The organism is Kistimonas scapharcae (assembly GCF_039540975.1).
GTDB lineage: Bacteria > Pseudomonadota > Gammaproteobacteria > Pseudomonadales > Endozoicomonadaceae > Kistimonas > Kistimonas scapharcae.
Genome location: NZ_BAABFL010000007.1, coordinates 1 through 49,369 on the forward strand (window position 1 = coordinate 1; position 49,369 = coordinate 49,369).

Sequence of the window (49,369 nt, forward strand, 5' to 3'; positions counted from 1 at the left end):
GGGCGACTGATCTTCAGGCGGTAATGGGAACATGGGGATGAGCTTAGGCGGCAGAACGTGAAATCGCCTTATGTACCGGTTTTGAGTACTTACTGTTGGGCGGCATCATTTTCTGAATGATGGACTGTTTGAACTCTTCTGAATAGCGGGTCATTGATTACTCACTGACCACCCCCTGTTTAAGTTGGAAATTTCAGAAGAGGCGAGAACTATGCTGGCACAGGGGGCTCTTGCTGACGCTCTTGAACGTTCATCTTTTCTTGCTCTAGCCTTACGTTTATACTTTCTTTTTGAAGTTTTAATCTATCAAGATCTTGCCCAAGAGCATCAAGCATATCTTTATTTTTCTTACATTCAACATTTAATCTTTCTATTTCTCTTTTATCATAACTTTGAGCTCTCATTTGACGACGCAGCGCTTCATTTTCGTTATTCAATTTACTGAGTTCATTTTGGTAGAATTCCTGTTCTTGACCCAAGCGATCATGTAAATCTCTATTTTCCCGGGCCTCCAGCCCTCTTAATCTATCTATGTTGTTTTTTTCTTGTATACAACGATCCTTTTCCAAGCTGACATCAGCTATCTGACGCCGTAGACTTCTATTACCAAATTCCAATTCATATATTCTTCTCTCAAGTCTTGTAACTTCGCTCCTATCGCAGCAGAAAAACTGTAAAAACCAATTTCTTATGGCTGTGCAAATTATCACCAAACGCCCAAAACACGAATTCCCATCCCGGTTAGGATTATTAACTCTTTGCAAAGAAGGAAGACTTTCTTCGCTGCTACTTCTTGAAATTGAACCTGAATAATCCATTAGACATTTCCCGACTTCAGATTGCTAACTATATGATTAACTATTACTAACTCCGATGTAAATTAGACACTTAAATTTCTGTAAAGTTCATTAAAAACCCTTCCCTCTCAGCAACCTCTTTAATAAACAACGACAATACGCCATCTTCATCCCAAGAATGAATAGAAGCGACTACCCCCTCCATAAGATCCAATAGAAAAAACTGCAATATAGATAAAAGAAAAACACTCCACTACAGGCCAGTAAGGAAAAGACAAAAAAACGTGCCCAATCTAAACTACCAAGCCGTTATTATTACCACTTAACCATGGGGGAAGGATAAAGTAACGCTTTAACCTAAGAAATTGCTCACAAAAACATACTCTGTCTGCTAGCGCGAATATGACATAATCCATCTGTACCACAAACACCACAGAGGAATGACGAATAATGCAAAACACCAACGCCTTTCTTCCTCTTTTCACCTTCATGCTTCTGTCCATTTCCCCTTTTTCGCAGGCCGACTGGGTATTTGATACATTCAGCAGTGGCAATATGAAACATCATATAGCCCGCTCTGACACACTCAGCACCCACCAAAGCCTGGAACTTTTCTGTACTACCTATGATCCACAGCTGGCCATAGCCATGTACTTGCCCGGTCAAAACCAGCGAAAAAAAATAACAACGTCCTTCAGCCTACGTGTTGATAAGGAGCGCCAATGGACACTGCCTGCCAGCGCCCATACCATGAGCCTGATCTCACGCCAGACGCCAAGCCAGGAATTACTCTCAGACATGAAAACCGGCAATCGCGTCACCGTGACGTATCCACTTAGCAAAGACACGAACACATCCTTACACTTCAGCCTGAAAGGCTCTGGAAAGGCGTTGGCACGTCTTGAAAAGCAGTACACGACATCAGGCTGAGACTCACTACGACTAAAGTCTGATATGGTCGCACATCACTTCGCGTTAGCGTGGGCATGGTCTCCTATAACAACAATAAGGACATGCCCATGCATGATGAAACCTATAAGAAGATTGCACAGGATCCCCGCTTCCAGCAATTAGTCCGGCGACGAAACCGGTTAGCCTGGACACTGTCGATTGCCATACTGGCACTGTATTTCACTTTTATTCTGGTCATTGCCTTTGCACCAGAACTGCTCGGGCAACCGGTTGTAACAGGCAGTATCACCACGCTCGGCATCCCGGCCGGCATCCTCATTATCCTCAGCGCCTTTGTGCTCACCGGCATCTATGTTCACCGGGCCAACCAGGAATTTGATCAGCTTAACCGGTCTATTGTTGAGGAGGCAGCACAATGAGAATACTGTCGTCCACCCTCGGCCTGATAAGCACGACACTTGCCGCGCCGGTCGCTCTTGCGGCGGGCAGCATTGTCGGCGATATTCAGCAGCAGGCACTTAACATACCTGCAATTGTGATGTTCCTTGCGTTTGTTGCCGGAACACTGGCGATCACCTGGTGGGCCAGCCGCCGAACCCGTTCTGCCGCCGACTATTATGCCGCTGGCGGCAACATTACCGGCTTCCAGAATGGTTTGGCCATTGCTGGCGACTACATGTCCGCCGCCTCCTTTCTCGGGATTTCCGGTCTGGTCTATCTCTCCGGTTTTGACGGGCTCATCTACTCCATTGGCTTTCTGGTCGGCTGGCCGATCATTCTTTTCCTGATGGCCGAACGACTCCGAAACCTTGGCCGGTTTACCTTTGCGGATGTTGCCACCTACCGGCTTGGCCAAAAGCCTATCCGCACACTCGCAGCCTGTGGTTCGCTGGCCGTTGTGGCTCTCTACCTGATTGCGCAGATGGTCGGCTCCGGCAAACTGATACAGCTGCTGTTCGGCCTGCCTTACGAATATGCTGTCATTCTGGTCGGTATCCTGATGGTGCTTTATGTCACTTTTGGCGGGATGATCGCAACGACATGGGTACAAATCATCAAGGCCGTACTGCTGCTCTCCGGTGCGACTTTCATGGCCGTGATGGTGATGTACTATGTCGGTTTCGATTTCGGCGCCCTGTTCCAGAAAGCTGTCGAAACCCATCCGAAGGGCGAAGCCATCATGAGCCCCGGCGGCCTGGTGTCAGATCCCATTTCTGCGATTTCCCTGGGGCTTGCGCTGATGTTCGGTACCGCCGGTTTACCCCATATCCTCATGCGTTTCTTTACCGTCAGTGATGCCAAGGAAGCCCGTCGATCGGTTTTTTATGCAACAGGCTTTATTGGCTATTTCTATATTCTGACCTTCATCATCGGCTTTGGCGCAATTGTCCTGGTTTACACCAATCCCGAATTCCGCGACGCGGCAGGCAACCTGCTGGGTGGAAACAATATGGCTGCTGTGCATCTGGCGAAAGCCGTCGGTGGCGATGTCTTCCTGGGCTTTATTTCCGCGGTGGCCTTTGCCACGATTCTTGCGGTCGTGTCCGGTCTGACCCTGGCCGGGGCGTCCGCGGTCAGTCATGACCTGTACGCCAATGTCTTCGCCAAGGGCAAGGTCAGTGAAACCCGTGAAATCCGGGTCTCGAAGATTGCCACTGTTATTCTGGGCTTGGTTGCTATCGGCCTCGGGATTCTATTTGAGAAACAGAATATCGCCTTCATGGTCGGCCTGGCCTTTGCGATCGCGGCCAGCGCCAACTTCCCGGTACTCTTCCTCTCCATGTACTGGAAAGGTCTGACCACCCGGGGCGCCAAAATCGGTGGCTGGATGGGCCTGCTCACCGCCGTTGCACTGGTGATTCTTGGTCCGATTGTCTGGGTACAGATCCTTGGGTTTGCTGAACCGATATTCCCCTACAAGTATCCGGCACTGTTCTCCATGCTGGTTGCCTTTACGGGTATCTGGTTCTTCTCAGTCACTGATACCTCAGAACTTGCTGAAGAAGAAAAGGAGCGCTTTGAAGGGCAATATATTCGCTCCCAGACAGGCCTTGGGGCATCAGGCGCTTCCGCACACTGAGAACTCAGGAACAACCCACTCAACAGAAGCCCGGTTTTACCGGGCTTCTTTCACAATAAACAGACAAAAATCTAACAATGTGACCTGTTGAAAACACGATACCCACGTGCCTGAGCCACCCTACGACCAAAGTCTAATGGAGAGTCTTGAAGGATAAATGCAATCTGGCCCTGAGCTTGAAATCTCCCACGAATCGGTGAACTATCAACGCCAGTGGCGAAAAAAACAGACAACAAAAACAAATAAACAACAGAAAGGACCGCCCGTGAATACTCACTATACTTCTGCACACGTAGCTGACGAGTCCTCCAAGGATATGCCTGAATACCGTACCTACCCGGTGAACCCCGATGTAGCCGCCAGCGCCTGGGCCGACGACGAAAAATACAGGGAGATGTACCAGCAGTCTGTGGTTAACCCGGAAGGGTTCTGGCGTGAACAGGCACAGCGCATTGAATGGTTCAAACCCTTTGGTAAGGTCAAAGACGTTTCCTTCGATGACCATCATGTCGAGATTAAGTGGTTCTATGATGGTACCACCAATGTCTCCCACAACTGCCTGGATCGTCACCTGGAAGAGAAAGGTGACCAGATTGCCATTTACTGGGAAGGCGATGAGCCCGGCGACCAACGCCAGGTCACCTACGCGGAGCTGCACGACAAGGTCTGTCGCGTTGCCAATGCCCTGAAATCCCAGGGCGTTCGTCAGGGCGATGTTGTTGCCATCTATATGCCGATGGTGATCGAGGCGGCAGTCGCCATGCTCGCCTGCACCCGGATAGGCGCCATTCACTCGGTGATCTTTGGCGGTTTTTCCCCCGAAGCCGTCGCGGGCCGTATCATCGACAGCGGCGCCAAGATCATGATCACGGCAGACGAAGCCGTACGTGGCGGCAAGACTGTACCCCTGAAAGCCAATGTGGATGAGGCGCTGACGCATCCTGAGATCAAATCACTGGAGAAAGTCATTGTCTATCGCCGTACTGGCGCTGATATTGCCTGGCACCATCACCGCGATGTCTGGTGGCATGACCTGGAAAACCTGGCCTCCCCCCACTGTGATGCCCGGGAGATGAATGCAGAAGACCCGCTCTTTATCCTGTACACCTCCGGTTCCACCGGCAAACCCAAGGGGGTTGTACACACCACCGGTGGTTACCTGGTGTACGCCTCACTCACCCACCAGTATGTGTTTGATTACAAAGACGGCGACGTCTACTGGTGTAACGCCGATATAGGCTGGGTCACCGGACACTCCTATGTGGTATATGGCCCATTGTGCAATGGCGCCACCATCGTCATGCATGAAGGGCTGCCTAATTACCCCACCACCAACCGTATCAGCCAGATTGTCGACAAGTACCAGGTCAACATCCTGTACACAGCACCGACGGCCATTCGTGCCCTGATGGCCCAGGGAACAGCAGCCATTGATGACACACACCGCTCCAGCCTGAAGCTGCTGGGCAGCGTCGGTGAGCCCATTAACCCGGAAGCATGGGTCTGGTACCACGACACCATTGGCAACAGCCAATGCCCAATCGTCGATACCTGGTGGCAGACTGAAACCGGCGGCATCATGATCACTCCGCTGCCTGGCGCCACAGCACTCAAGCCAGGATCAGCCACCCGTCCGTTCTTTGGTGTCTTACCCGCCGTGGTCGATGGTCAGGGCAATCTTCAGGATGGCGCCACCGAAGGGAACCTGGTGATCATCGACAGCTGGCCAGGACAGGCGCGTACGGTATTCGGAGATCACGAACGGTTTGTCCAGACTTATTTCTCCACATTCAAAGGCATGTATTTCACCGGCGACGGTGTACGACGGGATGAGGATGGTTACTACTGGATAACCGGACGGGTCGATGATGTACTGAATGTCTCAGGCCATCGTATGGGAACCGCTGAAATTGAAAGCGCCATGGTCGCCCACATGCAGGTCGCCGAAGCAGCCGTCGTAGGCTACCCCCATGACATCAAGGGTCAGGGCATCTATGTCTATGTCACCCTCAACCAGGGCGTGGAATACAGCGTTGATCTGGAGAAAGAACTGAAGCAGTGGGTTCGAAAGGAAATCGGTCCCATTGCCACACCGGACATTATCCAGCACGCACCCGGCCTGCCCAAAACCCGTTCAGGCAAAATCATGCGCCGGATTCTGCGTAAAATTGCCAGTGGTGAATGTGACAACCTGGGCGATACCTCAACCCTGGCTGACCCCGCTGTCGTCAGCCACCTGATCGACAACCGTGTTTCCGCAGCTTAATCCTGGTAACAGGGCTTCTTCCGGAAGCCCTTTTTGAGTCTGCTGCCGTGATACCCCTTATCACTGACGAATCCCTTTATTCCACAATCAGATGAAAGCCTGCTGTAGAAAACAGAAGACCCGCGGCCATAAACAGCATGAACAAGGTGACGATAATGGCTCCAAGGACTTCTTCCCATGTCATAAAGAACTTTTTCATGACCTGTTCCTCCTCTTCAGCTCACCATGAAGGCCTTCTGCCCTCGTGGTTACAATGCCTTAATAGCCGCACGACGGTAATGGCATAACGCAGACTATTTTTTTACGTATTTATGCGTAGCCCCATGAATGCGTCCGTCAGCCCCTAATCCCATACCATTTACTTACAGCCCCAACACACCCGTTTATATTCTGGTTACGGATTGACATTAACGTCTCGCTCCTTATAATTCGGCATCTCTCTGGTGCGGGGTGGAGCAGCCTGGTAGCTCGTCGGGCTCATAACCCGAAGGTCGTCGGTTCAAATCCGGCCCCCGCTACCAATAGAGGGTGCGTATTGTCTTTTCGGTGCGGGGTGGAGCAGCCTGGTAGCTCGTCGGGCTCATAACCCGAAGGTCGTCAGTTCAAATCTGGCCCCCGCTACCAACACAATGTGCGTTTTATCTTTTCGGTGCGGGGTGGAGCAGCCTGGTAGCTCGTCGGGCTCATAACCCGAAGGTCGTCAGTTCAAATCTGGCCCCCGCTACCAACACAATGTGCGTTTTATCTTTTCGGTGCGGGGTGGAGCAGCCTGGTAGCTCGTCGGGCTCATAACCCGAAGGTCGTCAGTTCAAATCTGGCCCCCGCTACCAACACAATGTGCGTTTTATCTTTTCGGTGCGGGGTGGAGCNTTATTTATTTCATATCTTTTCCCATCTTCTCAGTCCGTTTCCTATTCGTTTAATTTCGATTCAAATAACGTTGTTCGCCTGAATATCCATGAAGCTCACGGCGCGCATAAAACCAGTAGATCAAACTCGTTAAAAACATAATCAGTAACGCAGGCAAAACCGTTACGGGCAAGCAAAAGCTAAAGAGCAATCCCACGGGTGCAAGCAAACAGGCAAATACGTTGAACCCCTTGCAATACCAGTAAGCTCCGTTCTTCTGATAAAGTGCCGCCAAGTCCAATCTCGAAAATTCATAGTAATACCAAACCAGCATCACCCCGCTAATCGGTGCAAACAAGGCCCCAATACTGCCCATCACTTCTGAATATTGATTAATCAGAAACGGGAAACAGGCCAGCACGGATGCCGCCAGCACAACGATAACCGTCGCCCAAAAACGCCCCAGCCATTCCACGCTATTGCAAAGTGACAGTCCACCGGTATACAAATTGATAACATTGATCGTCCAGTTATCCAGAAAAATAACCAGCATGATCAATAGAATAACAAGGCCACCAGGCTGAAGCCGTGTAATCGTTTCAAAGGGGTTGATACTGACTGCCCCACCAGCCACCACCGCATAGGCGCCAAACAGAGCACCAATGATAATACCCACCAGCGAGCCACTCAGCGTACCCACCCACAGTGACTTCTCTGAACGGGTATAACGGGAAAAATCCGAGGCATCAGTGACACAGGTAAAGCAGGTGCTGACAATGGTGTTCAACCAGGTTGCGATCAAGGGCCAATGCCAATGGTACCCCGGCCATTCGAGCACCACACTAATACTGGCCTCCTCACCACCATGTTGATACAAAAAGACAAGCAGCGCCGAAAAACACAGAACCTTAAGAGGAAAAGAGACCAGCGAGACACCTTTCAACCAGGAATATCCCACTATGGCTACCACACCTTGGAACAGAGCAAAATTTAGCGAAATCACCCAAAGTGGTAGAAACAGCTGAAAGCAGTTGCGCAGGATGGCCTCAATGGCGAGAGCCCCTGCTGCCGTCTGGAATGCAAACCAGTAAATCGAGCACAACAGGCGTAATACCGACGTCAACCACTGTGACCCGCGAACGCCAAACACTGCACGGCATAACACTTGTCCGGGAATACCATACCGAACACCGGCACGGGCAAAGAGCAAGAACGGAATCATCCCCAGCATCACTGAGAAAATCTGAAGCAATACGGTTGCCTGGAACGACAAGCCTGCCATGATCATCATTCCGGACGTAATGAGCGTTCCCGGATTAATAAACAGGTTGGAAAAGATATTGAATAAGGGCCAGATCCCCCCCTGCCTTAATTGAACAGGCACCGGCTGCAAACCAAATCTTTCCACACCGGAAGGGCATCGAATGTACTTACTGCCTGAAACGAAACCGTTTCCACGGTATTTATCAATTACAGCTTTATTGGACATGCGAAAAAAGGCCAATTTAACTAGCAGTAAGAGGCAAGTATAGATGTATTATTCACAAATAAAACAACATCATTTATAGGTTTAACTGGCACCTAACAATTTAACAGCTATAAATCCCGACCCCAAAAATGGTACACACACCAAGACATCCTGACACAAACCAAACCCTTCTATTCCTATTTTCCAATCAGGGTTAATATGATGAACGATGCGACACACACCAAAAACAAGTGCGCCTATAACAGGAACCGGTACCAATAATGATCTTACAGCACACAATATAGAAACTGTCATGCTAACATCTTCATCTCTTTGTGAGTTATATTCGAAGTGTGCAAACCTTGCAGACACTAGTGGAAAGCATAGCGTACCAGAAATAAAGGTAACGACCTTACCACAGAATGAAGGCTCTCCAGCAGCATCACCATTTGAGCCACAAGGAATACAGCAAGGAATACAACAAGGAATACAACAGGCCATATCAAACTCCAAAACTACTAATTAAAATAATCTATAGGGCGTCACTCCTTATGATTTAATATTTAGTTCTCTACAAAACAAAAAAGTTCATATCACAAACACCACTAACGTTTTATGTCAGTAAAATTGCACAAAAACCTTGATAACTACCAAGACCCTGCAACCTCTGCCGCTGTAATCTTTTGTAGCAGTTGATTAGCAGGCTACGACGTCGACCAATAGCGCTTTCAAAATGTCAGTAGCAAGAATACTTTTGCACTCTTCATCTCAAGGACAATCCGGAAAGCTTGTATAAAAGATGTGAACAACTGCCAATCAACATGTTTACTTACCCACAAAAAATGAGCATCACTTAATAGATCTTTATCAAGTGATACTCTTAACGAACTTAACTTACGCAATCCTATGCGGCCTGATGCCCTCCAAGGTAAGCCTCCCTGACTTCACTGTTAGTTAACAGGTCATCGCCGGTTCCCGTCATCCGAATCACGCCATTGACCATCACATAACCACGATCTGCCAGCTTCAACGCATGATTGGCATTCTGTTCCACCAGAAATATCGTCATCCCCTGCCGTGCCACCTCACGAAGGATTTTGAAGATCTGCTTGACGATGATGGGCGCCAGCCCAAGGCTGGGTTCATCCAGCAACAGCAGGCGGGGCCGACTCATTAACCCCCGGGCAATTGCCAGCATCTGCTGTTCACCGCCGGAGAGCGTCGAGGCCCGTTGTCCAGAGCGTTCCCGTAACCTTGGAAACAGCTCATACATCCGCGCCATGTCTTCCTCGGCGTGCTCCGTCCCGATGGCAACGGTGCCCATCATCAGATTCTCTTCCACCGTCATATGGGGAAAAACATGACGTCCTTCCGGCACCAGGGCAATGCCCTTGCTGGCGATGTCCGGCGTGTTCACCTCGCGAAGATCTTCCCCGGCAAACAGGATTTGCCCAGATGATGCCTTGGGCTGGCCAAACAGCGTCATCAAAAGGGTTGATTTCCCAGCGCCATTGGCCCCAATCAAACTGACAATCTCGCCTTCCTGCACCGTCAGTGAAACATTCCGAAGTGCCTGTATCGGACCGTAAAACGTATCCACATTGCGGATATCAAGCAGTGCTGGGGTTGTACTCATCATTCTCTCCTTAAACGGCCGCTTCCAGCATATCTTCCTCATCAGTGCCGAGGTAGGCACCAATCACATGGGGATCGTCCCGGATCGCCGCGGGTTTACCGCTGGCTATCACCTCACCATGATCCAGCACCACAATATGGTCGGAAATATTCATGACCATGCCCATATCATGTTCAATCAGTAAAACCGTCACCCCGAAATCATCCCGCAGCTGGCGAATCATGGCGCTCAGCTCCACGGTTTCGTTGGGGTTCAGGCCCGCTGCCGGTTCATCCAGGCAAACCAGATCCGGTCCTGTGCACATGGCCCGGGCGATCTCCAGCCGCCGCTGCTGGCCATAGGGCAATTCCCCGGCCAGCCGGTTGGCATGCTCAGCAAGGTTGACCACATCCAGCCAGTACCAGGCTTTTTCCAGCCCGTTGGTTTCCGATTGCTGAAAACCCGGGGTATTCAAAAGGCCGGACATCATGTTGCGGTTCATTTGCATATGCATCGCTACCAGCAGGTTTTCCAACACCGTCATCTCCTTAAACAGACGGATATTCTGGAATGTGCGAGCCATACCCGCCCGGTTGACCTGGTGCGAACCACCAAACATTTTGAAATAGAGGCGTGAAACGAACTGAACCGGATTCAGAAAATCCCTAGGTTGAAATGCCTCTCCCAGTACTTGACCAATATCCGTTTCGCGACCTTTGGCATGAAGGACAATGCGACCTTCTGTTGCCTTATAAAAACCGGTCAGGCAATTAAATACCGTGGTTTTACCCGCGCCATTGGGTCCAATCAGTGCCGTGATGCTACCTCGCCTAACGCTGAAAGACACATCGCTTAGCGCCTTTATCCCGCCAAAACGCATCGATAGCTGATCAACCTTGAGAATATCCGTGCTCATTGTGCACCTCCCATGGCAGGCGACATGCCGGTTGATGATTCTCCTTTTGGCCGCGAATGTGATTCACGACTTAACCGCACTAGCCCCCGGGGCCGCCAGATCATCATCAAGACCATTAATGCACCGAACATTAACACCCGGAATTCGGCGAAATCCCGCAACACCTCCGGCAGGATGGTTAATACAAATGCCGCAACGACAACGCCACGGGTAGATCCCAGTCCGCCCAACACGACAATCGCCAGAATCAGGGCGGATTCAAAGAAGGTAAACGACGAAGGATTTACAAACCCCTGGTAGGTAGCAAAGAAAACACCGGCAATCCCGCCAATGGCCGCCCCTGTCATGAACGCTGACAGCTTGACCACCACATGGTTTATCCCCAGTGACCGACAGGCAATTTCATCTTCACGCAGTGCTTCCCAGGCACGCCCCAAAGGCATGCGAGTCAGTCGTTTATTGATATGCAACACAACCCAAACAAGAGCCAGCAGCACAAGGAAGATAAAAATAAACTTATAGTTTGAGCTGTATTCCAGACCAAAGAACTCATGGAACGGTGTTCCCTCCTTGACACGGCGCTTGAACTCCAACCCAAACAACGTCGGCGCAGGGGCTGACATACCATTGGGACCACCGGTAAAGGCCGTCCAGTTATTCAACACCAGCCGGATAATTTCACCGAAACCAAGGGTGACAATCGCCAGGTAATCCCCGTGCATGCGCAGAACCGGAAAACCCAGTAACGCCCCGAACACCGCTGCCATTAATGCCGCCAGGGGCAACATGGCCCAGAACCCTAACCCAAGGTATTCATAGCCCAGCGCCAAGCCATAAGCGCCAATGGCATAAAACGCCACAAACCCGAGATCCAGCAAACCCGCCAGCCCAACAACAATGTTAAGTCCCAGCCCCAGAAGTACATAAATCAAGCCAAGAATGACTACAGTGAGCCAGTATTTGGTTGCTACAAAAGGAAAGATCAAACCGGCAATAAACAACAGTGGAATGATATAGCGGAGATTACTCTTCTCACCGACAGGTTTGACATAGACACCGGTTTTTCGATCACCAAAGCGCTGCAGCAATGATTGACCTGCTGCCGTCTGGACAAACAGCGACATCGCCAATCGTCCGACGGCAATCACACCGACGACAACAAACAGGGTTTCCATGCGTAACTTGAAGTCATAACCATGCAGCAGGAAGCCGATCATGGGACCGAAAATCACCAACGACAGCAGCGCTGCAGCCGAGGTATCAATCAGACTTCGCTTCCAGTCAAAGGAAGCAGACGCGGTAGATCTTTGTGGATTAGACTGCATCAGACTTTCTCCACTTCCGGCTTACCCAGGAGACCACTCGGCTTGAAGATCATGATCAGCACAAGAAGACTGAATGCAAAAACGTCCTTGTAATCCGTATTGATCATGCCCGAAAAGAGAGATTCCGACAGGCCAAGAATAATGCCGCCCAACATGGCCCCCGGCAAAGAGCCTATTCCGCCGAGAACCGCTGCCGTGAATGCCTTAATGCCAGTGATAAAACCGACATAGAAGTCGAAGGTTCCATAATTCATGGTGACCAATACACCGGCCAGCGCCGCCATGGATGCGCCGATAACAAAGACGGTAGAGATCACCTTATCGGTATCAATACCCAGGATGGAGGCCATCTTGCGATCCTGCTGGGTCGCCCGGCACTTACGGCCCAAGCTGGTGCGATGAATTAACCAGGTCAGCAGTCCCATCCCCAGCAGTGCCGCGATAACAATCAGCATCTGGATATACGACATCTGGACAAAACCATCACCCATATTGATACGAATACTGCCTTCCAGCAGCACCGGCACTCCCTGGTTCCTCGCGCCTTGGCTAATCTGCACATAATTCTGTAGCACCAGCGACATGCCGATCGCCGAGATTAACGGTGCCAGTCGTGTAGAGCTCCGCAACGGTCGATAGGCGACCCGCTCAATGGTCCAGCCATAGACGCCGTTGATGACAATGGTAAACGCCAGCGTCGCCAGCAAAATAATGGGAAAAGATTCAATTCCGAAGAAAGCCAGGATGGCAATGATGATGGCAGTCAGGTACGCCGAGACCATGTAGACATCACCATGGGCAAAATTGATCATGCCGATAATGCCGTACACCATCGTATAGCCGATGGCGATCAGCCCGTACACGGAACCCAGGGTGAGTCCGTTAACCAGCTGCTGAAGAATAATTGAGGGATCCATACGTTACCCGGTTACGACTTGAATTATTGTTATTACCGGATAGACGGGTCGTCTCACCCGGTCGTACAACTGCAGGGCTCCGGGGATTACCCGAAGCCCTGTACAGGATCAGAGCTGACCGTAAGAACCGTCATTACCCCACTGGTACATGACGTAGTCGGATACTTCCAGGTCACCCTTGTCGTCAAAGGATTTCTTGCCAAGCACGGTAGAGACGGTGTTGTCCTTCAGCCAGGCTGCAACCATGGCACCATCCGTACTTTCAACAGCCGTTGCGCCAGCGACAATGGCTTGCATCGCTGCATAGGAATAGAGCGTGTAACCTTCAGGTTCATAGCCGGTTTTCTGGAAGGTGTTGACGACGTCCTTGCCATCAGGGATCTGACGGGGATCGGCACCGAAGGTCATGAGTACGCCATTAACAAAAGTCGCACCGCCGGCAGCTTTCAGGAAGTCTTCTGAAACAATGCCGTCACCGGAGATAAACTCGGCTTCCACACCCTGCTCACGCATCTGACGCACGAGCGGACCTGCCTCCGAGTGCAAACCTCCAAAATAAACGACTTCTGCCTTACTGGAACGGATCTTCGTCACCAGGGCATTGAAGTCTTTCTCACCACGTGTCAGACCTTCATAGAGCACTTCCTTCACACCCAGTTTGTTCATATGGGCTTTCATGGCATCCGCCAGCCCTTGGCCATAGGTGTCCTTGTCGTGCAATACGGCAACTTTGGTCGCACCCAGTTCGTTGACAATGTGCTCAGCGGCAACCGTTCCCTGCTGGTCATCCCTGCCACAGATACGGAAGACCTGGTCAAAATCCTGTTCGGTCAGTTTCGGGTTGGTAGACGCAGGCGTGATCATCAGGATACCGGCTTCATCGTAGATCTTGGAAGCGGGAATACTGGACGATGAGCAGAAGTGGCCAATGACAAAATCTGCACCATCAGAATCCACCAGTCGGTTGGCGACAGAGACCGCCTGCTTAGGCTCACAGGCATCGTCGGCTTTTACCAGTTTAATGGGTTCGCCGTTAATGCCCCCTTTCGCATTGATATCCTTGGCGGCCTGTTCCGCCCCTTTCCAGAGCTGTTCACCAAAAGCGGCGTAGGCACCAGTATGAGGACCGGCCACACCTATCACCACATCCGCCTGAGCCACACTGGCCATCCCCATGGCGCCGGCTACGGCAACAGACAGAAGGCTTTGCTTGAGAAGAGTCTTGCTCATGATAATTCCCTGCTTTCTTTATTGTTGTTATAACCGCCGGCACTCCCCACGGTCATCCGAGGGAGTTCATGAGCAAGTTTTGCACCAGATCCCCCCGTGGTGGCGGATCGGGAAAACTGCCCATGATTAAAGCCTGAGTGCAGCATCGTTTCTGCACAGGGAATTCATAATGGCACAATCAACGCACCGATTTAAAGCCTTGGTTCCACCTTCTCCAGTGGCGATGCATGGGATGATTCAGGCGATGATTCATCCGCCTGCCAGTCCGGATAACCAAAAAGATGCCTTAAGCGCTGGCTCATTCGCTTTCCCGGAGCAAGAGCATCGCGCAGCATATCGCGCCATTCATGAAACGACAGTGTGATGGGGTTATGAGAATGGATTTGACGGGTAATGCCATACTCACAGGCCTCATCTTGCTTTTCATCGACAAAGGTTCCGAACAGCCGATCCCAGATAATAAGGATGCCGCCGAAATTCCGGTCGATATACGACGGATTACGAGCATGATGCAGACGATGATGGGCCGGTGTATTAAAAACCCACTCAAACCAGCCCAGTTTCGGGATGACCTGGGTATGGATAAAGAACTGGTAAAACAGGTTCATCAAAACAACGGCGATCACCGTTTCCGGCGGAAATCCCAACATGACCATCGGCGTCCAGAACACCCACATGCCAGCGACCGGATACATCAGGCTCTGACGAAACGCCGTGGAGAAATTCATCTTCTCAGATGAATGGTGGACCACATGGGCAGCCCACATCCAGCGAATATTGTGACAGGCACGATGAAACCAGTAATAAAAGAAATCCTGTAACAAAAACAGCAGCGTAATTGACCAGGCAGTCACCGGCATATCGAACAGGCGGAAATCAAACAACCAATAATAGACCGCTATGACCATCACGCCGGTGAGCGCCTCCACCAGCTGATACATACCTGCCAGCATGGCGTTGGATACCGTATCTGCCAGTGAATAGATTGCACTTTCAGGAAAGCGAGCCCGGTGTTTACGGAGATAAAAGAACTCTGCACCAATCGTCACCAGATAAAGTGGTGTCAGCAGCAACAAGAGAAGGTTGATATCAAAATCCATACAAGACTCTCGTGATTCTTATTGTTCTTACGCTGCGTATTATTCCATGCGACAGCCGTGACACCATGACCTCAATGCACATTCTGTCGGTCATAAAGGGATACCAACCACGATCATTGATCACATGAACTATTCTGCAAACGCCTGATTCCCCGGAAAACCCGAAACTATCGGAGCATGCATGTGACGACTACTCATATCATCAACGCCCATATCCTAGATGCAGCCAGTGGTCACCTGCAGCCAAAACAATGCCTGAGTATTCACGGTTGTCACATAAAAACGGTTTGTGACGGGATTCCAGACGAACCACCCGCAGATATCACCCTGGATGCCGCAGGACGTGTTGCCATGCCCGGCCTGTGTGACGCCCATGTCCACATCACTGCTGCGACACCCGACTTTGTCGCCTTGCGCCACTGGCCACCTTCCTATGTGGCCGCTCATACTGCAGAGATTCTGAAAGGTATGTTGATGCGCGGTTTTACCACGGTGCGGGATGCCGGAGGTGCTGATTTTGGCTATGCACAGGCCATCGAGGAAGGCCTGATTATCGGCCCCCGCCTGCTCTTTTGCGGACATGCCATATCACAAACAGGCGGACACGGTGACATGCGTCTCCCGGGGGATGATCACACCGACCACTGTTTTTGTTGTTCGGGGTTAGGGAAAGTCTGTGATGGTGTCGCGGAGGTTCGACGCGCCTGTCGTGATGAAATCCGTAAAGGTGCCCACCAGATCAAACTGATGGTCTCCGGTGGCGTCGCGTCCCCAACTGACCGGATCACCAGTACACAGTTTGCCGAGGATGAAATACAGGCGGCCGTTGAGGAAGCAGAAGCGGCCAACCGCTACGTGATGGCCCATGCCTATACCAACCGTGCAATCATGCGGGCACTGACGTGCGGCGTACGCTCCATTGAGCATGGCAACCTGATCGCGCAGAAAGGAATTGAATTACTCAAACAAAAACAGGCTTATCTGGTACCAACCCTGTCAACTTATGACCGGCTGGCTCGTGAAGGTGTGGAAGCGGGTATGCCTGCAGCGCTGCAGAAGAAAGTATACAGCGTACTGGATGCAGGGATTCAGGCATTGGAAGCTGCCTGGCAGGCCAATGCAAATATTGTATTTGGAACAGATTTACTGGGAAGCATGCACAAGTCCCAACTGCAGGAGTTCACCATTCGCCGGGAGATCATCCCCAACACCGAGTTAATACAGTCTGCAACCATAAAGGCGGCTGAACTATTCAACCTATCCAATGAGATAGGCACCCTCGCAGAAGGTTATCGTGCAGACTTATTAATACTGGATGGTAATCCACTGGAAGATATCAACATCCTGCAACAGCCTGAACGTTATCTGAACGTGATCATGAAAGACGGCAGGATCTATAAAAACACATTGTGATGCTTATCGCTCTTAGGGAGCTAGATGCGCCCTAAGAGCAAGCCCCGCCTCAATCAACCAAACTCAATACCCTGGGCAAGTGGCAATTCGCCGCCGTAGTTGATCGTGTTAGTGGCACGACGCATATAGTTTTTCCAGGCATCACTGCCGGATTCCCGGCCTCCACCGGTTTCTTTCTCACCACCAAACGCACCGCCAATTTCTGCCCCGGACGTGCCAATGTTCACATTGGCGATGCCACAATCAGAGCCTGCAGGCGACAGAAACCGTTCTGCTTCCCGCATGTTTTCCGTGAATATGGCGGAGGAAAGCCCTTGAGGCACCTCATTGTGAATGGCAATGGCTTCGTCCATTTCGTCATATTCCATGACATACAGAATCGGCGCGAAGGTTTCATGGTGGACAATGTCCGCATTATGCCGGATCTTCACAATGGCAGGACGCACATAAAATCCACCGGCAGGCACATCATGTAAAACCTGGTCGCCACCAAACAATACCTGTCCGCCTTCTCTCAGGGCTTCTCCCAACGCCAGTTGCATGGCATTAAAGGACTGCTGGTCTATGAGGGGGCCAACCAGCGTACCGGCATCCCTTGGGTTGCCAATCGGCAATGTCTGGTAAGCTTTGACCAACCGGTGGCAGACCTTGTCAGCCAACGAGCGATGGCAGATCAGCCGACGCAGTGTCGTGCAACGTTGCCCGGCAGTGCCTACCGCCGAGAAAACAATTGCCCGCAATGCAAGGTCAAGGTCTGCCGAAGGAGCCAAAATCATCGCATTATTACCTCCCAATTCCAGCAGCGAGCGACCCAGCCTGGCAGCCACGGTCTGTGCAACCTTTTTCCCCATGGGAATCGAGCCCGTGGCTGATACCAGAGGAATCCGGCTATCTCCGCTGAGCTGCTTCCCGGTGTCGCGATCACCAATCACCACCGTAGAGACCGACCGCGGGATTTCCGGCATATCGTCCAGCACCTTGTCGACCACAGCCTGAACCGCTAACGCACACAGGGGGGTTTTCTCAGAGGGTTTCCAGATAATTGAATTACCACAGACAATCCCCAGCATCGCATTCCAGGCCCAGACGGCCATGGGAAAGTTGAACGCGGTAATGACCGCCAACGGCCCCAGCGGGTGCCACTGCTCCATCATCCGGTGCCCCGGTCGTTCACTGGCAATGGTCAACCCGTAGAGCTGACGGGAAAGACCGGTGGCAAAGTCACAGATATCAATCCACTCCTGTACCTCACCCAGGGCTTCCTGGGTAATTTTTCCGGCTTCCAGGCTGATCACTTCGGCCAGTGCCTCTTTATGTTCACGGGCTACCTCACCAATGCGCCGGACAAATTCACCCCGCACCGGTGCAGGCAAGGTTCGCAGCCGCTCAAACGCATGCTGCGCCTGAAGGATGACACTGTTGACCTGTTGTTCACTGGCCATCTTCCCCCGGGTCAGGTCTTTGCCATCAATCGGCGAGGATACGATCAACGGATCGCCATCACCGGGCATTGCCCCATCACCTGCGACAGCCATAAACGTCTTGTCCGTCGTATACCCTGAGCCAAGTTGTGAAAAAATTGCCAGTGTCATTGTCCGCCTCACCTGAACCGGTTATCCGGGTTAACCGACGCTGTCTGCCGGTTACATTATCTATCGTCCTTGACTGTTAAAAATACGCACTAAACAACCGTGATGCCAGAACCAGCGTCTATGATTGATGGAATTCATGCGTGTCTCACAAAGGACTTCCATCATGCTTAGCCCCCTCCTCCCTCTACTCATGGTTCTTGGCAGCTCTGTTGTTTATGCCGCGTCCGATGACAAACCCTATGGAGGCAGGTTGCAGGTTGAAACCGTCAAAGATCAAAGCGTGACGGATGATGGAAAAACCATTCAGTATCCTCTCACCGAGCATCCGCAGGTAAAAACGCTCAGAATACAAATACCCTCAGGGAAAGAGACTGGCTGGCATTACCACTCTTTCCCGGGTTATGGCTATGTGCTCGCCGGAACGATGGAAGTCATACTGGAGAATGGCCGAAAAAACCGCTATGAAACCGGCGAAGCCATTTATGAAATAGTAAAGATTCCCCACAATGGCCGCTGTATCAGCACCATCCCCTGCGATCTTATTGTGACCTTTACCAGTGCTGAAGACGTGCCGGTCACCGTGATGGTTCCACCCATGGAAGAGTCGTCTGCACAATAGCATTCGCTGTCATCCTGATGGTGACACCGCAGGAAGAATCCTGCTACGCTGAATGACGCCTGTATGTCGATAGACAAAAATAACGCATCCTCCAGAAAGCTGTGGTCGTCGCAGCAATGGACAACGGACTGACAGAGAAACACGACATGACGTCACGCATTGCGATATTTGGGGCCGGATCCATCGGCTGCTTCATCGGCGGCAAACTGCTCGCTGCCGGCAACGAGGTCATTTTTTATGGCCGCCCTGACCTGCAGATAGCGGTTCAGACTTCCGGCCTGCGACTGACAGAACTGGAGGGCAATGAAACCCTCATTCCTGCAGAACAGATTACCTTCAGCACAGATCCTGCCATCTTATCGGACGCTGACCTGATTCTGGTTACCGTCAAAAGTCGAGATACTGAAACCGCGGGGCGCACCATTCGGGATCACTGCAGCCATTACCCGTCTGTTATCAGCCTGCAAAACGGTATTGAAAACACGGCCATCCTGCGACGCCTGCTCCCCGGCTACAAGGTGACAGGTGGCATGGTGCCCTTCAACATCCTGAGAATGGAACAAACCGTATTTCACCGAGGCACAGAGGGCACGCTCATACTGCAGGAGTCTCCCGAAACACTGCCGCTTCAGCAGGCGCTGGAGCGCGCCGGATTAACGACCGAAACCCACAGGGATATCAGCAGCATTCTCTGGGGTAAATTACTGCTCAACCTGAACAATGCCATTAACGCACTGTCCGGCCTGCCATTGAGACAGCAGCTCGCCCAGCAGGCTTACCGCAGGGTTCTGGCGACATGCATCCGTGAAACACTGACCGTGTTACGTGTGGCCAATATTCGACCAGCCAAAACGGGCAAAGTGATCCCCAACCTGCTACCACTGATTCTGACGCTACCCGACCCGTTATTCATCAAAGTAGCCGGCGCCATGTTGAAGATGGATGACAATGCCCGCTCCTCCATGTGGGAAGACCTGCAGCGGGGCCGAGAACCGGAAGTGGATTACATCAATGGCGCGGTCATACGCCTGGGTGAAAAGATCGGTGTCGCCACCCCGGCCAACCAGACCATCACACGCCTGATGCGGGCCGCCCATGCCAATGGCAAAGGCAGCCCGTCACTCTCCGCAGAAAAACTGCAAAACTACTTTAACTGATCACCCCACTGACGATGCGGCTGGCGTCTTGCCCAGCCAGCGTCTCAGCAGACGGATATTGATCTGTGACAGCAACATACCGGAGAGCATGACAGCACAACCCGCCAGGGTTTGCAGTGTCACGGTTTCATCCAGCAGCAACCAGCCACCCAACACCGCAAAAACCGCTTCCAGACTCAGGATGATGGATGCGTGGGCCGCCGGTGCATTCTTCTGGGCTATGATCTGCAGGGTGTAGGCGACACCGGTCGACATCACGCCGGCAAAGGCAATAGCGGCCCACGCCCCCTTAACACCACTCATGGTAATTGCTTCTGTCGGCAACGCGACTGCCAGACTCAGTCCTGAGCAGGTCAGAAACTGAATCACCGCCAGCAGCAAACCACTGTGCCTGGGCGCCAGCCAACCGATCAGTAACACATGCAGCGCCCAGAACAGCGCCCCGATCAACATCAACATATCCCCCTTGTTCAGGGTGACATCACCATGCATGGTGAGCAGGTAGAGTCCGGCCATCGCCAGCACCATACCCACCCAGGTATTCAGGCCGGTTTTCTGTCCCCACAAAAGTCCAATCACTGGCACCAGCACAATATAAAGTCCGGTTATGAAGCCTGCATTACCCGCTGTCGTGTACAGCAGCCCCACCTGCTGCAGTGATGCGCCCATGAACAGCAGTCCCCCCATGGCAATCCCACCCAGTATCAATGACCGGCTGATAATCAGGCTGCCACCCGGCTCCCGTCGTCGCAGCCAGACAATCACCGGCAACAGCGAACAGGCGCCGACAAAAAAGCGAATGGCATTGAAGGCATAGGGTCCCAAATGATCCATCCCGACACGCTGGGCGACAAAGGCCAGTCCCCAGATGGCCGCGGTCAGGATGAGTAATCCGTCGGATGCGAGCGTGCTTTTTTTCATAAACGACTTATGACTTCCATTTTATGAGTTATGTTTATTGTTCCTGCCAGACCCTGCCGGCATGGTCAGAGGTGGTCTCCACCCCGGATCATATCGGCATCCCTGCCTGCCGGACAGAGGGATTCAGCATATTCCCCGAATATCTTTCACTGAAGAGCAAACCACCCATGCTGAACTAAGCTGTTGCGGTGCTCATGCCACAGGCTTTCTCAACAAAGGCCCCTTTACCCCATTCGTTTCCATACAACCCGTGAGGTTTTTTTGATGCATCTGTCAGCAATGGCTGCAGCCAGCCTGATACTGTTATTTTGTTGCTATCAACCAGAAGCAATTGCAGACACAGAAAAGCCACCAGAAAAAGAAGTCTACGTGCGCTATACACGCTGTGGCGGGCAAGAGATCGCTTTCCAGGTAACTCTGGAATCATTCGCCATTGCAGCACAAGGCATGCGACCCGCCGTGGATATTCACGTCTGGCGTTATAACCGTATCCCTGAAAACACAGACTTAAGCGACCCAGCCCAACGAGCCACGCTGTTCGCCTGGAGTGGTGGCCCCGGTGCATCGGCCATGACCCTTCACATGGGTTTGCTGGGACCCAAACGGATCAACCTCCAGAACAGCCCGGATACCGGTGACCCCCTGGCGGCAAGTATCGAAGATAACCCGGAATGTTTGCTGGATCTGATGGATATCGTCCTGATAGACCCACCGGGCACCGGCTATTCCGGATCAACCGACAAAGACAACCTGCAGTACTACTTCAACAGTGACCGTGATGCCAAAGTACTGGCAGACACTATCAGCCAATACGTCAAACGCTACAATCTCTGGCGTCAGCCTCGCTTTATTCTGGGGGAAAGTTATGGCGCCGCCCGCGCCGTCAAAGTGACACGGGAATTGATTCAGCAGGGATTGCCAGTAGCAGGAATGATTCTGCTGGCACCTCACCTGTTCTACAGTTGTACCGACAATGTTGATGCCCTGTGTTGCAACTGGAACCTGCAATCCTATGCTGTCACCGCCCGTTACCATGGATTGTCTGCAGAATCTGCTGAACAAAACATCAACCTTGACCGATTCCTGAATACCCTGAAAAGCTTCAGTAACAACACTTACCTGCCAGCCATGATCAACGGGTACAAGGGTCAGCATCAGTATCCGGAAAGCCTGTCCCAGACACTGGTTCGCTATACCGGCATGACCGAGCAGGATTTCCAGACCTATGGCTATTGCCCATCACCGACCGATTTTATCGAGAGTACCCTGCGCAATGCCCAGATCATCCCGGCCTTGAAAGACAGCCGGTTCCATATTCCGTTTGAAACCTACACTGGTGCCCGCACGCTCATCAATCCCATCATCCTGATCAACCAGACCTATATTCCTCTGTTCAATGAGTATCTCTATAGCGAGCTGAAACCGGAAAAAGAGCAGCCTTATATCAGTTTTAATCCGAAAATACTCAGCGACTGGCAGCAGTTGACCGGTGACACCATGAACGCCGCCATCGACGACATTACCGCCAGCATGATGGCCCAGCGCCAACTTCGTGTTCTGGCGCTGGCCGGACTCTATGACCTTCAGATCCCTTTTCGGGCCATTGAGTACGTGCTTTCGCGCCCGGGCATTGATCCTTCACGGGTGGACATCCGCTTTCTGCCCTCCGGACATGGACCTTATGTCGATGAAGATGGCCTTATAGCCGTCAGCCAGGCAATACGGTCAATGGTCACCAAAACACTGTCTGATCACTGACCCATAAAAAAAGCCCTGCGCCTAAACGGAACAGGGCTTTTCATCTATCTCAACGCTCAGCGCCAGCCCTGCACGGCGCCACCTTTGAACAATTCCTCAGCCTTCTGTTCTACCGCTTCAGACTGGAAAGAAGCCACCAGCTGTGCGATACGCGGGTCCTGACTGTTATCCTGACGGGAAACGATGATATTGACATAAGGCGAGTCCTTATCTTCCATCAGCAGTGAATCCCGGGTCGGCAGCAGGCCGGACGCGACAGAATAGGTGGAATTGATGAATGCCAGGTCAACATCATCCAGTGAACGGGGCAGCTGGGCAGCATCCAGCTCAATGAAGCTCAGGTCGTGGGGATTGTCGATGATATCAACCGGTGTTGCTTCCAGGTTAGAAGGATCCTTGAGGGTCACCAGGCCCGCTTTGTGCATCAGGAGCAGGGTACGGCCTTCATTACTGGGATCATTGGGAATCGCCACCTTGGAGCCATTAGGCAGGTCTTCCAGACTGGTTAACGTCCGGGAATAACCACCAATGGGATACACGAAGGTATTGCCCACAACTTCCAGCTTGAAGCCTCGGTCATTGACCATACGATCCAGATAGGGTTTGTGCTGGAAAGCATTGATATCAATGCTGCCATCGGACAGGGCAATGTTCGGCGCAACGTAATCCTGGAATTCCACCAGTTCTACGTCCAGGTTGTAAGTCTGCTTGGCCAGGTCTGCGGCCGTGCGCATCAGGTCGGCCTCAGGACCCGCGATCACGCCCACTTTCAGTGCAGCATCACCACTCTCACTGCTGCAACCTGCCAGGACCAACCCCGTACAGACAACGGCTGCTGCCAACCACTTACTGACCGATTTCACTACAGGTACCATCGAACGCCTCCTGACTACAGTGTTTTATACCGTGCGCCATCGCACGTTGTTATACATAATCCGGCACGCAATAATGCATTGCCGGAATCAATCAGGCCTGTTTGTGTTCAAACCGGGCCTGCAGGCTTTCACCTGCCCACTGGATCAATTGAACCAGTACGATCAATACCACCACGGTCGCCAGCATGATGACGCCGTCAAACCGCTGATAACCATAACGAATCCCGAGATCGCCCAGACCACCACCGCCAATAGCGCCCGCCATGGCGGAATACCCCACCAGAGTCACCAGGGTCAGTGTCATGCCATGGATCAGCCCGGGTAGCGCCTCGGGCAACAAGACACGGCTGATAATCTGCATGGGTGACGCCCCCATACTCTGGGCGGCTTCAACTAATCCGGCCGGTACTTCATTCAGCGCACCTTCCACGATTCGCGCAACAAAGGGAATCGCCGCAATCGTCAGCGGCACAATGGCGGCGCTGGTGCCAATGGAAGTCCCCACCAGCAAACGGGTGAAAGGCACAATCGCAACCATCAGGATTATGAAAGGGATGGACCGTCCCGCATTTACCACACCACCCAACAACTGGTTTAACAGTCGGCTTTCCATGATTTTTCCGGGCCGGCTTACATGGAGCAGCACGCCAAGCGGAATCCCAAACACAAAGCTGAGAGCACCGGCCACGGCCACCATGTAGACCGTTTCCCAGAGCGCCTCCCCGAGCATCCACCAGGCATTAATGGACATAACCTACCACCTCCACGCTAACCTCCTGGCTTCGGAGATATTTAATCGCTTCATCAACCGCCGTCTCGGAACCGAACAGTTCCACCATGAGGAAACCCATGCTTTTACCGTTTACAGTCTCGATATCCGCCTGCATGATGCTGATGTCCACCCCAAACTGGCGTGACGCCTTGGTGATCAGGGGCTGGCCCACGGTACGACCAACAAAGGTGATGCGAATAACAGGTCGTGCGCCCGGCGCCGGTTCCGTTTGAAAGCCGGATTCAAGATCATTGGGCCGTTTCTCATGAATAGCCGTCCGCACAAACTCACGGGCAAGCTCAGTTTTCGGACTCAAAAAGAACTGCTCAACATCATTTTCTTCGATCAGCTGTCCCTGGCTGAGAATAGCTACACGATCGCAGATAGATTTCACCACGTCCATTTCATGGGTAATCATCAGGATCGTGAGCCCCAGCTTACGATTGATGTCTTTCAGCAGGTTGAGGATGGCCACGGTGGTCGCCGGATCCAGCGCCGAGGTTGCTTCATCACAGAGCAATACGCGGGGACGGCTCGCCAGTGCCCGGGCGATAGCCACCCGCTGTTTCTGGCCACCGCTCAATTGGGATGGATAACTGTTGCGCTTGTCACTGAGGCCTGTCAGCTCAAGCAGTGGCAGCACCATTGTTTCGATTTCTGCACTGGACATACCGGCCAATTCCAGCGGTAACGCAATATTGCCAAAGACTGTACGGCTGGAAAGCAGGTTAAAATGCTGGAAGATCATGCCGATATGCCGACGCTCCCGGCGCAGGTCACTCTCGGCCATGGCGGTCAGATCCTTACCCCTGACGATGACCTTTCCTGACGATGGACGCTCCAGCAGGTTCACACAACGGATCAGGGTACTCTTTCCGGCACCACTGGAGCCGACCACACCGTAAATACAGCCTTCCGGTACATGAAGGGAGATTGAGTCAAGGGCTCGCACCGCTGATGCGCCCTGACCAAACTGTTTTGTTATCTGTCTGAGTTCGATCATTTCAGCTCCGCATACTGCTCGTCCTGCGGCGCTAAAAGAGAAGATGAAGTGCCGGCTTGTCTGCCGGTGAGGGCATAAAAAACCACTCTGTCCAGAGAGTGGTTTTCACGAATCCCGTCGTCAACCTTTCTCTTTAGCGATATTTATAATGCGCCCGCAAGCCGAAATACAAATCAGCGCCATGTCGCGAGGCTAAGTGTTGCCATCGGTGCTGTCAAGCCCTCTATACCGCAGGTTTGGCAATATGTGTCCAGACAGCTCAAAAGTGTCAGTCACGACAAGCAGGCGGTTAGCATCACTGACAAGCGCGAAGGGATCCGATAGAGTGACGGGAGCCGTCGAACCGGCGCTTTGTCAGTTCACCTGACAGTAATGTTTTATTATTCCCGCCGCCGATGCCGATATGATTAGCAATATAAACAATGACGCCAGTATGGATGCGAAATAACGCGCCTAACTTTTTGATGTACAGATACTGATACCATCGCATAATCACAACCATAAGGCAGGAGGAAACGCATCATGTCGGACAGTAAGGACGCCCTGAATCAAACCGATGCAACAACCCATGACGGCATGAACCTGCTGTGTGACGGCTTCCGTGATCAACTCATGCAGAACATCCAGCACCTCCGGCAGGGCGACGGCCGTCTGGTACTCGACACGCTGGATGAAACCGGCCAGTGGCACGCCACCCAGATGAACGGCTTTCTCAAAACACTGGTTCTTCCCCCCATCACCGACGCCATTATTGCACTGCACACGCATATTACGGAGAAAAACAACACGGGCAATGGTGCTGCGACAGAAGCCAGTATCCAGCACGGCGTGGAATTATCTGACCTGAGTTATCACGGGGCATTCACCGTTACCCGCCAGCCGGGAGACCGGAAACAGGTAACCCTTCTGGCGCTGCACTTTTTACGGCAGCAGATGGACGCCATTCAGCGCCAGACCGCCATTGAGCTGGCCGACCAGTCCGAAGACATTGACCTGATTCGCTGCAGCATGATTCTTGATGGTCTCAACCAATCCCTGAAAAACCTGATCCAGTGCCTGCTGTGTGCCGCCTTTCCGGATTACTGCAGCAGCGACCGTTTCAGCCATATCCGCATCATTGAAGATAATCAGTGCCTGTTTGACAGCCTCTCCGTCTGCCCCCGGGGTCGGAATACCTGGGCTCCGGCGGGCATCCCGGTGGCGGGGCAGTCAATTTACAGTCAGCCGGATTAATCGGCTCAGGAGGATTTCGACTGGCTAAGCAGGCCCCGAATCTGGTTTTCAATATCCGCACCCGACAGCCTTTTTCCATTCAGGAAAAACGTCGGTGTGCTGGATACGCCATATTGGCGACCAAAGGCTGCTGCTTTTTCCACAGAGCCCTCTGATTCTTTCGATGCCATACAAGCTTCAAATACCCGAGTATTCAAACCCAGTTTTGCCGCAAGGGTGCCAGGCGTTTTTTTGGATAATGATCCCTGTTGTGCATAGGCGAGCTTGTGATACTCCCAGTATTTATCCTGCTGCCCAGCACACCAGGCTCCCCGCATGACAGTGGTTGATATGCCAGAGGCCGGATCCACCACGGGGAAATCCACATAATACACTTTCAGGCTATCGGGAAAGGCCTCCATTAGACGGTTAACCATCTCTGCGCCCTTCTTGCAGTAGGGACACCGGTAATCAGCGAATTCAACCAGCGTGAATGGGGCATCCGGCTTCCCCTTAACCGGATAACCTTCCATGGGCAAATCAAAGACGGGGGCTTTCGGCTCCGGAACCAGCACCGTCAGCTCACTCTCCTGCCGGAGTTTATCCATGACGCCAGCCAGTTGCTGCTGCTCACGAAAACTTTCCAGCTGCTCGCGGATGGCATCCCGCACCTCATTCAAAGGCGCCTGAATATGATCGCGGTAATTCTCATAAAATGCCTGAATCTCCCCGTCAGAAACCGGTTTTATGGTTAACAGCGCCGATCGTATTTCATCGGGGGTCTTCCCTTGTACCTTGGCCTGTTTCTGAACATGTAGCTCCAGAGCCCCCCGCTCAAGCAATGCCCGTTCACTCTCCCAGGCCTCACGACGGATTTCATACAGCGACTGCTGCACCCAGGGTGACAACTGAGACTCTGCGATAGACTGCTGATCAAAGCGCAGCAGCGCAGGGGTGTCAGCAACAGCTGTAACACTGAACAGCAGGCTACTGATGACCGCAAAAACGACGTTTTTCATCAAGGATGATCCCAGGTATTCAAGAAAAACAACTTCCCTGTCACCCATTCCCGAAAGCAGATCCAACGCAGGTACAGACTCAGTCTTTACCCTTTGGTAACAACCGCAACGCATTGGCTGTCACCAGCGCCGTGGCGCCACTGTCTGCCAGAACCGCCACCATCAAGCCGGTTACCCCCATAAGGCTGGTCACCAGGAAAATGGCCTTGAGCCCCAGCGCCAGTGCAATATTTTGCCGGATAATGGCCATGGCATGACGTGACAGACTGATCACATCAGCAACCTCACCCACACGATCATGGGTCAGTGCGGCATCCGCCGTTTCAAGCGCAACATCGGAGCCCTGCCCCATGGCAATCCCGATATCGGCGGTTCGAAGTGCCGGCGCATCATTGATACCGTCACCAACCATGGCTACCGGTGCGGACGCCTGCAATGCACGAACCGCATTGACTTTGTCTTCCGGCAACAGTCCGGCACGAAAATCCATCCCCAGTTGATTCGCAATAGCCTTGGCGGCCCGGGGATTATCGCCTGTCAGCATGACACTCCCGACGCCAATACCCCGCAGCCGTTCAATCGCATCGCCGCTATCGCTGCGCAGCGTATCGCTCAGCGCCAGCAGACCAACAAACTCCCCCTCCACTGAGGCACAAACGACGGTATTGCCCTGCTCTTCAAGACGAACAATCTCTGCCTCTACAGCCGGTAAACACGCCACAACCTCAGCCATGGCAGCCGGGGAACCCACTCGAATATTCTGTCCTTTTACAACACCATGAATGCCATGCCCGGCAAGAACGGTAATCTCATCAGCAACCCCAACATGGATACCTCGACGCTCAGCCTCCGCCAGTATAGCCAGCGCCAACGGATGGCTCGTGCCTTTTTCCACCGCCGTCACCAGGGACAGCCACTCGGTTTCTGGCAACCCGAAACTGACAATTGCTGTGACTTCAGGTTTACCCAGCGTCAATGTGCCGGTTTTATCAAACGCCACCTGGCGAATACTGGCCAATTGCTCAAGCGCTGCGCCGCCCTTGATCAGAATACCTTTGCGGGTCGCTGCCGCCAGCGCCGATGTCACGGCCGCGGGCGTCGAAATAATCAGCGCACAGGGGCAGGCTATCAGCAAGAGAGCAAGGCCTCGATAAACCCAGACATCCCAAGGCTGCCCCGCCAACAGCGGTGGTAATACGATCACCAGACCGGCTATGACCATCATCAGCGGGGTATACCAGCGGCTGAACCGGTCAATAAAGCGCTCGACCGGCGCCTTATGGGCTTCCGCCTCTTCAATCAGGGTCAGAATACGGTCAATGGCATTCTCGCCCGGCTCGGACTGAACCCGCAGTTGCACCAGCCGATCCGTGACCAGGCTGCCGGCCAGGATCCGATTCCCGGCAACATATTCAACGGGCAGGGATTCACCGGTCAGCGCACTCTCATCGAAACTGCCCGCCTCGGTGAGCAGCTCTGCGTCCACGGGCAAACGATCGCCTGGGCGCACCTCGATAAGATCCCCTGGCCTGAGGCTGTCGGCCATGACTTCAATGCGCTCATCACCGCGGATCAGGATGGCCGTATCCGGCGTGAGTGCCATCAACGCCTTGACACCACTGCGTGCACGGTCAGCTGCCAAGCTCTCCAGTTTCTCCCCGATCATGAAGAGAAACACCACCATGGCGGCTTCAAAGCTTTCCCCCAATGCGAGTGCGCCGATAACAGCAACCGTCATCAGGGTTTCCATACCAAAAAAGTTGCCGCGCCCTGCCTGCCGCAGCACCCCCTTCATGATCGGAAACAAGCCCCAGAGCACTGCGGGCCAGAATGCCCAGGCTCCCATTTCAGGCAATACAAGACGGCTAATGCCTCCAGCAATCATCAGTCCCGTCAGAGCCAGTAGCTGCCGATGTTGCAGTAGTCGTTCTGTGATGGAAGCCTTGGAATCAGCACGTTTGCTGACACCGGATAGCCCATACCCTAATCCGGTCACAGTGGCTTCAATCTGGGAGAGGTTCAGGCGGGAGGCGTCAAATTCAACAGTAAGACGCAGGGAGGCAAAGGTAATGCGTGCTTTAATCAAACCATCCAGGCGATGGAGGGCAGTTTCTACTTTGCTGATACAGCTGGGGCAATCAATACCGCTGATCGTCCAGGTATGGCAGGAAGGTGAACTATCGCCCTCTTCATCCTCTTCCGCACAGTTTGCCCGAGGAGCACTGGTACCTCCTGACTCAGCTCCCGAAGCACAGCACGCTGCCACACCTTCCGATGCCTGCTGGCAACAGCTTTTGACCGCAGGGGCAGTCTGCGTGGCATCTATGGTCTCAGCATGTCCATTACAACGACGGCTTGAGCAGCATGACATCATTACACCCTCAATAAATAAATTATAATTCATATGAATTATAATTTATTTATTAGGTAAGGCAACCGGTTTAAACCTCCACATTGACCGGAAACAACTGCCAGCAGGTAATGATCCGTCGGCCATTATTCCCGGACATGTTGGATCAAGTCATTAAGAACACACCGAATATGGTCATCATCGAGCGTGTAGAGCACCTGCTTACCCTGGCGGCAAGCCTTAAGGATACGGGCATCGCGCAGCCCCTTGAGGTGATGACTGGTAAGAGACTGGGACATACCTGCCAGCTCCGATAGGCGTGCGACCGGCTGTGGCTCCACCATGCAGGCCAGCACCAGTTTCAGTCGGCCTTCATCCCCCAACTGTTTGAACAGGCCGGCCAGCGCACTGTGTTGCTCCGGATTCAATGAGAGACTGTCAGCGGTCATAAATTGGTTTTCAGCACGTATTGATGGTTATTCATCCTGCCAGGCGTCAAGGATTATGGGGCCTGGCCAGGTATTCACGGGATTGCATTTCCTGCAACCGGCTCAAGGTCCGTTTGAACTCAAATTCCAGTCGTCCGTCACGGTACAGGGATTCCAGCGCCGTCTCGCCTGACATAATCAGGTTTACCCCCCGATCATAGAACTCATCGACCAGATTGATAAAGCGCCGTGCCTGATCATCCATACTGCCATTCAGCTGCGGTACCTGCTCAATCAAGACGGTGTGGAATTCCCTGGCCAGTTCAATATAGTCATTCTGGCTCCGCGGGCCATCACAGAGGGCAACAAATGTGAACCAGCCAATATCATCACAGACTCGGATCGTGCGGATCGGGCGCCCTTCAATCTCCAGCACCCGCCCTTCCTGGATATGGGCGCTGTCTGCCACCAGCTTGCAGAAGCTGTCATGCAGACTGTCCTTGGCCGCCTCATCCAGTGGATGGTGATAAATCTGCGCCTGCTCAAGTACCCGCAAACGGTAATCCACGCCACTGTCGACATTAACGACCTCGGTATACCGGTTCAGCAGGTCAATCGCCGGCAGGAACCGGGCACGCTGAAGACCGTCTTTATATAGCTCATTCGGAACGATATTGCTGGTTGCCACCAGCGTAACACCATTCTTGAACAACTGTTCTAAAAGACCACCAAGGATCATGGCATCGGTAATATCAGAAACAAAAAACTCATCAAAGCAGATGATTCTGGCTTCTGCCGCCAGCCGCTGCCCCACTATCACCAGGGGGTTCTTTTCACCATCCAGGGATTTCAGCTCTTCATGCACCCGCCGCATGAACCGGTGGAAATGGGTTCGCATTTTGTCGGGAAACGGCAGACTGTCGAAGAATGTGTCCACCAGATACGTCTTGCCCCGACCAACACCGCCCCAGAAATACAAACCCTGTAACGGTTCAGGCTGACGCCGCTGTAGCTTTGAAACAAGGCGCTTCAGGCCTGATGACTGACGCGCATCCGCAGCCAGCAGGTCATCATAAAGCCGCTGAAGGTGATGTACTGCGTCTTCCTGGGCCTTGTCGTGGACAAACCCCTCCCGCTGGAGATCCAGACGATAACGCTCAATGGGTGTCCGCTCACTGGATGTCATGGTAATCCCTGCGCTGATGTTTCTTCTGACTGCTGCACGGCCTGCGGCAGGCTTCCGGGCCCTTGCCCCGCAGGCGCGACACTTTACCGACCTGCATCAATAGTGGCAACAATTTGCCACAGATGGTAACCGCACAGCTCTATACAGCCGGGATAAAAGATTATAAGTTAGAGTCTCAGCCGGGAACTACTGACGAATCAAAGAGGCTTATTTTGGAAACAGCGAACTTGTTGTGGATGACGGGTGGACTGGCCTTCTTTACCGGCCTGGTGATGGGAATGGTCATCAATCACCTCCTGGGTGGTTCCCGCACCGGGAGCAGCCAGCTGCGCAAGCAACTGGACAAGGCCGAGGCCGAACTCAACGAATACAGGGAAAAAGTCGCGGATCATTTCAGCACCACCGCGCACCTGGTCAACCGCATGACGGAAAGCTATCGCGATGTACACGAGCATATGGCCGCCAGCGCCAATGAGCTGTGCACCGATGAGCTGACCCGCCAGCGCCTGAACGACGCCCTGCTGGGCAGCAACAGCCTGCTTTCAGGCAAGAGCGACGAAAAATCGTCACAGGGAATGGTTGAAGCCCCCAAGGATTACGCCCTCAAGAGCGATCCGGAAGAAGCCGGCACCCTGGCGGATAACTTTGGTCTTGATAACACCAAGAAAGCCGTTAATAACGCCTGATTTCATACCCCTTCGGGCAGGTCTCTGTACCTGCCCGCTCTCAATATAACCTTTCACTGAATACGATCCCCGTTTTATCAGGATTAGCCATAAACACACCTGCCTCCCTGCAACCAACCTATCGACTGCCAACGCCTGACAACTAGACTTGATGGTATAGACCTGACGAATTGCTGTGATGTATGTCTGGCACACAAAGGACGTCCGGACAGGGAACGCAGAGCAACCTGCTGAACACCCAGTCCGAATCAACAAAAAATAAAAAGCCGGTAGAGCGAAAGCATGCCGATGAGTTTTCCCGCTACCTGGGAAAAGATCAGGAACCGCCTGCAGAATCCTCCCCCTCAGCGATCAGCAAGCCGGGGCAGGCAAGCCAGGCGGCAAAACCCGTCCCAGACCAGGTCTTTATGGTCAATAACATGGTGAACAAGAATTTCCACTATGTGCGTGATTCCCGGCAGTTCCAGACAACCGACTACTGGCAGACACCGGAAGAAATGAAACAGAACATGGCGGGAGACTGCGAGGATTTCGCCCTGCTGAAATACCAGATCCTGCAGGAACGCGGCGTAAGCGAGGACCGGCTTTCACTGGCCTACGGCAAGCTGAATGGTGAAGGCCACCTGATCACGCTCTACAAGGACAATGAAGGTCATGAGCACGTCCTCGACAACGCCGCCAGCGATATCCAAACCGTAGAAGAGCGGGATGACTTGCGGGTACTGGTACGCTTCAAAATGGAAGACGTCTCCTATGGCAAGGACGGCTGGTTAAAAGTACTGGAAAAGATTCGCTCTCGCGCCGACTGATTAACGGATTCAATAAACCAGGGACAGGATTACCACTATGGGCAACCAACGCACACTCAACTTACGCTTTCTGGCAGAACCTGCTGACGTCAACTTCGGCGGCAAGGTCCACGGCGGCGCCGTGATGAAATGGATCGACCTCGCCGGTTACGCCTGCGCCGCGGGCTGGAGTGGACGTTACTGCGTCACAGCGTATGTCGGCGGCATCCGGTTTGTTTCCCCGATCCATGTCGGCAACCTGGTTGAGGTGGAAGCCCGGGTCATCTACACCGGTCGCAGCTCCATGCACATCGATATCAATGTGCTGGCCTGTGACCCGAAATCCGGTGATCGTCGCCAGACCACCCACTGCATTCTCATCATGGTAGCCGTCGACGAATCCGGTCACCCGGTGAGCATTCCCGAGTGGGTGCCGGAAACCGAGGAAGACATCCAACTCAAGGATACCGCCATCAAACTGATGGATATGCGCAAACAGATCAGCGACGAAATGGCCATACTGTTCGGTGACAGAACCTAACCACAACCCTTATAGCCAGCGACCGAACTGGCAGATTCTACAGGATTGACCATACTGGCTTCGCCAACGTTTTCCCATGAGGGTGTCACCGTTCTCACATGGCCAGTATGCTGTCTCTCTCTCCGGGCACCCTGAAGCTATTGTCAGCCGCTGGCAGTACGCTGGAATTTTTCGACTTTACCCTGTTTATCCTCTTCGCTCCCCAGATTGCTTCCAACTTCTTTCCTTCGGAGCATGGCTGGAGCGGGGTGTTGCCGGTAATGCTGCTCTTTGCCGTGGGCTATATCCTCCGCCCTCTGGGCGGACTCCTGTTCGGCCATATCAGCGACCGCCACGGCCGGCGGACCGTTTTCCTGAGCTCCATCACGCTAATGTCCCTGGCAACACTGGGGATTGGCGTATTACCTGATTACCACGCGATTGGCCCTCTTGCCCCCTGCATTCTCCTGGCATTACGGGTGGTACAGGGCATCTCCCTCGGCGGCGAACTGCCCGGCGCCATTGTGTACACGGCAGAACATGCACCCGCAAACCGACGTGGCGGCGCTACCGGGCTGGTGATCGCCGGCGTCACTTTTGGCAATGTGATAGGCAGCCTGAGCGGCGTATTCCTGCACAGCATTTTGAATGATGCTCAAATCAGCCAGTGGGGATGGCGTATACCCTTTATTGTCGGTGGCATACTGGGCATTGCGGGTTACTACTGGCGCAGAAAATTCAGTGAAACGCCTATTTTTAAAGCGGCCTGCTCAGCAGATACGCCTTCAGGACTACCGCTGAAAATCATCATTACCCAATTTCCCGCCCACTTGATCAGGGGGCTACTGATTGCATCCGTACCAGCATCGATTGTCGCTGTCTTACTCTTCATACCGAGATACAGCCATCATTATTTACATAACACAGGAATCTCTGACTTCACCCTGACCACCATGCTTTTCTTATTGATTTGCTTGAATACGGTGATGTTTGCCCACTGGTCCGATAAAACCGGACGTCGCCCTATTCTATTCGCAGGCTTGGGACTGCTGACGGTATCGGCGCTTCCCGTATGGGCAATCCTTCTGAACACCCCGGAATGGAGTTATATCATTGCACTGCTCACTGTGCCTTTCGGCATGATCATGAGCTGCTATGAGACCATGCTGGTCGAACTGTTTCCCACAGAAGTGCGAACAACAGGGGTTGCCTGTTGCCATAACCTGGCATTTGCGTTGATTGGCGGACTGACGCCCGCCTTACTGGAAAGTCTTTGCCAGGCAGGATTGCTATACAGCCCCGCCTGGGTGCTGACCGCCTGCAGCCTGGCGACCGTGGTGGCAGTTTTTGGCTTGAGTGACAGCTACCAGCAGCCACTCTCACAGCTGGCAACGAAATCCGACTGAGATTCGCCGCGCCAAAATCATCAACAACGCGGCTTACTGGTTTTCCTGTTCGGTATCAAGAAAACGCTCAGCATCCAGTGCGGCCATGCAACCGGTACCGGCAGAAGTAATTGCCTGACGGTAGATATGATCCATCACATCACCCGCTGCAAATACACCGGGGATGGAGGTTTGCGTCGCATTCCCTTCAGTACCACTCTGCACCTTGATGTAGCCGTCTTTCATGTCCAGCTGATCGGCAAAAATCTCGGTATTCGGGCTATGGCCGATGGCGATAAAGACACCCATCACATCGATATCAGACATTTCACCTGTCTTGACGTTTTTCACCCGAACACCGGTCACGCCGGCGTCATCGCCGAGCACGTCCTCCAGCACGGAATCCAGCACCAGACGGATGTTGCCATTCTGCGCCTTATCGTAGAGCTTATCCTGCAGGATTTTTTCTGAACGGAACTGATCACGACGGTGAATCACGGTCACCGTTTCCGCGATATTGGACAAATAAAGCGCCTCTTCTACCGCGGTATTACCGCCGCCAACAACTGCGACATGCTGCTTGCGATAGAAGAACCCGTCGCAGGTCGCACAGGCAGATACTCCGCGCCCCTTGAAGGCTTCTTCACTGTCCAGCCCCAGGTAACGGGCACTGGCACCAGTCGCGATGATCAGTGCATCACAGGTATAGACGCCACTATCACCTTCCAGACGGAAAGGGCGCGTCTTCAGGTCAGCCGTATGGATATGGTCAAAGATGATCTCGGTATCAAACCGCTCGGCATGGGCTTTCATCCGCTCCATCAGGGCAGGGCCCTGCAGGCCTTCCACGTCACCCGGCCAGTTATCCACCTCAGTAGTGGTGGTCAGCTGTCCCCCCATCTGCATACCGGTGATCATGACCGGATTCAGGTTTGCCCGGGCGGCATAAACGGCGGCGGTATAACCGGCAGGGCCAGAGCCCAGAATCAGCAGGCGGGCATGTTTCACTTCACTCATCAATCGCTCCGAATTCCGTTACCATTGTGCGGCGAAAAACTGTGGCAGACATCATAACGGTCTGCGAATATCTGAACCAGTGAATCCTTTCAATTGTGCTGATAGACAGGTAACCCAATGCCCAACCCCCTGCAGTCGCCAGTCGGTGGACTCGATTACTTCCTTCAGGGCCTCAAGCGCCTGAAGGAACCGGCGGTTTTGCCCTTTATTGCCATTCCATTGGCCATCAACATCCTGGTGTTTGGCCTGCTGATCTGGTGGGCAGGTCAACAGTTTTCCGTATGGGTTGACCAGGCCGTCGCCTGGCTGCCGGACTGGCTGTCCTTTCTGCACATTCTGCTGTGGCCGTTGTTTGCCCTCACGATCGCCCTGGTCGTGTTTTTCACCTTTACCCTGGTGGCCAATTTTATTGCAGCTCCCTTCAATGGTTTTCTGGCAGAAAAGATTCAACGTGAACGCACTCCCCACCTGCTGCCAGAAGATAATGGCTGGAAAGATCTGGTCGCCATTATTCCCCGCAGTATCGCCCGGGAAGGTCAGAAGCTCGTTTATTACCTGCCTCGGGCACTGGGATTACTAATACTGACTTTCATTCCTGTGATCAACCTGGCCGCACCCTTTCTCTGGGCACTATTTTCCGCCTGGATGATGGCGGTTCAATATGTGGATTACCCGGCGGATAACCAACAGGTTCGCTTCAAGGACATGCTGACACAACTTAAGAGCCGTCAGCGTACACAGCTGCTGGCCTTTGGTGGCATCGTGGCTTTATTCACCATTATTCCGTTCATCAATTTGATTGTTATGCCCGCTGCTGTAATAGGCGCAACGTTTTTATGGATTGACAGGCAAGTCAATTAATCAGACATACACTGAAACAGGCTCCCCTGTTTCAGTCCAGCTTTTGTTTACTGCGTATTTGTATGATTTTGTCACTCAATCGTTCCAAGAAATCACTCCCTACTAAACTATCTTGGTCAAATTTTGCAACGGCATCAGCGAAATACTCTAAAGAGGGCAGCCCCATTTCCAGAATATCATCAGGACAGGAACCAAGCTGAAGTAATTCAAAAACTACGACATTATTTTCAGCTCTTATGGCAAGCATTAAAGGAGTCATCCCCTCATCATTCTTGGCAAATAGATTTGCCCCCCCCTTATCCCACAAAACAAGCAACTTTATTGTCGGCAAAAAAGCAGTTTTAACAGCTAAATGTAGTGGTGTATCTCCAGAATCATTCTTAGCATGTAAACTACCACCATGCTCTAAGCATATGCCCAACGCACTCTCTACTTTTTCAGAGGCCATATGAAAGACATGCGCACAGTCGATACGAGAAGACGCGCACCGCCGAACATAGCCAAGATAATATTCAGGCTTACACATGAAATGCATTGGAGTATTACCAAAGTCATCTCGTAAAGAATCATAACCTTGCTCACGCAAAAACTGATTAAAGGCTACATCATCTCTTTTCAACAAAAGATCAATCCATACCATTGGATCTATCTTTTTGGAAACCAAACAATGTTTTTCGCGCTCATCGACATGACAAGATTCATCTAATTCATCATTTGAAGAGCTACCAGAATCCAAAACAGCTATAACCTTTGCATTTTGCCGGCATGGAACCACTGACTTTCCAACAATCACCTGCTCAAAATTCTTGCAATCTCTTTTTGAAAGCATCGCATTTCTATGTAAATCAAACATCGCTCTCAATTTATCACATCCAGCCTCATCAAGATATCCACCTATACTTTTTTCCGTTTCATCTTTCAAATCCAGCACATTTTCAGAACTCTCATATTTACTCAGGTAATACTGTAAAACTCTTGCATGTTTATTTTTTATTTCACCGGACAAAAACCTGAACTTTTCATCATTACTATCAACCCAATAAAAACAAGCTCCACCCTCCTCAAGAATTCTAATTATCTCATCACGCTTTTCACAAGTAGACTCTAAAGCCTCTTGAAGCGCTGAACTTATATAATCGCTTGGGTCATCAGGCATATTCATCCTAACATCCCAGAATCTGTTATTTCCTTCAGCGCTCTCTGACAAGATGCCGACATCTCCATATCTACAAGCTTGCATGAACTTGAGCCCCGGTGTTATTTCATACCGGCCAGTAGTTCGTCGTTGCAGCCCCTCAGTTTTTGTTTCCAGTCTCAACCAGCTATTCCTACAAGCATATTGCAAAGCCCGTTCTATACCTTGCTTACCTTCATGCATACTTTTTAGCTCAGCAAGTGAGCGTGGTTGCATATCCTCTAGAATATTCAGAGTAACTTCCCTAGCATTCTGCTCAACCTTGGCATTAATTTTATTTCTCAACTCAAAGAACTGAATCATTACATCATTGCCCGAAGCCATAGCAACTTCATAAGGAGTCTCACCCCTACTATTTTTTGCAGAAAGATTCTTGCCATAAACATCTATATTCTTAAGATAATAATTTGCCACATTCGTTTTTTTTGCATACATTGCTTCTTGGTGCAAAAAACAGCCATCCACAGGTTCTGGCATCGTGGCATTCATCATTTCTAAAACCGAAATAATGCTTAATCTCTCCTTACATTCACTATCAAGGGCCTCTATTAATGGGCAACTTAAATATCCATCAGGACGATAAGGAATTTCAAGAGAAAAGTTTATTTCCATATTTTTAACTTGACACTCTCGAATTTCATCGATCCGTCCATACTTGCATTCAAGCAAACATGACATTCGAGGAGTTAGGGAGTATTGCTTAGCCAGACCTTCATATTCAATACCAAAAAGCCATCCCTTTTCGATACCCAATGCCACACCTTGATGCACAGCTTCAACCGTTCGCTCCGCACTATTAACCCTAACTCCCTCAAAAATATCTTCAAATTTCATTCTATTGTCACTATCTGCCAACACTTGACATACTTCACCCGCAAAAATCCTTGAAACTCCCTTCTCAACAAGATTGAAAAAATCAACCATAACTTTGTTTCCATACTCTTTAGCCACATCAGAAGGCAGCTTTCCCATCTTGCTTCGAGCACTTAGCATTACGCAGTCAAAATCTTTTTCTTGCAAATAGTAAGTTACAACTTTAGTTTTTTCTGCATACGCTGCTTCTTGATTCAAAAAAAGATTATCTCCAACATCTTGACTAAAAGGCAGTTTCGCATTTCTCTTTATCAGCATATCAACGACTGCATTCTTCCTCATCCACTCTCTCTCACTATCAATAGCTTCTACCACAGGACAACTCAGATAACCCTCTGGACGATCAGGCATCTCCAACGAAAAATCCAAATCGCGACAATACTCTTCAACAAGACTAACATCTGCTTCTTTACAAGCTGTCATAAGTTGAAGTCTGGTGGTCGTTTCATAAGTCCAACCAGAATTATCATCACCATATTTTTTCAGCCAGCCTTTATCACAGGCAAACAAAATACCTTGACTCACTTGTTCAATCGTTCGTTCAACATGTTTACGGGATACTTCTTCATGAATCGTTTCTTCACCAATTGGATCCATGAATTCTGGCAGGACCTCACAAACCTCTCTTGCAAAGGCTCTCCGGATATCTTTCTCTTGAGAGGTATCTTTTTCTATTACTTTCCATGTTTGATGTTTAGCTACTTCTACGCTTGCCATGCTGACTAACCTTTGAACAATAAACTCATGCCTTGGTCAGCAACACCTTATGAAAGTTCCCCTTAAACCAAATCATACATGATATGACTAACTAAACTGACTTCATTACTGACAGACAACCTCTAATCATAGAAAGCCACACGCATCACATCAGAAATAGCGATACACTGTATAACACCTACACAGCAACAATAACAAATGCAGCAGGAGACTCATTATGCATGTCTTCTACATCGCCCCAACCAGCTATGGTGTTGGCCTGACATCTATCGCACTGGGCCTCGTACATGCGCTCGACAAGCTGGGGCTGAGAGTTGGCTTTCTTAAGCCGGTGGCACAACAACACCGCTCAGATACGGGTCCGGAACGCTCCACCCAACAGGTTCGGGCAGCCACTTCGCTCACGCCACCGGATCCAGTTCCCCTCTCCAAGGTCGAAAACCTGCTTGGCGCCAACAAACGTGATGAACTGCTGGAAAGGGTGGTCAATCAGCTGTCTCAGGCCGCAAAAGATGCCGACGTTGTGGTGGTTGAAGGTTTGGTACCCAGTCGCACCATGCCCTATGCCGGACGACTGAATGTCGATATTGCCCGAAGCCTGAATGCCGACATCATCATCGTCCACGCACCGGAAGATGAAACACCCGATGATACCGCAGACAAACTACAGATTACTGCTGACACCTTTGGTGGTACTGGCAACCCGAATGTCATTGGCTACATCCTGAATAAAGTTCATCCTGACTACCTTGCCAGCCTGATTGACCGAAACGGTGAATGTCAGACATTGCGCCCCTTTCGACGCAAGGCTTTTAAGCCGATTGGCCATATCCCCTGGAATAACACTCTCTCAGCCCCCAGAACCCGGGATATCGCCACACTACTGCAAGCAGAGATTCTGAATGAAGGCGAGATTGACAACCGTCGTGTGGCACACCGGGTGCTCTGCGCCCGCACGGCGGCTAACATTGTCCAACATCTGCGCCCAGACGCCTTGATCATTGCCCCGGGAGATCGTGATGACATCATCATGGCAACCTGTCTGGCTGCACTGAACGGCGTGCCTTTAGCAGGCCTGTTACTGACGAACGACCTCCCTCCACAAGAGCAGATCGCCACACTCTGTCGTCGAGCAATTCAGGAAACCGGTCTGCCAATCCTGATCACTGACAGCAATTCTTATACAACAGCAACCCGCCTCGACCGAATGAATACCGAGGTTCCCCTGGATGATCAGGAGCGACTCCAGAAAGTCATGGATGATGTCGCAGAACACCTCGATATTCGCTGGCTTCAGGATCGCTGTGGCGAACCGGTCGAACCCCGCTTGTCACCACCGGCCTTTCGCCATCAGCTGGTTGAAAATGCCCGCAAGGCCAACAAACGAATAGTATTACCCGAGGGGGATGAGCCAAGAACGATTCAGGCCGCCATTCTGTGTCAACAACGAGGTATTGCGCGTTGCGTGCTGCTTGCTCGAACGGAAAGCGTGGAACAGGTCGCCAGCGAGCTGGGCATTACCCTGCCAGCTGACCTGGAAATTCTCGATCCCGATACACTCAGGCCACAGTATGTCGACCCGATGGTGGAGCTGCGCCGTAGTAAGGGCCTGACCGAACCCATGGCAGAAGCCCAACTGGAAGACAACGTGGTACTGGGCACCATGATGCTGGCACAGGATGATGTCGATGGGCTGGTATCCGGCGCTGTCCATACGACGGCCAACACTATCCGCCCGGCCTTCCAGTTAATCAAGGCACGCCCAGGCACAAGCACAGTGTCATCAATTTTCTTTATGCTTCTGCCTGATCAGGTGCTTATCTATGGTGACTGCGCAGTAAACCCGGATCCCGACGCCAGCGCCTTGGCTGATATTGCGATCCAGAGTGCAGACTCAGCTGCCCGCTTTGGCATTCCACCTCGAGTGGCCATGATCAGTTACAGCACGGGCTCCTCAGGTCATGGAACCGATGTTGAAAAGGTTCGGGAGGCGACTCGACTGGCCCGGGAAAAACGACCTGACCTTTTGATTGACGGCCCACTTCAGTATGACGCCGCCGCCATTGCTTCCGTTGCAGGCAGTAAGGCGCCTGACAGTCCCGTAGCCGGTAAAGCGACAGTGTTTGTGTTCCCTGATCTGAATACTGGCAACACAACATACAAAGCCGTACAACGCAGCGCCAATGTCATCAGCGTTGGCCCAATGCTTCAGGGATTGCGTAAACCTGTCAATGACCTGTCCCGTGGTGCGCTGGTTGACGACATTGTCTACACCATCGCCCTGACAGCCATACAGGCCACCAGCAACTAACGCGTCGCTTTATTTACGTTTCGACGGTAACGGTGGAACAGCCCTGCGTTCATGCAACAAGTGACGCAGGGTCATGAGCGGATGTTTGAACAGCATACGTGGCCCGGCATAACGCATAATGGCTTTGGCCTTGTCGCGCATGGTGGGTTTGTAACAATGGATGGGGCAGCGGGAGCAGGTTGGCTTGTCGGGGCCATAAGGACACTTGTGTAAACGGAATGCCGCAAAATCCAGAAATTCACGGCATTCCGAACAGAGGTCATCGTCACACTCATGGTGATCGCGGCACCAGAGCCTGACCATAGCGGTCATGGTCTGGTGCTCACGTTCAAGCACACCGGTCAAAGGCTCAGGAAGCTGCCGCATCCGCCTTACTAACCGGGGCCATATTGGCCGGTTCCAGCTTCCCAGAAGAACCGAACATCTGCAGGCTATGCTTCTTCAGCCAGCGCATGCGACGGCGACGGGCAACACTCTGCATATCCACATCGCGGTCACATTCGTCAACGATTTCCATGCCAAGCAGTGTTTCGATCAAATCTTCAAGTGTCACCACACCCTGCATGTCGCCGTACTCATCCACCACCATCGCGATATGAGAACGTTCAACAACCAGTCGTGAAAACAGGGTATCCACCCGCTCACGATCCAGTACACGGAGGATCGGACGACAGAGACTACCTAATGTCGCGGTACCGCCAGACTGATGGTGTGCGGCCAGCACCTCAGCACGCAGCACAAAGCCAGTGATGTCATCCGGCTCCCCTTCATACACCGGGATACGGGAAAAGCCCTTGTCACTGTACTTTTCCAGGTACTCCGCCGTAGTCACGGATTCAGGAAGAGAGAAGACCACCGTCCGCGGCGTCATGATGGTATTCAGTCGGCCATCACGGAAGCGCAGCAGACTCTGGAGAATCTGGTTTTCTTCTGAAGCCAGCTCACCCTGACGACGACCCAGCTCAGCCAGCGCAGAAATCTCCGCCCGGAGTTCACTGTCATTCCCATGACCGTGGGTCATGCGGGACGTCAGTAACTCAAGACACCAGATCACCGGCGACAGGATACGCACCATCCAATTCAGACAGATCGCAGTCATCGGTGCCAGTTGTCGCCACCAGGTTGCGCCAATGGTTTTAGGAATGATCTCGGAAAGTACGAGGATCAGCACCGTCATCACTGCAGAAACAAGGCCAAGATACTGGTTGCCAAATACGACGGCCGCCTGCGCACCAACACCTGCAGCACCGGCAGTATGCGCCACGGTATTCAGGGTCAGGATTGCGGCAAGAGGGCGGTCAATGTTGTCCTTCAGCGCTTTGATGCGCTTGGCGGAACGATCACCTTTCTGCTCAATACCAGCCAGCCAGGACGGCGTGATGCTAAGAAGTACGGCTTCGAATACTGAGCACAGAAATGAAACAAGAATGGCTACCAGTGCAAACACTACCAGCAGTAACAAGAGGGCATCCTCATACTATTAAACATGCTCGCATCGTACCTGAGTCCTGGCAAAAAAAATGCAAAGAATCTGTAAATGTCAGAAAAAAATTCCGGTTTGGTTAGTCACACTGACAATGCACGTTTGCCAAGCGACGGGAGATACGTAGAATTGCCAACAGTGAATAATCAGATCGGACAATAGACCCATAGCAATGCTGTCATTTCTGCCTCCTTTTCTGCGTGGTTGCCTCTCGGCCCTGCTGCTGGGATTGAACACCCTGTTACTGTGTTTGCCGCTGATGGTTTTCAGCCTGAGCCGGTTCCTGATTCCCGTGAAAGCGTGGCAAAGACTCAGCACCCGGATCTGCATTGCCATTGCGGAGTTCTGGATTAGCATCAACAGTGGCTGGATGAAACTGACCCGTCCCATGGACTGGCAGGTCAATGGACTTGAAGGGCTTAAAAAAGACGGCTGGTACCTGGTAACCTGCAACCATCAGTCATGGGCTGATATCTTTATTGTCCAGCACCTGCTGAATCGCCGCATCCCCATGCTGAAGTTTTTCCTCAAACAGGAACTGATCTGGGTACCGATCATCGGCCAGTGCTGGTGGGCGCTGGACTTCCCTTTCATGAAGCGCTATTCCAAGGCTTACCTGGATAAACATCCCGAGAAACGGGGAGAAGACCTCAAGGCGACCCGCAAGGCTTGTGAGAAATTCCGTGAAGTACCGGTTTCAGTCTTTAATTTTATGGAAGGTACCCGCTACACCGAAGCCAAACATAAACAACAGCAGTCGCCATTTCGCCATCTTCTCAAACCCCGTGCAGGCGGCACTGCCTTTGTATTAGGCGCCATGGGCAGCCAAATGAATACCATGGTTAACATCACCATTTCCTATAACGGACCGGTACCCGCATTCTGGGATTTTCTCTGCGGAAAAGGCGATAACGTCAGCATTGTGCTTGAACTATTGCCAATTCCGACTCAATACCTTGGTAAGGATTACAGTAACGACACGGAATTTCGTGAACAGTTCCAGCATTGGGTTAACGAGCTTTGGACGGACAAAGACAATTTACTGGACTCCATGAACAGCGAATCGTCGCCGAAAGAAACCACCTACGCAGAAGCCAGCGGATAAAAAAAGGGACAGTATTCACTGCCCCTTTTTCTTTACCTCTTATTGATTAGCCGGCGGCTTGAGTGCAATCGTAACCCGACGATTTTCAGCACGCCCTTCCGGTGTTTTATTGGAAGCAATTGGCTGACTGGATCCTACACCGTAAGCTGTAATGCGTGTGGGAGAGATGCCCTGTCCGATCAGGTAATCTGCCACACTGTTCGCCCGGTTCTGCGACAGCGGCAGATTAATGCGTTTTTCATCACCGGTTGAGTCGGTATGACCGACTACAACGATCGTGTTGTTGTCATACTCTTTCATCACTCTCGCCACAGAGCCCAGCACCGGATAGAAATCTGCACGGATGTTGGCTGAGCTGGACGCAAACGTGATATTACCAGGCATAATCAGGTTCAGCTGATTGCCTACACGCTGCACCTGGACACCAGTACCCCGTAACTCCGCACGCAGCTTGTTTTCCTGCTGATCGACGTAATACCCATACCCACCACCGGCAGCCGCACCCAATGCTGCACCGGCCAATGCGCCATCCTTACCGTTCGCCAGTCCGCCAACAACCGCGCCAGCCAGGGCTCCCAGGCCACTGTACTTCGCCGATTTCTGGGTTTCCTGCTCACCGGTATAGGGATTGGTTGTCTGGCAGCCGGCAAGTACAGCACCCACCAAGACGACAGCAGTCAGCTTCTTCAATGCAAAATGTGATTTGGCAACTGTCATTGCACGTTAACCTCTAATAACCATGTTCTCGCGGATTTCTTCACCGATCGTCGTATCAGGACCATGCCCTGCAACCACTACGGCCTCTTCATCCAATGTATAAAGTCGCTGACGAATGGAACGTTCAATGGTTGGGTAATCACCGCCCCACAGGTCAGTCCTGCCAATCGCACGACGGAACAGGGTGTCGCCGGCAATCAGCAGTTTGTGATCAGCAAACCAGAAGCTCATGGAGCCCGGGCTGTGTCCCGGCGTATGCATGGCAACGCCACAGCAGCAGGCCAGCTCTTCATCATCATGCAACCAGAAGTCAGGGCCTGGTACGGGACGGTATGGTACGCCAAACATACGACACTGGGTTTCCAGATTATCCCAGAGGAATTTATCCTCTTTGTGCAGATGGATAGGTGCCCCGGTCTTCTCTTTCAGCTCGCCACTGGCCAGGAAGTGATCCAGGTGAGCATGGGTATGGATCAGGGCAACGATCTGAAGATTATGTGCCCTTACCCTCTCAAGGATCAGCTCGGCATCACCACCGGGGTCAACCACAATCCCTTTCCCCGTCACCGGGTCACCAATAATCGTGCAGTTACATTGCAGGGGACCGACCGGAAAGGTTTCCCTGATCATTCCAGGCGTCTGATTCATTCGCGTTCCGCTTTACTCATCGTTAAACCGGGTTGATTTTATCAACCTTAAACCCAAATCAAACCCAGGAGGATACTACAAAGCCTCTGAAAAATTATGCCAAAGTCTATCAATCACTCGATAGATAGACGCACCGCAACAAATAAAAGTGAATACCTACTAGCCCATGAAGTCACACTCATTGCAAGAAACACTGGAAAAACAGTCAATCACTGATACTTTTTGTAGTGTAAATCAACCGCACAACATAGATGTTTTCAGTTCATTCTCCAAACCCGAGACAGCCCACAAATCTTTCGACTCACCAACACAGGGCTTCTAGCACCTGCCTCTAACGCCCACATTGTCTGCGAGATCATGCGTTATGATTAGCATTTTCAACCTGCGTCTATTCTCCGCATTTTTACTACCCGTTATCGGCATACTGCCTGACACCACACATGCCTGCACGACCTTTGCCTCAACCGGTAGTGCCAATGCGGATGGCGGACTGCTGATTGCAAAAAACCGCGATTCGCTGTCTGCTTACCAGTCCGTTGAAGTCCGGCAGTCGATTTCTGGAAATCGCTACATCGGCCTGTTTTATAATTCACACAAGCGTAAGCCGTATCCCTACATTGCTGCCGGTGTTAACCAACACGGTCTGGCAGTCGTACAGAATGAATCTGCCTCAATCAATAATGCCAGTCATTTTAATGATGGTGACCAATCCGCTGCTATATACACCATTCTTGAAAACTACCGCTCAGTTGCAGACGTAAGACAAGCCAAACAAAAACTGTTTGCTGATGGCCTGGCGAATTTTCTGATTATTGGCGACAAGCATGAAGCCATCCTTGTCGAGGTTGGCCCTGCCAATGGCTCCTACCAGATCCTGAGTGCCAAAGAAAATGGCAACAAGCTGTACCATACCAACCATTATGTGCTGAAAGAAATGGAACACTTTAACAAAGTCTTCTATCCCGATTCACAGCTCCGTTTCAGCGCCATTAAATCACAAATGAGTGAAGCACCCAGCCAGTTAACCATGGAGGGCAGTTACTACAACTGGGTAAACAGTGCAAAAAATGGACCAAACGACAGTATTTTAAGAAATGTCACCCTGGCGAGCTGGGTTAACCGTATCACTGACGATGGGGCAACCAAACTCTGGATCAGAGTGACCTCACCGAAACATAAATATCAACGTTATCAGCTCCTACTGGATCAGGCTTTCTGGAATAATCCCCCATCGGAGATCCGCCCTGTCGCTTTATCCGCTGAAGGCATTGTGAGTTACCCGGTTGGCAGTGAAGACCAGTATGAATACCAGGGCGGAGAATTCTAAATAACGCATTTGATCGCGTTTATTGTGGGCTATTACCAATAGATGGATTCCCGAACAGCATTCAGAAGCCGTTGATAGTCATCCGGGAAAACATGACCAATGGTGCCAATCCTGAAACAGTCCGCTTCGGAGACATTCCCCGGATAAATCACAAAACCCTTGCCCTTCAAGCGTTCATAAAACTCAGCAAACCGGAAATCAGGATGATCCGGATTGAAAAACGAGGTAATGATTGGAGAGCGAGCCTCTTCAGGTAGCAATGATTTGAAACCCAGTTCCTCCATACCACTGATGAGAACCCGGTGATTCTCGGCATAGCGGCGGTTGCGAGCAGCAATCCCACCTTCCTCATCCAGCTCATCCAGCGCCTGACGGAATGCACGTACAACATGGGTCGGCGATGTGAAGCGCCATTTGCCATAGTTCAGGGTCATGCAGCGCCACTGATCATAGAGATCCAGGCTTAACGAGCGGGCATTGCCTTCCAGTCGATGCAGGGTTGCGGTACGGGCCACGACCAGTCCAAACCCCGGTACCCCCTGGAGACACTTGTTGGCGGAGCTGATCAGGAAATCAATGCCCAGCTCACCAATGTCCATGGGAATGCCACCAAAGCTGCTCATGGCATCTACAACCCAGCAACGTCCAGCCTCTGTGACCACCCGGCTGACGGCTTCCAGCGGATTTAACCGGCCAGTATTGGTTTCACAATGCACCATGGCCACATGGGTAATGGCCGGATCATCAGCCAGTGTCTGCTCTACAACGGAAGGATCCACATCCCCCTGCTCACCAAAGTCCAGAAGCAGATGGTCAACACCAAGATATTCCGCAATCGCCGCCATGCGCTGGCCATAAACACCATTCGCAATCACCAGCAGTCGCCCATCTGGGGGCAGCGCTGTACCAATCACAGATTCAACCGTCGCCGTTCCACTGCCCTGCATCAATACAGCGCTATAACCTGACTCTTTGGTTGCCAGGCGCACTAATCTCGCCCGGACTTCCTGCACGATCGCATTATAGTCATCATCCCAGGTACACCCATCACGCAGCATGGCTTCCTTGACAGAAGATGACGTGGTGATCGGTCCCGGGGTAAGAAGCAGGTAAGGTACATCCGGATTGTCGGACATAGGCATCCCTTATTAATGCTATAAACAACCGGACAGCGATAGGTGCACTGCCCGACTCCTTGGCTACAAGCCTATTCCGGGAGTATGACAATCATATGATGCAGAAAAACGCGCCTTTGGATGTTTCCAGATGATGAAAGACTTTACAACTCAGCACAGAGAGCACGCTACTGTCACACCCCAATTCTCTTCCTCGCCAGTCATTCTTCTTAACATCAAATCGTATTGAGCCATGGTTTGATCCAGTCATTCATTTTCCGGATGGCCAGTTTCGCCTCAGGCCAATCCCAATGAATCTGAAAAACATGGGGCATGCCTTCATACAGGTCGAGTTTTACCGTATGCCCTGGCTGGTCCATGGCCTGGTATAAACGGACAAAATTGCTGAGGAACGTTTCCCGGGTTCCCCCCTGAATCAGCACCGGCGGAAACGGCTTCCCGTAGTCGCCATAAACGGGAGAAACATAGGGGTGCTTCTGCTCAGATTCCGGTGCATACGCATCCGCCGATGATTTCAGGTGCAACTGATAGTGATAAGCAGGCTCTGAGTCTTTCAATGTAATATAGGTGTCGCCTGTCTCGGTAATGTCTGACCACGGCGACCAGAGTACCAACGCGGCTGGCAGGGACTCTCCCTGGTCTCGAAGTTTCAACACGGCACTCGCTACCAGACTGCCGCCAGCCGAATCACCGTAAGCGACGATATCCTTCCACTGATAACCTTGCGCAACCAGTCCCTTAAACCTTAACTCCCGCTTAACGATCTGAAGAAGTAAGGCTAAATTGAATGAAGAGAGCGTCCCCTGTGCTCTTCAGGCAA

Annotated in this window: 43 protein-coding genes, 4 tRNA genes and 1 riboswitch; of the genes, 21 read left to right on the plus strand and 26 right to left on the minus strand. The window is 51.9% G+C overall.

All coding sequences use genetic code 11. The features are described from left to right. Window positions 1-209: 209 nt before the first annotated feature. Window positions 210-818, minus strand: coding sequence for a hypothetical protein (locus ABD892_RS00450; protein ID WP_345192719.1), 609 nt, complete (start codon window positions 816-818; stop codon window positions 210-212). A gap of 429 nt (window positions 819-1,247) precedes the next feature. On the opposite strand from ABD892_RS00450, the gene ABD892_RS00455 reads away from it, so the two are divergent. The 4 genes from ABD892_RS00455 to acs all read left to right on the plus strand — a co-directional run bounded on the left by ABD892_RS00455 (window position 1,248) and on the right by acs (window position 6,055). Next, a complete protein-coding gene (locus ABD892_RS00455; RefSeq protein WP_345192721.1) occupies window positions 1,248-1,727 on the plus strand; it encodes an invasion associated locus B family protein in 480 nt (159 codons plus the stop codon). 89 nt (window positions 1,728-1,816) lie between these two features. Then, window positions 1,817-2,128: a DUF485 domain-containing protein gene (locus ABD892_RS00460; RefSeq protein ID WP_345192724.1), complete on the plus strand. Its 312-nt coding sequence runs from the start codon at window positions 1,817-1,819 to the stop codon at window positions 2,126-2,128. After that, entirely contained in the window at window positions 2,125-3,789 is a 1,665-nt protein-coding gene (locus tag ABD892_RS00465) for a cation acetate symporter (RefSeq protein WP_345192726.1), read from the plus strand. Before ABD892_RS00460 ends, ABD892_RS00465 begins: the two co-directional genes overlap by 4 nt. A 316-nt stretch (window positions 3,790-4,105) precedes the next feature. Further along, window positions 4,106-6,055: an acetate--CoA ligase gene (acs, locus tag ABD892_RS00470; protein ID WP_345192796.1), complete on the plus strand. Its 1,950-nt coding sequence runs from the start codon at window positions 4,106-4,108 to the stop codon at window positions 6,053-6,055. A 76-nt stretch (window positions 6,056-6,131) separates the two neighbouring features. On the opposite strand, the gene ABD892_RS00475 is transcribed toward acs, so the two are convergent. After that, window positions 6,132-6,254 carry a hypothetical protein gene (locus tag ABD892_RS00475; RefSeq protein ID WP_345192728.1) on the minus strand — a complete coding sequence of 41 codons (123 nt, stop codon included), beginning with the start codon at window positions 6,252-6,254 and terminating at the stop codon, window positions 6,132-6,134. A gap of 245 nt (window positions 6,255-6,499) precedes the next feature. On the opposite strand from ABD892_RS00475, the gene ABD892_RS00480 reads away from it, so the two are divergent. The 4 genes from ABD892_RS00480 (at window position 6,500) to ABD892_RS00495 (ending at window position 6,885) form a co-directional block, all read left to right on the plus strand. Continuing rightward, a tRNA-Met gene (locus tag ABD892_RS00480) sits at window positions 6,500-6,576 on the plus strand. A gap of 26 nt (window positions 6,577-6,602) precedes the next feature. Then, window positions 6,603-6,679, plus strand: a tRNA-Met gene (locus tag ABD892_RS00485). Window positions 6,680-6,705: 26 nt separating this feature from the next. Continuing rightward, window positions 6,706-6,782: transfer RNA gene (locus ABD892_RS00490), tRNA-Met, on the plus strand. A gap of 26 nt (window positions 6,783-6,808) precedes the next feature. Next, window positions 6,809-6,885, plus strand: a tRNA-Met gene (locus ABD892_RS00495). A gap of 89 nt (window positions 6,886-6,974) precedes the next feature. Here ABD892_RS00495 and ABD892_RS00500 read toward each other — a convergent pair. The 7 genes from ABD892_RS00500 to ABD892_RS00530 form a co-directional block, all read right to left on the minus strand. Then, the gene (locus tag ABD892_RS00500; protein ID WP_345192730.1) at window positions 6,975-8,393 is read right to left on the minus strand and encodes a purine-cytosine permease family protein; all 1,419 of its coding nucleotides are present in this window, start codon (window positions 8,391-8,393) and stop codon (window positions 6,975-6,977) included. 883 nt (window positions 8,394-9,276) lie between these two features. Beyond that, a complete protein-coding gene (locus tag ABD892_RS00505; protein WP_345192733.1) occupies window positions 9,277-10,008 on the minus strand; it encodes an ABC transporter ATP-binding protein in 732 nt (243 codons plus the stop codon). A gap of 10 nt (window positions 10,009-10,018) precedes the next feature. Beyond that, entirely contained in the window at window positions 10,019-10,903 is an 885-nt protein-coding gene (locus ABD892_RS00510; protein WP_345192735.1) for an ABC transporter ATP-binding protein, read from the minus strand. Further along, window positions 10,900-12,228: a high-affinity branched-chain amino acid ABC transporter permease LivM gene (livM, locus tag ABD892_RS00515; RefSeq protein WP_345192737.1), complete on the minus strand. Its 1,329-nt coding sequence runs from the start codon at window positions 12,226-12,228 to the stop codon at window positions 10,900-10,902. The genes ABD892_RS00510 and livM overlap by 4 nt, the downstream gene beginning before the upstream one ends. Then, window positions 12,228-13,145: an ABC transporter permease subunit gene (locus tag ABD892_RS00520; RefSeq protein ID WP_345192738.1), complete on the minus strand. Its 918-nt coding sequence runs from the start codon at window positions 13,143-13,145 to the stop codon at window positions 12,228-12,230. The genes livM and ABD892_RS00520 overlap by 1 nt, the downstream gene beginning before the upstream one ends. 108 nt (window positions 13,146-13,253) lie before the next feature. Further along, complete coding sequence (locus ABD892_RS00525) at window positions 13,254-14,375, minus strand: branched-chain amino acid ABC transporter substrate-binding protein (protein ID WP_345192739.1); 1,122 nt, start codon at window positions 14,373-14,375, stop codon at window positions 13,254-13,256. A gap of 191 nt (window positions 14,376-14,566) precedes the next feature. Further along, window positions 14,567-15,475, minus strand: coding sequence for a sterol desaturase family protein (locus ABD892_RS00530; protein WP_345192740.1), 909 nt, complete (start codon window positions 15,473-15,475; stop codon window positions 14,567-14,569). A 177-nt stretch (window positions 15,476-15,652) separates the two neighbouring features. On the opposite strand from ABD892_RS00530, the gene ABD892_RS00535 reads away from it, so the two are divergent. Continuing rightward, on the plus strand, window positions 15,653-16,888 hold the full coding sequence (locus ABD892_RS00535; RefSeq protein WP_345192741.1) for a metal-dependent hydrolase family protein: 1,236 nt from the start codon (window positions 15,653-15,655) through the stop codon (window positions 16,886-16,888). Window positions 16,889-16,941: 53 nt separating this feature from the next. On the opposite strand, the gene amaB is transcribed toward ABD892_RS00535, so the two are convergent. After that, window positions 16,942-18,480: an L-piperidine-6-carboxylate dehydrogenase gene (gene amaB, locus ABD892_RS00540; RefSeq protein ID WP_425559138.1), complete on the minus strand. Its 1,539-nt coding sequence runs from the start codon at window positions 18,478-18,480 to the stop codon at window positions 16,942-16,944. A 163-nt stretch (window positions 18,481-18,643) separates the two neighbouring features. Between amaB and ABD892_RS00545 the strand changes: the two genes are divergently transcribed. Both ABD892_RS00545 and ABD892_RS00550 read left to right on the plus strand, forming a co-directional pair. Beyond that, window positions 18,644-19,099 (plus strand): cupin domain-containing protein, encoded by a 456-nt coding sequence (locus ABD892_RS00545; protein WP_345192742.1) that lies wholly within the window; start codon window positions 18,644-18,646, stop codon window positions 19,097-19,099. A gap of 146 nt (window positions 19,100-19,245) precedes the next feature. After that, window positions 19,246-20,256 carry a 2-dehydropantoate 2-reductase gene (locus ABD892_RS00550; protein WP_345192743.1) on the plus strand — a complete coding sequence of 337 codons (1,011 nt, stop codon included), beginning with the start codon at window positions 19,246-19,248 and terminating at the stop codon, window positions 20,254-20,256. Here ABD892_RS00550 and ABD892_RS00555 read toward each other — a convergent pair whose 3' ends face one another. Then, complete coding sequence (locus ABD892_RS00555) at window positions 20,257-21,177, minus strand: DMT family transporter (protein ID WP_345192745.1); 921 nt, start codon at window positions 21,175-21,177, stop codon at window positions 20,257-20,259. 264 nt (window positions 21,178-21,441) lie between these two features. Between ABD892_RS00555 and ABD892_RS00560 the strand changes: the two genes are divergently transcribed. Next, a complete protein-coding gene (locus tag ABD892_RS00560) occupies window positions 21,442-22,935 on the plus strand; it encodes a S10 family serine carboxypeptidase-like protein (protein WP_345192747.1) in 1,494 nt (497 codons plus the stop codon). Between the two features lie 56 nt (window positions 22,936-22,991). On the opposite strand, the gene ABD892_RS00565 is transcribed toward ABD892_RS00560, so the two are convergent. The 3 genes from ABD892_RS00565 to metN all read right to left on the minus strand — a co-directional run bounded on the left by ABD892_RS00565 (window position 22,992) and on the right by metN (window position 25,585). Beyond that, complete coding sequence (locus ABD892_RS00565; RefSeq protein ID WP_345192749.1) at window positions 22,992-23,810, minus strand: MetQ/NlpA family ABC transporter substrate-binding protein; 819 nt, start codon at window positions 23,808-23,810, stop codon at window positions 22,992-22,994. Window positions 23,811-23,901: 91 nt separating this feature from the next. Next, the gene (locus tag ABD892_RS00570; RefSeq protein WP_345192751.1) at window positions 23,902-24,561 is read right to left on the minus strand and encodes a methionine ABC transporter permease; all 660 of its coding nucleotides are present in this window, start codon (window positions 24,559-24,561) and stop codon (window positions 23,902-23,904) included. Then, window positions 24,551-25,585, minus strand: a complete 1,035-nt coding sequence (gene metN / locus ABD892_RS00575) for a methionine ABC transporter ATP-binding protein MetN (RefSeq protein WP_345192753.1) — start codon at window positions 25,583-25,585, stop codon at window positions 24,551-24,553. Before metN ends, ABD892_RS00570 begins: the two co-directional genes overlap by 11 nt. A 112-nt stretch (window positions 25,586-25,697) precedes the next feature. Then, window positions 25,698-25,775: riboswitch (SAM riboswitch) on the minus strand. A gap of 332 nt (window positions 25,776-26,107) precedes the next feature. Between metN and ABD892_RS00580 the strand changes: the two genes are divergently transcribed. Continuing rightward, entirely contained in the window at window positions 26,108-26,818 is a 711-nt protein-coding gene (locus tag ABD892_RS00580) for a hypothetical protein (protein ID WP_345192755.1), read from the plus strand. A 5-nt stretch (window positions 26,819-26,823) separates the two neighbouring features. Here the strand turns inward: ABD892_RS00580 and ABD892_RS00585 are convergent, their stop codons facing one another. From ABD892_RS00585 to zapE, 4 genes are all read right to left on the minus strand, one after another. After that, window positions 26,824-27,816: a DsbA family protein gene (locus tag ABD892_RS00585; protein ID WP_345192757.1), complete on the minus strand. Its 993-nt coding sequence runs from the start codon at window positions 27,814-27,816 to the stop codon at window positions 26,824-26,826. Between the two features lie 79 nt (window positions 27,817-27,895). Continuing rightward, entirely contained in the window at window positions 27,896-30,187 is a 2,292-nt protein-coding gene (locus tag ABD892_RS00590; RefSeq protein ID WP_345192759.1) for a heavy metal translocating P-type ATPase, read from the minus strand. A 125-nt stretch (window positions 30,188-30,312) separates the two neighbouring features. After that, the gene (locus ABD892_RS00595) at window positions 30,313-30,615 is read right to left on the minus strand and encodes an ArsR/SmtB family transcription factor (RefSeq protein ID WP_345192761.1); all 303 of its coding nucleotides are present in this window, start codon (window positions 30,613-30,615) and stop codon (window positions 30,313-30,315) included. 46 nt (window positions 30,616-30,661) lie between these two features. After that, complete coding sequence (gene zapE / locus ABD892_RS00600; protein WP_345192763.1) at window positions 30,662-31,780, minus strand: cell division protein ZapE; 1,119 nt, start codon at window positions 31,778-31,780, stop codon at window positions 30,662-30,664. Between the two features lie 212 nt (window positions 31,781-31,992). On the opposite strand from zapE, the gene ABD892_RS00605 reads away from it, so the two are divergent. The 4 genes from ABD892_RS00605 to ABD892_RS00620 all read left to right on the plus strand — a co-directional run bounded on the left by ABD892_RS00605 (window position 31,993) and on the right by ABD892_RS00620 (window position 35,180). Further along, on the plus strand, window positions 31,993-32,466 hold the full coding sequence (locus ABD892_RS00605; protein ID WP_345192766.1) for a Z-ring associated ZapG family protein: 474 nt from the start codon (window positions 31,993-31,995) through the stop codon (window positions 32,464-32,466). A gap of 182 nt (window positions 32,467-32,648) precedes the next feature. After that, a complete protein-coding gene (locus ABD892_RS00610) occupies window positions 32,649-33,275 on the plus strand; it encodes a transglutaminase-like cysteine peptidase (RefSeq protein ID WP_345192767.1) in 627 nt (208 codons plus the stop codon). A gap of 37 nt (window positions 33,276-33,312) precedes the next feature. Beyond that, window positions 33,313-33,795 carry an acyl-CoA thioesterase gene (locus ABD892_RS00615; RefSeq protein WP_345192769.1) on the plus strand — a complete coding sequence of 161 codons (483 nt, stop codon included), beginning with the start codon at window positions 33,313-33,315 and terminating at the stop codon, window positions 33,793-33,795. Window positions 33,796-33,893: 98 nt separating this feature from the next. Next, a complete protein-coding gene (locus ABD892_RS00620; protein ID WP_345192771.1) occupies window positions 33,894-35,180 on the plus strand; it encodes an MFS transporter in 1,287 nt (428 codons plus the stop codon). Between the two features lie 33 nt (window positions 35,181-35,213). Here ABD892_RS00620 and trxB read toward each other — a convergent pair whose 3' ends face one another. Then, window positions 35,214-36,176 carry a thioredoxin-disulfide reductase gene (gene trxB, locus ABD892_RS00625; RefSeq protein WP_345192773.1) on the minus strand — a complete coding sequence of 321 codons (963 nt, stop codon included), beginning with the start codon at window positions 36,174-36,176 and terminating at the stop codon, window positions 35,214-35,216. Window positions 36,177-36,293: 117 nt separating this feature from the next. Between trxB and cysZ the strand changes: the two genes are divergently transcribed. Continuing rightward, on the plus strand, window positions 36,294-37,037 hold the full coding sequence (gene cysZ, locus ABD892_RS00630) for a sulfate transporter CysZ (RefSeq protein WP_345192775.1): 744 nt from the start codon (window positions 36,294-36,296) through the stop codon (window positions 37,035-37,037). Between the two features lie 31 nt (window positions 37,038-37,068). On the opposite strand, the gene ABD892_RS00635 is transcribed toward cysZ, so the two are convergent. After that, on the minus strand, window positions 37,069-39,822 hold the full coding sequence (locus tag ABD892_RS00635; protein WP_345192777.1) for an ankyrin repeat domain-containing protein: 2,754 nt from the start codon (window positions 39,820-39,822) through the stop codon (window positions 37,069-37,071). A 217-nt stretch (window positions 39,823-40,039) separates the two neighbouring features. Here ABD892_RS00635 and pta point away from each other — a divergent pair, with 217 nt between their 5' ends. After that, window positions 40,040-42,133, plus strand: coding sequence for a phosphate acetyltransferase (gene pta, locus ABD892_RS00640; RefSeq protein WP_345192779.1), 2,094 nt, complete (start codon window positions 40,040-40,042; stop codon window positions 42,131-42,133). A gap of 9 nt (window positions 42,134-42,142) precedes the next feature. On the opposite strand, the gene ABD892_RS00645 is transcribed toward pta, so the two are convergent. Continuing rightward, window positions 42,143-42,499 carry a nitrous oxide-stimulated promoter family protein gene (locus tag ABD892_RS00645; RefSeq protein ID WP_345192782.1) on the minus strand — a complete coding sequence of 119 codons (357 nt, stop codon included), beginning with the start codon at window positions 42,497-42,499 and terminating at the stop codon, window positions 42,143-42,145. Then, window positions 42,483-43,595 (minus strand): CNNM domain-containing protein, encoded by a 1,113-nt coding sequence (locus ABD892_RS00650; protein ID WP_345192784.1) that lies wholly within the window; start codon window positions 43,593-43,595, stop codon window positions 42,483-42,485. The genes ABD892_RS00645 and ABD892_RS00650 overlap by 17 nt, the downstream gene beginning before the upstream one ends. Window positions 43,596-43,788: 193 nt before the next feature. Here ABD892_RS00650 and ABD892_RS00655 point away from each other — a divergent pair, with 193 nt between their 5' ends. Next, entirely contained in the window at window positions 43,789-44,721 is a 933-nt protein-coding gene (locus tag ABD892_RS00655) for a 1-acylglycerol-3-phosphate O-acyltransferase, YihG family (RefSeq protein ID WP_345192786.1), read from the plus strand. Window positions 44,722-44,760: 39 nt separating this feature from the next. Here ABD892_RS00655 and ABD892_RS00660 read toward each other — a convergent pair whose 3' ends face one another. Next, window positions 44,761-45,438: a YiaD family glycine zipper/OmpA-like lipoprotein gene (locus tag ABD892_RS00660; protein WP_345192789.1), complete on the minus strand. Its 678-nt coding sequence runs from the start codon at window positions 45,436-45,438 to the stop codon at window positions 44,761-44,763. A gap of 6 nt (window positions 45,439-45,444) precedes the next feature. Further along, window positions 45,445-46,086 carry an MBL fold metallo-hydrolase gene (locus ABD892_RS00665; protein ID WP_345192790.1) on the minus strand — a complete coding sequence of 214 codons (642 nt, stop codon included), beginning with the start codon at window positions 46,084-46,086 and terminating at the stop codon, window positions 45,445-45,447. 364 nt (window positions 46,087-46,450) lie between these two features. Here ABD892_RS00665 and ABD892_RS00670 point away from each other — a divergent pair, with 364 nt between their 5' ends. Next, window positions 46,451-47,413, plus strand: a complete 963-nt coding sequence (locus tag ABD892_RS00670) for a carcinine hydrolase/isopenicillin-N N-acyltransferase family protein (RefSeq protein ID WP_345192792.1) — start codon at window positions 46,451-46,453, stop codon at window positions 47,411-47,413. Between the two features lie 32 nt (window positions 47,414-47,445). On the opposite strand, the gene phnW is transcribed toward ABD892_RS00670, so the two are convergent. After that, window positions 47,446-48,549 carry a 2-aminoethylphosphonate--pyruvate transaminase gene (gene phnW, locus ABD892_RS00675; RefSeq protein WP_345192794.1) on the minus strand — a complete coding sequence of 368 codons (1,104 nt, stop codon included), beginning with the start codon at window positions 48,547-48,549 and terminating at the stop codon, window positions 47,446-47,448. Window positions 48,550-48,764: 215 nt separating this feature from the next. Beyond that, window positions 48,765-49,313, minus strand: coding sequence for an alpha/beta hydrolase fold domain-containing protein (locus ABD892_RS00680; protein WP_345192801.1), 549 nt, complete (start codon window positions 49,311-49,313; stop codon window positions 48,765-48,767). Between the last annotated feature and the right edge of the window lie 56 nt (window positions 49,314-49,369).

Coding starts and splice junctions, on each gene's coding strand:
- ABD892_RS00460 (WP_345192724.1), top strand. CDS start 1,817: ATGCATGATGAAACCTATAAGAAGATTGCACAGGATCCCCGCTTCCAG.
- ABD892_RS00655 (WP_345192786.1), top strand. CDS start 43,789: ATGCTGTCATTTCTGCCTCCTTTTCTGCGTGGTTGCCTCTCGGCCCTG.
- ABD892_RS00635 (WP_345192777.1), bottom strand. CDS start 39,822: ATGGCAAGCGTAGAAGTAGCTAAACATCAAACATGGAAAGTAATAGAA.
- ABD892_RS00530 (WP_345192740.1), bottom strand. CDS start 15,475: ATGGATTTTGATATCAACCTTCTCTTGTTGCTGCTGACACCACTTTAT.
- livM (WP_345192737.1), bottom strand. CDS start 12,228: ATGCAGTCTAATCCACAAAGATCTACCGCGTCTGCTTCCTTTGACTGG.
- ABD892_RS00565 (WP_345192749.1), bottom strand. CDS start 23,810: ATGGTACCTGTAGTGAAATCGGTCAGTAAGTGGTTGGCAGCAGCCGTT.
- phnW (WP_345192794.1), bottom strand. CDS start 48,549: ATGTCCGACAATCCGGATGTACCTTACCTGCTTCTTACCCCGGGACCG.
- ABD892_RS00670 (WP_345192792.1), top strand. CDS start 46,451: ATGATTAGCATTTTCAACCTGCGTCTATTCTCCGCATTTTTACTACCC.
- ABD892_RS00555 (WP_345192745.1), bottom strand. CDS start 21,177: ATGAAAAAAAGCACGCTCGCATCCGACGGATTACTCATCCTGACCGCG.
- pta (WP_345192779.1), top strand. CDS start 40,040: ATGCATGTCTTCTACATCGCCCCAACCAGCTATGGTGTTGGCCTGACA.
- ABD892_RS00535 (WP_345192741.1), top strand. CDS start 15,653: ATGCATGTGACGACTACTCATATCATCAACGCCCATATCCTAGATGCA.
- ABD892_RS00510 (WP_345192735.1), bottom strand. CDS start 10,903: ATGAGCACGGATATTCTCAAGGTTGATCAGCTATCGATGCGTTTTGGC.
- ABD892_RS00455 (WP_345192721.1), top strand. CDS start 1,248: ATGCAAAACACCAACGCCTTTCTTCCTCTTTTCACCTTCATGCTTCTG.
- amaB (WP_425559138.1), bottom strand. CDS start 18,480: ATGACACTGGCAATTTTTTCACAACTTGGCTCAGGGTATACGACGGAC.
- ABD892_RS00620 (WP_345192771.1), top strand. CDS start 33,894: ATGGCCAGTATGCTGTCTCTCTCTCCGGGCACCCTGAAGCTATTGTCA.
- ABD892_RS00610 (WP_345192767.1), top strand. CDS start 32,649: ATGTCTGGCACACAAAGGACGTCCGGACAGGGAACGCAGAGCAACCTG.
- ABD892_RS00545 (WP_345192742.1), top strand. CDS start 18,644: ATGCTTAGCCCCCTCCTCCCTCTACTCATGGTTCTTGGCAGCTCTGTT.
- ABD892_RS00525 (WP_345192739.1), bottom strand. CDS start 14,375: ATGAGCAAGACTCTTCTCAAGCAAAGCCTTCTGTCTGTTGCCGTAGCC.
- cysZ (WP_345192775.1), top strand. CDS start 36,294: ATGCCCAACCCCCTGCAGTCGCCAGTCGGTGGACTCGATTACTTCCTT.
- ABD892_RS00590 (WP_345192759.1), bottom strand. CDS start 30,187: ATGTCATGCTGCTCAAGCCGTCGTTGTAATGGACATGCTGAGACCATA.
- ABD892_RS00585 (WP_345192757.1), bottom strand. CDS start 27,816: ATGAAAAACGTCGTTTTTGCGGTCATCAGTAGCCTGCTGTTCAGTGTT.
- ABD892_RS00580 (WP_345192755.1), top strand. CDS start 26,108: ATGTCGGACAGTAAGGACGCCCTGAATCAAACCGATGCAACAACCCAT.
- trxB (WP_345192773.1), bottom strand. CDS start 36,176: ATGAGTGAAGTGAAACATGCCCGCCTGCTGATTCTGGGCTCTGGCCCT.
- acs (WP_345192796.1), top strand. CDS start 4,106: ATGCCTGAATACCGTACCTACCCGGTGAACCCCGATGTAGCCGCCAGC.
- ABD892_RS00550 (WP_345192743.1), top strand. CDS start 19,246: ATGACGTCACGCATTGCGATATTTGGGGCCGGATCCATCGGCTGCTTC.
- ABD892_RS00450 (WP_345192719.1), bottom strand. CDS start 818: ATGGATTATTCAGGTTCAATTTCAAGAAGTAGCAGCGAAGAAAGTCTT.
- ABD892_RS00465 (WP_345192726.1), top strand. CDS start 2,125: ATGAGAATACTGTCGTCCACCCTCGGCCTGATAAGCACGACACTTGCC.
- zapE (WP_345192763.1), bottom strand. CDS start 31,780: ATGACATCCAGTGAGCGGACACCCATTGAGCGTTATCGTCTGGATCTC.
- ABD892_RS00505 (WP_345192733.1), bottom strand. CDS start 10,008: ATGAGTACAACCCCAGCACTGCTTGATATCCGCAATGTGGATACGTTT.
- ABD892_RS00475 (WP_345192728.1), bottom strand. CDS start 6,254: ATGAAAAAGTTCTTTATGACATGGGAAGAAGTCCTTGGAGCCATTATC.
- ABD892_RS00520 (WP_345192738.1), bottom strand. CDS start 13,145: ATGGATCCCTCAATTATTCTTCAGCAGCTGGTTAACGGACTCACCCTG.
- ABD892_RS00560 (WP_345192747.1), top strand. CDS start 21,442: ATGCATCTGTCAGCAATGGCTGCAGCCAGCCTGATACTGTTATTTTGT.
- ABD892_RS00595 (WP_345192761.1), bottom strand. CDS start 30,615: ATGACCGCTGACAGTCTCTCATTGAATCCGGAGCAACACAGTGCGCTG.
- ABD892_RS00665 (WP_345192790.1), bottom strand. CDS start 46,086: ATGAATCAGACGCCTGGAATGATCAGGGAAACCTTTCCGGTCGGTCCC.
- ABD892_RS00500 (WP_345192730.1), bottom strand. CDS start 8,393: ATGTCCAATAAAGCTGTAATTGATAAATACCGTGGAAACGGTTTCGTT.
- ABD892_RS00615 (WP_345192769.1), top strand. CDS start 33,313: ATGGGCAACCAACGCACACTCAACTTACGCTTTCTGGCAGAACCTGCT.
- ABD892_RS00645 (WP_345192782.1), bottom strand. CDS start 42,499: ATGCGGCAGCTTCCTGAGCCTTTGACCGGTGTGCTTGAACGTGAGCAC.
- metN (WP_345192753.1), bottom strand. CDS start 25,585: ATGATCGAACTCAGACAGATAACAAAACAGTTTGGTCAGGGCGCATCA.
- ABD892_RS00570 (WP_345192751.1), bottom strand. CDS start 24,561: ATGTCCATTAATGCCTGGTGGATGCTCGGGGAGGCGCTCTGGGAAACG.
- ABD892_RS00660 (WP_345192789.1), bottom strand. CDS start 45,438: ATGACAGTTGCCAAATCACATTTTGCATTGAAGAAGCTGACTGCTGTC.